This window comes from Paenibacillus qinlingensis (assembly GCF_013204845.1).
Classification (GTDB): Bacteria; Bacillota; Bacilli; order Paenibacillales; family NBRC-103111; genus Paenibacillus_E; species Paenibacillus_E qinlingensis.
Window position 1 is genome coordinate 1 of the sequence record NZ_JABMKY010000015.1, and the last position, 57,671, is coordinate 57,671.

The 57,671-nt window shown below is 47.8% G+C and carries 46 protein-coding genes and 1 rRNA gene (1 of these 47 running past the window's edge); 14 read left to right on the forward strand and 33 right to left on the reverse strand.

What is annotated here, in order from left to right:
* The 13 genes from HQN88_RS23510 to HQN88_RS23570 form a co-directional block, all read right to left on the reverse strand.
* Positions 1–84 (reverse strand): 16S ribosomal RNA (locus HQN88_RS23510); the annotation flags it as partial.
* A 220-nt stretch (positions 85–304) separates the two neighbouring features.
* Positions 305–1,315 carry a DUF1835 domain-containing protein gene (locus tag HQN88_RS23515; RefSeq protein ID WP_173117104.1) on the reverse strand — a complete coding sequence of 337 codons (1,011 nt, stop codon included), beginning with the start codon at positions 1,313–1,315 and terminating at the stop codon, positions 305–307.
* A gap of 27 nt (positions 1,316–1,342) precedes the next feature.
* On the reverse strand, positions 1,343–3,364 hold the full coding sequence (ligA, locus tag HQN88_RS23520; RefSeq protein WP_173117106.1) for an NAD-dependent DNA ligase LigA: 2,022 nt from the start codon (positions 3,362–3,364) through the stop codon (positions 1,343–1,345).
* 52 nt (positions 3,365–3,416) lie between these two features.
* Entirely contained in the window at positions 3,417–5,786 is a 2,370-nt protein-coding gene (gene pcrA / locus HQN88_RS23525) for a DNA helicase PcrA (RefSeq protein ID WP_338118538.1), read from the reverse strand.
* 7 nt (positions 5,787–5,793) lie between these two features.
* Positions 5,794–6,495 (reverse strand): heptaprenylglyceryl phosphate synthase, encoded by a 702-nt coding sequence (gene pcrB, locus HQN88_RS23530; RefSeq protein WP_173117110.1) that lies wholly within the window; start codon positions 6,493–6,495, stop codon positions 5,794–5,796.
* A 177-nt stretch (positions 6,496–6,672) separates the two neighbouring features.
* Complete coding sequence (locus HQN88_RS23535; RefSeq protein WP_173117112.1) at positions 6,673–7,146, reverse strand: DUF6130 family protein; 474 nt, start codon at positions 7,144–7,146, stop codon at positions 6,673–6,675.
* Positions 7,147–7,335: 189 nt separating this feature from the next.
* Positions 7,336–8,289 carry a spore coat protein gene (locus HQN88_RS23540; RefSeq protein ID WP_173117114.1) on the reverse strand — a complete coding sequence of 318 codons (954 nt, stop codon included), beginning with the start codon at positions 8,287–8,289 and terminating at the stop codon, positions 7,336–7,338.
* Positions 8,290–8,317: 28 nt separating this feature from the next.
* The gene (locus HQN88_RS23545) at positions 8,318–8,542 is read right to left on the reverse strand and encodes a hypothetical protein (RefSeq protein ID WP_056611378.1); all 225 of its coding nucleotides are present in this window, start codon (positions 8,540–8,542) and stop codon (positions 8,318–8,320) included.
* A gap of 113 nt (positions 8,543–8,655) precedes the next feature.
* The gene (locus tag HQN88_RS23550; protein ID WP_173117116.1) at positions 8,656–9,588 is read right to left on the reverse strand and encodes a DUF4340 domain-containing protein; all 933 of its coding nucleotides are present in this window, start codon (positions 9,586–9,588) and stop codon (positions 8,656–8,658) included.
* Entirely contained in the window at positions 9,585–10,973 is a 1,389-nt protein-coding gene (locus HQN88_RS23555; RefSeq protein WP_173117118.1) for a GldG family protein, read from the reverse strand. Before HQN88_RS23555 ends, HQN88_RS23550 begins: the two co-directional genes overlap by 4 nt.
* Before the next feature lie 5 nt (positions 10,974–10,978).
* On the reverse strand, positions 10,979–11,695 hold the full coding sequence (locus HQN88_RS23560; protein WP_173117120.1) for an ABC transporter permease subunit: 717 nt from the start codon (positions 11,693–11,695) through the stop codon (positions 10,979–10,981).
* Positions 11,688–12,773, reverse strand: coding sequence for an ABC transporter ATP-binding protein (locus HQN88_RS23565; protein ID WP_173117122.1), 1,086 nt, complete (start codon positions 12,771–12,773; stop codon positions 11,688–11,690). The genes HQN88_RS23560 and HQN88_RS23565 overlap by 8 nt, the downstream gene beginning before the upstream one ends.
* A 655-nt stretch (positions 12,774–13,428) precedes the next feature.
* Entirely contained in the window at positions 13,429–15,981 is a 2,553-nt protein-coding gene (locus HQN88_RS23570) for a U32 family peptidase (protein WP_173117346.1), read from the reverse strand.
* 304 nt (positions 15,982–16,285) lie between these two features.
* On the opposite strand from HQN88_RS23570, the gene HQN88_RS23575 reads away from it, so the two are divergent.
* The 6 genes from HQN88_RS23575 (at position 16,286) to HQN88_RS23600 (ending at position 24,324) form a co-directional block, all read left to right on the forward strand.
* On the forward strand, positions 16,286–19,549 hold the full coding sequence (locus HQN88_RS23575) for an FG-GAP repeat domain-containing protein (RefSeq protein WP_173117124.1): 3,264 nt from the start codon (positions 16,286–16,288) through the stop codon (positions 19,547–19,549).
* Positions 19,550–19,599: 50 nt separating this feature from the next.
* Positions 19,600–19,851 carry an acyl carrier protein gene (locus HQN88_RS23580; protein WP_173117126.1) on the forward strand — a complete coding sequence of 84 codons (252 nt, stop codon included), beginning with the start codon at positions 19,600–19,602 and terminating at the stop codon, positions 19,849–19,851.
* Positions 19,852–19,858: 7 nt separating this feature from the next.
* Positions 19,859–21,058: a class-II aminoacyl-tRNA synthetase family protein gene (locus tag HQN88_RS23585; RefSeq protein WP_173117128.1), complete on the forward strand. Its 1,200-nt coding sequence runs from the start codon at positions 19,859–19,861 to the stop codon at positions 21,056–21,058.
* Positions 21,059–21,141: 83 nt separating this feature from the next.
* Positions 21,142–22,059 (forward strand): hypothetical protein, encoded by a 918-nt coding sequence (locus tag HQN88_RS23590; RefSeq protein WP_173117130.1) that lies wholly within the window; start codon positions 21,142–21,144, stop codon positions 22,057–22,059.
* Positions 22,060–22,149: 90 nt separating this feature from the next.
* Positions 22,150–23,304, forward strand: a complete 1,155-nt coding sequence (locus HQN88_RS23595; RefSeq protein WP_173117132.1) for an MBOAT family O-acyltransferase — start codon at positions 22,150–22,152, stop codon at positions 23,302–23,304.
* 51 nt (positions 23,305–23,355) lie between these two features.
* A complete protein-coding gene (locus tag HQN88_RS23600) occupies positions 23,356–24,324 on the forward strand; it encodes a sugar phosphate isomerase/epimerase family protein (protein WP_173117134.1) in 969 nt (322 codons plus the stop codon).
* 338 nt (positions 24,325–24,662) lie between these two features.
* Here the strand turns inward: HQN88_RS23600 and HQN88_RS23605 are convergent, their stop codons facing one another.
* From HQN88_RS23605 to uvrB, 4 genes are all read right to left on the reverse strand, one after another.
* Positions 24,663–24,866 carry a hypothetical protein gene (locus HQN88_RS23605; protein WP_068669388.1) on the reverse strand — a complete coding sequence of 68 codons (204 nt, stop codon included), beginning with the start codon at positions 24,864–24,866 and terminating at the stop codon, positions 24,663–24,665.
* 293 nt (positions 24,867–25,159) lie between these two features.
* Positions 25,160–25,309, reverse strand: coding sequence for a hypothetical protein (locus HQN88_RS23610; protein WP_173117136.1), 150 nt, complete (start codon positions 25,307–25,309; stop codon positions 25,160–25,162).
* 262 nt (positions 25,310–25,571) lie between these two features.
* Positions 25,572–28,454: an excinuclease ABC subunit UvrA gene (uvrA, locus tag HQN88_RS23615; RefSeq protein WP_173117138.1), complete on the reverse strand. Its 2,883-nt coding sequence runs from the start codon at positions 28,452–28,454 to the stop codon at positions 25,572–25,574.
* A gap of 40 nt (positions 28,455–28,494) precedes the next feature.
* Positions 28,495–30,492, reverse strand: coding sequence for an excinuclease ABC subunit UvrB (gene uvrB, locus HQN88_RS23620; RefSeq protein ID WP_171633218.1), 1,998 nt, complete (start codon positions 30,490–30,492; stop codon positions 28,495–28,497).
* Between the two features lie 271 nt (positions 30,493–30,763).
* On the opposite strand from uvrB, the gene HQN88_RS23625 reads away from it, so the two are divergent.
* The 3 genes from HQN88_RS23625 to HQN88_RS23635 all read left to right on the forward strand — a co-directional run bounded on the left by HQN88_RS23625 (position 30,764) and on the right by HQN88_RS23635 (position 32,615).
* Positions 30,764–31,555, forward strand: a complete 792-nt coding sequence (locus HQN88_RS23625; RefSeq protein ID WP_173117140.1) for a flagellar motor protein — start codon at positions 30,764–30,766, stop codon at positions 31,553–31,555.
* Positions 31,539–32,360 carry an OmpA/MotB family protein gene (locus HQN88_RS23630; RefSeq protein ID WP_173117142.1) on the forward strand — a complete coding sequence of 274 codons (822 nt, stop codon included), beginning with the start codon at positions 31,539–31,541 and terminating at the stop codon, positions 32,358–32,360. Before HQN88_RS23625 ends, HQN88_RS23630 begins: the two co-directional genes overlap by 17 nt.
* A 99-nt stretch (positions 32,361–32,459) precedes the next feature.
* Positions 32,460–32,615: a hypothetical protein gene (locus HQN88_RS23635; RefSeq protein WP_173117144.1), complete on the forward strand. Its 156-nt coding sequence runs from the start codon at positions 32,460–32,462 to the stop codon at positions 32,613–32,615.
* Positions 32,616–32,892: 277 nt separating this feature from the next.
* On the opposite strand, the gene HQN88_RS23640 is transcribed toward HQN88_RS23635, so the two are convergent.
* The 5 genes from HQN88_RS23640 to ftsE form a co-directional block, all read right to left on the reverse strand.
* Complete coding sequence (locus tag HQN88_RS23640) at positions 32,893–34,176, reverse strand: PDZ domain-containing protein (RefSeq protein WP_173117146.1); 1,284 nt, start codon at positions 34,174–34,176, stop codon at positions 32,893–32,895.
* A 119-nt stretch (positions 34,177–34,295) separates the two neighbouring features.
* On the reverse strand, positions 34,296–35,759 hold the full coding sequence (locus HQN88_RS23645) for a S41 family peptidase (RefSeq protein WP_173117148.1): 1,464 nt from the start codon (positions 35,757–35,759) through the stop codon (positions 34,296–34,298).
* A 90-nt stretch (positions 35,760–35,849) separates the two neighbouring features.
* On the reverse strand, positions 35,850–37,043 hold the full coding sequence (locus tag HQN88_RS23650; RefSeq protein WP_173117150.1) for a murein hydrolase activator EnvC family protein: 1,194 nt from the start codon (positions 37,041–37,043) through the stop codon (positions 35,850–35,852).
* A 180-nt stretch (positions 37,044–37,223) separates the two neighbouring features.
* Positions 37,224–38,141 (reverse strand): permease-like cell division protein FtsX, encoded by a 918-nt coding sequence (gene ftsX, locus HQN88_RS23655; protein ID WP_173117152.1) that lies wholly within the window; start codon positions 38,139–38,141, stop codon positions 37,224–37,226.
* Entirely contained in the window at positions 38,131–38,817 is a 687-nt protein-coding gene (ftsE, locus tag HQN88_RS23660) for a cell division ATP-binding protein FtsE (protein ID WP_056611468.1), read from the reverse strand. The genes ftsX and ftsE overlap by 11 nt, the downstream gene beginning before the upstream one ends.
* Before the next feature lie 217 nt (positions 38,818–39,034).
* On the opposite strand from ftsE, the gene HQN88_RS23665 reads away from it, so the two are divergent.
* The 4 genes from HQN88_RS23665 to HQN88_RS23680 all read left to right on the forward strand — a co-directional run bounded on the left by HQN88_RS23665 (position 39,035) and on the right by HQN88_RS23680 (position 43,086).
* The gene (locus HQN88_RS23665) at positions 39,035–40,468 is read left to right on the forward strand and encodes a VanW family protein (protein WP_173117154.1); all 1,434 of its coding nucleotides are present in this window, start codon (positions 39,035–39,037) and stop codon (positions 40,466–40,468) included.
* Positions 40,469–40,581: 113 nt separating this feature from the next.
* Complete coding sequence (locus HQN88_RS23670) at positions 40,582–41,367, forward strand: DUF1700 domain-containing protein (protein WP_173117156.1); 786 nt, start codon at positions 40,582–40,584, stop codon at positions 41,365–41,367.
* Positions 41,368–41,370: 3 nt separating this feature from the next.
* On the forward strand, positions 41,371–42,261 hold the full coding sequence (locus HQN88_RS23675) for a DUF4097 family beta strand repeat-containing protein (protein WP_173117158.1): 891 nt from the start codon (positions 41,371–41,373) through the stop codon (positions 42,259–42,261).
* Between the two features lie 189 nt (positions 42,262–42,450).
* Positions 42,451–43,086: a DUF975 family protein gene (locus tag HQN88_RS23680; RefSeq protein ID WP_173117160.1), complete on the forward strand. Its 636-nt coding sequence runs from the start codon at positions 42,451–42,453 to the stop codon at positions 43,084–43,086.
* Positions 43,087–43,184: 98 nt separating this feature from the next.
* Here the strand turns inward: HQN88_RS23680 and HQN88_RS23685 are convergent, their stop codons facing one another.
* The 4 genes from HQN88_RS23685 to HQN88_RS23700 are packed head-to-tail and all read right to left on the reverse strand — an operon-like array spanning position 43,185 to position 46,916.
* On the reverse strand, positions 43,185–43,547 hold the full coding sequence (locus tag HQN88_RS23685) for a response regulator (RefSeq protein WP_173117162.1): 363 nt from the start codon (positions 43,545–43,547) through the stop codon (positions 43,185–43,187).
* On the reverse strand, positions 43,540–45,297 hold the full coding sequence (locus HQN88_RS23690) for an ATP-binding response regulator (protein WP_173117164.1): 1,758 nt from the start codon (positions 45,295–45,297) through the stop codon (positions 43,540–43,542). Before HQN88_RS23690 ends, HQN88_RS23685 begins: the two co-directional genes overlap by 8 nt.
* Position 45,298: 1 nt before the next feature.
* A complete protein-coding gene (locus tag HQN88_RS23695; RefSeq protein WP_173117166.1) occupies positions 45,299–45,853 on the reverse strand; it encodes a heme NO-binding domain-containing protein in 555 nt (184 codons plus the stop codon).
* A 19-nt stretch (positions 45,854–45,872) separates the two neighbouring features.
* Positions 45,873–46,916 carry an HD domain-containing phosphohydrolase gene (locus HQN88_RS23700; RefSeq protein ID WP_246320417.1) on the reverse strand — a complete coding sequence of 348 codons (1,044 nt, stop codon included), beginning with the start codon at positions 46,914–46,916 and terminating at the stop codon, positions 45,873–45,875.
* Positions 46,917–47,131: 215 nt separating this feature from the next.
* Between HQN88_RS23700 and HQN88_RS23705 the strand changes: the two genes are divergently transcribed.
* Positions 47,132–48,877, forward strand: a complete 1,746-nt coding sequence (locus tag HQN88_RS23705; RefSeq protein ID WP_173117168.1) for a methyl-accepting chemotaxis protein — start codon at positions 47,132–47,134, stop codon at positions 48,875–48,877.
* A 610-nt stretch (positions 48,878–49,487) separates the two neighbouring features.
* On the opposite strand, the gene argH is transcribed toward HQN88_RS23705, so the two are convergent.
* From argH to argC, 7 genes are all read right to left on the reverse strand, one after another.
* On the reverse strand, positions 49,488–50,903 hold the full coding sequence (gene argH, locus HQN88_RS23710; RefSeq protein WP_173117170.1) for an argininosuccinate lyase: 1,416 nt from the start codon (positions 50,901–50,903) through the stop codon (positions 49,488–49,490).
* Positions 50,904–51,056: 153 nt separating this feature from the next.
* Complete coding sequence (locus HQN88_RS23715) at positions 51,057–52,295, reverse strand: argininosuccinate synthase (RefSeq protein ID WP_173117172.1); 1,239 nt, start codon at positions 52,293–52,295, stop codon at positions 51,057–51,059.
* Between the two features lie 45 nt (positions 52,296–52,340).
* A complete protein-coding gene (gene argF, locus HQN88_RS23720) occupies positions 52,341–53,300 on the reverse strand; it encodes an ornithine carbamoyltransferase (RefSeq protein ID WP_068669427.1) in 960 nt (319 codons plus the stop codon).
* Between the two features lie 30 nt (positions 53,301–53,330).
* Positions 53,331–54,527 carry an acetylornithine transaminase gene (locus HQN88_RS23725; RefSeq protein ID WP_173117174.1) on the reverse strand — a complete coding sequence of 399 codons (1,197 nt, stop codon included), beginning with the start codon at positions 54,525–54,527 and terminating at the stop codon, positions 53,331–53,333.
* A gap of 67 nt (positions 54,528–54,594) precedes the next feature.
* A complete protein-coding gene (gene argB, locus HQN88_RS23730; RefSeq protein ID WP_173117351.1) occupies positions 54,595–55,365 on the reverse strand; it encodes an acetylglutamate kinase in 771 nt (256 codons plus the stop codon).
* A 36-nt stretch (positions 55,366–55,401) separates the two neighbouring features.
* Entirely contained in the window at positions 55,402–56,628 is a 1,227-nt protein-coding gene (argJ, locus tag HQN88_RS23735; protein ID WP_173117176.1) for a bifunctional glutamate N-acetyltransferase/amino-acid acetyltransferase ArgJ, read from the reverse strand.
* Positions 56,629–56,659: 31 nt separating this feature from the next.
* A protein-coding gene (gene argC / locus HQN88_RS23740; protein ID WP_216855805.1) for an N-acetyl-gamma-glutamyl-phosphate reductase crosses the window boundary here: on the reverse strand, positions 56,660–57,671 show its 3' portion. The gene runs 38 nt beyond the window's last position; only the last 1,012 of its 1,050 coding nucleotides appear in the window; its start codon lies beyond the right edge, outside the window; it ends in the stop codon at positions 56,660–56,662.

The window sequence follows — 57,671 nt, forward strand, 5'->3', positions numbered from 1 at the left end:
TCCCGAAGGATAAACCCGCTCGACTTGCATGTATTAGGCACGCCGCCAGCGTTCGTCCTGAGCCAGGATCAAACTCTCCATAGTAGAAAGATGACTTGCTCATTTGAAGCTAGCGAGATTTTGCAATCTCAATTGTAGTCACTTGCGTGACTGAATTTGCTGATATGCTTCATTCATTTGTTCAGTTTTCAAAGAGCTTTATTACGTTACCGTTTAAAGCGTTAATGTATCGCTCTTGCGGTGACAAGAACATATATTATCAGGTTTCAAAATGAATTGCAAGCATCTTTTCAAATACATTATCTTACAGCTTGGCAAAGCCTGTACTTACTGCATTTTGGCGCCAAACATCCTTCTTACCAAGCAAATGTACGCCACCGATCCATTCATCAATCCCATTCACAAAGATATGATCCTGCTTACACATAAGAATAAGTTTACCCATTTCTGTTATCTTTACTCTTTGATTTTCAAATTGCGGCGGCCATGCTTCATTGTATCTTGGCAGCTTATTACCGCCGATCACTTGGATGAGGGGATGTTCGCAATGCCAAAACCCATTCAGGATGCCATAGAATTGCAAATCGCCTAAGCCATAGTGGCTGGCTTGCTCTGAAAGATTTTGAAATAAAGATGGAGGAGACACCTCTTTATCTACTAGCAGCTCAAGCGTCAGCTGCTGAATGGCTGACAAGCCATTTTGCATAGAAGGAAAACGAGCTGTATGGGCCTCTAGGGCCTTTTTAAGAAAAGGGAGAGGAGATAGGTCTTCTTCTAATAAAGCCGCCATAGACAAAGGCTCGGAAGCCGAATAGGCCGTCCAGACCTTGCTGGCAAGGGAATGTTGATCTTCGCTCACAGACAACCAAGTGCCATGCAGATGCAGGATTTGATCCACGGTTAACTGCCCCAAGCCATAGAAAGGGACTACGCCAGGGAAGCTGTCTATGCATATCAACGACAATTGGAAGGGACGACGAGTTATTTCTTCGATTCTAGAAAGCAAATAACACAGCATCAATTGATCATATAAATCATGTTCAAACCATAGGACAACCTCGTCCACATTCGAGAGAGTATCCAGCTTCGCTTCCTGCTGTATGGTCTGCGACTTGAATGTGTCCTCGGGAATGCCGTAACGGTTACTCATGTAAGTTGCTCTCCTAGATAAAAGGTCACTATCTGACATTTGCATGCCGATAGGCCCCTCATAGAGCGACTCGCGCCACACCAAAATCTCACCATCGATGCCAGATGCTCGCAACTTATCGCCAAATGAGTCTCCGTTGACGATATGCATGATCTTTTTGGGCATGGCGCCATCACCTCTCTTCTATATAGATTAAGCTTCACCTAGCAGTTGCAAAAGCTCCTGCTCATCTTCAATGATTCGAATGCCTAGCTCCTGCGCCTTGGTCAACTTACTTCCTGCGCTTTCGCCTGCGATTACGATGTCTGTCTTTTTGGAAACACTGCCGGTAATCTTAGCACCTCTGGCTTCGAGCTTCTTCGCGCATTCGTCCCGTCCCATCGAGGAAAGCGTTCCTGTGAGGACGATCGTTTTGCCGAAAAACGGATTATCTTCGCTGGCCACGATGACCGGAGCTTCCTCTGCAACGGGACTCACGCCTGCGGCTAGCATCCGCTCAATGCTGGATACCATCACAGGGTCACGGAAGAACGAGTGAATGCTCTCTGCTACGATACCGCCCACGTCTGGCAGCGTAATGAGCTCCTCTGTCGTTGCTTCCATGATACGCGAAAGGCTGCGATAGTGATCGGCCAGCACTTTCGTGGTGGTTTTACCCGAGTTCGGGATGCCAAGTGCATACAGGAAAGACGCGAGATCGCGGGACTTGCTCTTATCCAAGGCGGCGAGCAGATTACGCGCCTTCTTCTCCCCAAAGCGATCGAGTTTTACGAGATCGTCGAATTGTAAGGTGTACAAATCCGCAGGATCGCGGACACCCAGCTCTTGATGCAGCTGTGAAGCGGTCATCTCGCTGAAAAATTCAATGTCCATCGCATCGCGCGAAGCAAAATGCGCCATCCGCCCCACGAGCTGCGGAGAGCAGCCAAGACGGTTGAGACAGAAGAGATGCGCACCGCGCATCTCCAATTCACTGCCACAAGACGGGCAATGCGTCGGTGCCACGATTTCCTCGCCGTCATTCTCCTCGGTTACTTTACCGAGAATCTCTGGAATGACGTCATTCGAACGGCGAATGTAGACGAGGCTGCCGAGGGCGTGTTTGAGGTTTTTGCGCTCAATGTCCCCGACATTGTTGAGCGTACAGTTCTGCACCGTTACGCCTGCGAGATCAACGGCTTCTACGCGGGCTAGTGGTGTGATTTTACCCGTGCGACCGACTTCCCAAGAAACGCTTTGCAAGATTGTCGTCGCTTCTTCGGCCTCGAACTTATAAGCAATCGCCCAACGCGGGAATTTATCCGTATAGCCGAATACCTCTCGCGTACGCATATCCGTCAGCTTCACGACACTTCCATCAATGAGGAAGTCAAAGCTGGACCGCTCCTCAGCGATGCGTTCGAGCTCGCTGCTTACCTCTTCGATGGTGGAGAAGTACCGTGTGCGGTTACTGATTTTGAACAGGTTATCCCGCAAGAACTGAACCATCTCCGCGTGATCTTCAAATTGAAGGTCACTCGAGTAGCCCACATTATAGAAGAAAGCGTTCAGTTTACGCTCTGCGGTTAACTTAGGGTTCTGATTACGCAGGGCACCTGCTGCGGCATTCCGAGCGTTTTTGAGCGGCTCTGCGGCCGTCTGATTGTAAGCTTCAAGAACAGACAGGAACATGACGCCTTCGCCTTGCACTTCAATCGTTCCTTGATCGTAAGGAATCTCCAGCGGAATCGATTTGATTGTTTTGACTTGGGCCAAAATACCCTCGCCAACGGTACCGTTCCCCCGCGTGGAGGCTTGTACCAGCTGGCCTTGTTCATAGGTAAGGTTTAGTGTAAGCCCATCAAACTTTAGCTCTACCACGTAAGTAGGGTCTGGCAGAGGCGTATCAGGGTTCTTGCTATTGTAGTCAGCGATTAACTTGAGTACACGTGTGTGCCAGGCTGCCAGATCGTCAGCGTTTTGAGCCTTATCCAAGCTCCAAAGACGGGCTAGATGGCGGTGCGGATCGAAGCCTTTGAGCAGATCTCCACCCACCCGATGGGTAGGAGAAGCAGGAAGAGTTACCCCTGTCTCCTGCTCCAAATCGGACAATTTATCATAAAGCGCATCCCACTCTGCGTCCGAAATCGTGGGCTGATCCAGCGTATAGTAGTTGTGGTTATGCTTGTTAATTTCTTGGATGAGGGTTTTCATTGCCGCGAGTTTATCGGTCATAGCGGGCTCTTCCTCTCTCAATTGGATTATGATAGGACAAGGCAGAACGCTCCTATACTTTCGTGATCGGAGCGAACTTCGCGAGCAGGCGCTTCAAGCCAACCGGCGCCGGGAAAGCAATTTGCAGCTCGGTGTCATCACCCGCGCCTCTCACGGACACGACGGTGCCGACGCCCCACTTGCCATGCGACACGCGGTCGCTGGCTTTGTAGTCCGTCGCACCGCTGCCTGCGGCAGGCTGCGGAGCCCGGAACGCAGCCGGTCTCGACGCGGCTGCAGGGCTTGGCGCAGCAGTCGCGCCTGCGGCAGGGCCAGTGCTAGGCCGTCCCCCGAAGGAGGACGGTGTGCCCCAGGTAGACGAGCCGGTGGACGTGCCACGGCTCGATGCAGCGGCGCTGCCGCTGCTGCCCCACGAGGAGCCTCCGACGGAACGGCCACCTCGGGAGAAGCCGCCGCTGGAACCGCCAGCGGAGACGCTCTCCAGGAGTTCCTTCGGAATCTCCTGAAGGAATCGCGACGGTGCGTTCGCGGCGGTGCGGCCGAAGAGCGTGCGCATGCGCGCGCTCGTGAGAAACAGCTCTTGTTCGGCGCGCGTGATGCCCACATAGGCCAGACGGCGCTCCTCTTCAAGCTCTTCATTGTCGGCGAACGCACGGCTGTGCGGGAAGACGCCTTCTTCCATCCCGATGATGAACACAACCGGGAACTCCAGTCCTTTGGCGCTGTGCATCGTCATGAGGACGACAGCGTCCTGCTCTTCTTCGGGTTTATCTTTATCCAGCGTATCAATATCTGCGATCAAGGCTAGGTCGGTAAGGAAGGAAATGAGGGATTTATCCTCATTGCGCTTCTCAAAGTCCATGGTCACGGACAGGAACTCTTCGATATTTTCGAGACGAGCCTTGGATTCAATGGTGTTCTCGCGTTGCATTTCTACACGGTACTGAGACATTTCAAGGATTTTCTCGGTCAGCTCGGTTACAGACAAGTAGTCCACCATGCGGTTGAGGTTATCCACCATTTCGCGGAAATCAGCAAGGGCATGCTTCGCCTTCGTATTGATCTCTAGAGAATCGACTTCTTCCAACATGGCAAATAGAGAAATCCCTCTACGTCCAGCCATTTCAGCCACTTTATCCAAGGTCGTACCGCCAACGCCCCTTTTCGGCACGTTCACAATACGATTCAGGGAGATATCATCGTTCGGATTAGAGATCAATCTTAAGTATGCCAAAATATCCTTAATCTCTTTCCGATCATAGAACTTGACCCCGCCGACGATGGTGTAGGCAATATCGGATTTAATCAGAATTTCCTCGATGACCCGAGACTGAGCGTTCGTACGATACAAAATTGCATGATGGCCGAAGCTTTTCCCGTTCGATTTATTCTTATTGATTTCATTCGTAACGAAATAACCCTCTTCATACTCGGTATCTGCTTGATACAGCTTAATCGGTACGCCGCCCTCTTTGTCCGTCCAGAGATTTTTCGGCTTACGCCCTGTATTGTTCGCAATGACTTTATTCGCAGCCTGCAAAATATTCGAGGTCGAGCGGTAATTCTGTTCCAATAGAATAGCCGTTGCGTTCGGGTAATCTTGTTCAAAATTAAGGATATTGCTAATATCCGCTCCACGCCAACGGTAGATGGACTGGTCACTGTCCCCGACAACGCAAATGCGTTTATGTTTGGACGCGATCATTTGGCACAGCATATACTGCGCTCTGTTCGTATCTTGATACTCATCGACATGGATATATTGAAATTTGTTTTGATAAAACTCCAGCACTTCTGGAACTTCTTTAAACAAATGAATCGTCGCCATAATCAAATCATCGAAATCCAAGGAGTTATTCGCTCTTAGCTTCTTTTGATACAAGGTATAAATTTTCGAGGTCAGTCCGTCGAAGTAGTCACCGATTTTGTCTTCAAATTGTTTAGGAGAGATAAGTTCGTTTTTGGCTGTGGAGATCGCCGCTTGGAATGTTTTCGGCTCATGTTTCTTTGTATCTATGTTGAGCTCTTTGCAGCAGGTTTTGATAACCGACAGTTGGTCACCTGAGTCTAGTATCGTAAAGTTCGAGGAAAAGCCGATCCGATTGATGTCCTTGCGCAGCATGCGCACGCACATCGAGTGAAATGTGGAGACCCAAATATCACTTCCACTGCCACCCACCAGTTTACTAACACGTTCTTGCATCTCACGTGCGGCTTTGTTCGTAAAGGTTAGCGCTAGAATGTTCCACGGCGCCGCTTTACGCGTACCTATGAGGTAAGCGATTCGATGCGTAAGCACGCGTGTCTTGCCGCTTCCCGCTCCAGCCATAATTAATAGAGGGCCGTCTACGGCTTCTACAGCTTTGCGCTGCTGGGGGTTTAACTTCTTAATCGCTTCTAAAATATTAACTGTTTCATTCACGTTAGGGTTACCTTCCATTTCTATCAAAGTTCACATTCACGGTCTGAAGCGCCTGCTCCAAGTCACTATATATAATATTGCCGACTACAATGGTGTCTGCTGCTTCGGCTGCTTGTTGCGCTTTCTCAAAGGAATCGATCCCGCCGCCATACAATAAACGGGCATTCTCCAGCACCTGGCGCGTCTTACGAACAAGCTCCATATCGCCAAAGGTACCGCTATATTCCAAATACACAATCGACATGTGAAAGAGCTTGTCCGCCATACGCGCATATGCTGCTACGTCTTTCGCATCCAAGTCGGTACGCGCTGAGGTCAGCTGAGCTGCCGTCGCTTCTTTATTCAATATAATGTAGCCTTCGGCTACGATTTCATCCCAATTCAGTAATGCACCATATTCCTTCAAAGCCTCATGATGCTGCCCGACGATCCATTTCGGATCATCTGCATTCAGCACAACGGGAATCAAAAAGAGGTCAAACCCAGGCACAATCGCTTCCTGATTTGAAATCTCTAACGCAACAGGAACCTCGTATTGACGAATCCGCGATAACAGATCCACCGTATTATCGAACGTGACCCCTGAGGATCCGCCGACGAGAATGGCATCCGTGCCAGATAAACAAAGCCGATCCAGCGCCTCATCTGAGATGTCTCGGTCTGGGTCGAGCTTAAAAACATGCTTCCACTTACGTATATCGACGATCAATTGTGTCCCTCCGATTAGGCGGCAGTTCTGCCATACTATCAACAGTCTATGCTACGCATTGGGACGTGTCAAATGACAAAAGACGGGCTATTAGCCCGTCTTTTAGAGGAATATGCAACTGAACGTATCCGATCTTCATGGAAGCTACATTTGCGCGATAATGCGTACAAATGTTCGTTATTTCACGACGATATTAAGAATCTTCTCAATATTGAGGTCTTTGTGGTCATTTTGCTGAAGCTCGAGTTTAATTTCATGCGCACCCGTTGTTAAATTCGTAAGGGTTAACGGTCCTGTTTTACCGATCATTGCTTTTTGCTTCCCATCCACATACAGATGGAGATGGCCTACTCCCAGTACGTTCGCTTTATCCATGTCATCTTCAGATAGTTTGAAATTCGACGTTTGGTACGTGATCGTGACATTCTTCCCATCTACCTTATAGTTGGCATCAATGGCAGGCTTTGCACTCGTCGTAGACGCTTTCGTTCCTGTTCCTGTTTCCGTCTTCACTTGGACCGTTGTCGCAGTACCTGCATCCTTCGTCCCTGTTGCTACGGACGGGATGACCTCATCTTTGGAACCGCATGCTGTCGTTAATGCTCCCAATACCACTAAAGTAGCCGCACCATATACCCACGTTTTTTTCATCAGCTTAAGCTCCCTTTTCCCTAAGTTTGGACATCCTATGTTCCTTATATATGTGTGCCAAGCCGTACTCATTCCTGAATTAGAAAAATAGTGGGACAAAGTTAGAGGAAAACGCAAAAAGACACCCTGCCAATAGTGGGCAGGATGCCTGAATGTCTGAAAACGATCTAAGCAAGTGATTCCACTCGTTTAGAAGTTATATTTAGTACCTTCTTGTGACCTATTCATGTAGGAGTTCCCTTCGGAACCAGGCGATGTCACGCCTTGCTGTGAACGGGAAACAATACGGGCTTGCGCACCTCTGCCAGCCCCCGTTATACCTGTGTTCTCATTCGCATGGTTAGAAGAAGCTGCATATCCCTGGGATCCACGACCGTAACTTGACTGCTCATAGCTTGGGCTTGGATCTTGGTAGCTCCTTGTTGAAGTTTGGTTATAAGAAGAGGACTGTTGCTGCGACTGACTTGGTGTATATCCTTGGCCTCGACCTTGTTGATTGTTGTACACCGCGTTCGGATACTGGCTAGCATAATTCACAGGCTGAAACGAAGGCGCAGGTGCTGTTGTTGGCGCTTGGTGCTGTGCCGCAATTTGGTTCTGCCCTTGATTTGGTTGTCCTTGTTGCTGACTATACGCCTGTCTTTGCGGGTACTGTTGCTCGGACTGATGGGACTGTGCTTGGTAAGATTGATGCTGTTGTGATTGTGATTGTGATTGCGACTGAGATTGTACGTAAGGCTGATGCTGTTGCTGCGATTGTGTAGCCGATTCGGAACTCCGATCTTGCTGGGCAAAGCTTGTTGAAGCAGCTCTGCTAACATGTTGTTGGACGATGGATTGCACTTGTAGCGCCGTCTGACTCTGCTTCTGAATTTCTTGCTCAATCATCTGCTGCTCAGCTTGTTGAATTTGATAACCGCCAAGACTCTGAATTTCTTGAAAAACAAGCGCTTGGTCATCCAATGTTTTTTGCAATAAGGTTTCAAACGTCTGTCGAATGCCAGGATTAGCAGCTTCCAAGGCAGCCGTTGTGTATTCACGTGCACTGCGCTTCAATTCAGACAGAACGAAGTTAGCAAAGTCTAAATCTTCTAAGTCAACTTGCTGTTGTTGGTGCTGTTGTTGAGAATTTTGCTGATACATGCGTCTTGCACCTCCTTGTGGGTTTGAATTAGTGGGTCATGCCGGATTGTTGTTGCAGGGCATTGATCAGGATACTCATATTTTGCAAACGCTCTTGAGATAGGTGGGACAAGGTTTGCTTCAAGGACTGACTTTGGCTGTTCACCGCGCCTTGTACACAAAGCTTCGCTAACAATTCTTCATTCTTAAATGTATCCGTTAGATACGAAAGTTCTTTCCCAGAAATAGCTTGGTTCTCTTGTGTGTTGTACATGTGCATGTGACCTCCTTTCCTCTCTTCTATTTTTCCCAAAAAATGCCGTTTTATGTCGGATTAACAAAAAAACTGCTTCGCCACAGCAGAATCACTGTAGGAAGCAGTTTTATTTAGGAAGCAGGCTGCGCCGTTTTACCCGCATACGCATCTGCTAACTTTTGAATATCCTCGGCTGCCAGCGAGTAGGCCCACTGCCCACCCTGCTTAGCTAACCACACTTGTTCTCCGCTCAATTTACCTTCATAGACATCGGTAACGTCTTTCCCGTCAACCGTCATAGCTATCTCCAACTTAAACTCTCCGCCTGTTGTTGGCGTCCCAGCTGCCGCTTGCGGAAGTTCGCCGGTATGCAGGAAAATTAACTGATCGAGGAGTGGACTTGCGTCCGTTCCCTTCATCTCTTTATCTCCAAGCTTCCAGGCTGCATCCGCAGCGACTTTATCTTTGTCTGTCTTAGAAAGCGTCCAAGTCTGGCCCTTCCATGTCAACTTGACACTTTGTACTTTGTCGTTCTCCTGATGAATCGGACTTGTGTCGGCAAAGTCGACTGGCGTTTTGTTCAGCGATGTCAACGATTGATCACTGACTTGGTACACAGCAGATGAGCCCTCTACCTGAACGTAAGAGAAGCCTTCGATCGGCAGTGCAGTCCCAACGAGCAAGCCTTTCTTCGAACCGTCCTTCATTGTAACTTCATAGGTGCCAACCGGCTTATCCAAGCCGTATTCAACTAAATTGGAAGCTTGATCCTCCACCAGCTTGGTCGACGTCACCAGACCTAACGCATCGAGCCAAGCGTCGACTCCATTCGCATTCGTTGGCGCTGCTTGCGGCTTTTGCATATCCCAGCCATTGGTCGTACGATTGAGTGCTGTTAACCCGCCCTCTGAGGATATCGAGACAGCTTGCACCTCTTCTTGTTTCAGGGTTAGAAGGGACTTAGGTTCATCTTTCTTCTCTTGGAAGAAGTCTTTGCTTGAGGCGTACCAGAAACCACCGATGCAAATGACGACTAACAGAATGGTGGGAATAAACCGTTTCATCCTCTTCTCCTCCTCCACCAGATTAGGCCGCCAATAACAAGGAACAAGAGTGGTAAGAACACGATTGTAATGAGGAAAATCGTATTCGCTTGACTAGGTGTAATCATAGCCTGTTGATACGCATCCCCTTGACGTGGACGGATCGTAATCTGATCTTTCTGTTCTTGCAGCCAGCCAATACTGTTTAGAGCAAAATCCTTATTCCCTTGATTCTGGATATCTTGATCTAATACAAATGTAGAACCACCTAGAATAACAGCTTTCGGCTTGTTGTCTTTGTCTGAGATGGCGTAACCCAAGTTCAGCGGTCCCTTGACATCCGTTGCATCCTGTTTCGTCTTGTTCTGTGCCAGCAAGTTGATGTCCGTTTCACCATAAGCTTTATCTGTTGTTGTTAACAATAAGGATTTGGTATAATCCGGCGCACTCTCATCTGCATTCAAGCTAACCGCAAGTGACAGCATGGTAATCAAATTATTGCTGGATAATTTGTTCGTAATATCATGGGAACCATACTCTGGAATGATCGTTAATGGGTCATACAAGGACGTTTGCTTCGTTTCAATTGCAATCGCATGCTGATCCTGAACACCATAAGTCTTCATGATAGCATCAATGTTTTTCCACTTCGTCGTCATATCCTTATTGAAGCCCAGCGCGATGTAAATTTTACCCTTACCCTTCAAATAAGTCTGAATCAGCTCTGCTTCTTTGTCGTTCAGATCGTTGGTCGGTCCAAGGAGCATGAGCATCTGCGCATCATCCGGGATTTTGCCTTCCACGTAAAGATTCAGATCTTTCACGTCATAGTTGGCAGCTGTCAGGCTGCTTTTGAAAATACTCAGGGCAGATGCCGGATATTCTTGATGACCTGACAACAGATAAACCGTATGTTTCTCGGTAGATGTCAGGCTTTGAATCGCTTGTGTAAATTTCTCTTCACCTGAGAATGTGTAGGAACCATCCTGTTGTCCCACGAACAGTTCATAGAAGTTGATGTTTTGCTTTTTGGTGCCAATTTCGAAAATTATCGTTCCGCCTTGGTCCACCCCATACTGCTTCGCCATAGAAGGCTGCTTTAGCATATCGTACTCATCGTACGTAATTTTACTGCTTTGCTTCTTATATTCAGCCACCATATCCGTGACTTGGCGCGTTACAAAATCGTTGCCGTCCCCACTATTCGTGAAGGCGATAACGTGAATATCTTGATTGAGATTTTTCAGTGCAGCGGTTGTTTGCTCTGAGAGCGTGAAATTTTTATTTTTCGTCAAATCGACCTGAAAGCCCTTCAGCGAGTGTAGGAAGATTGTCAGAATAATGAAAATGCCGATAACCGCGATTGATAGAACAGTCGCATTAGTTCCCCGTATCCACTTATTCATTCCGCTCACCTCCAACGCTTTCTTTCAAGGACTTGTATACAAAGAACTAGGAACACGGCTGTTAATGTGATGTAAAAGAGGATATCGCCGCCGTGAAAGACGCCTTTTTGCAGATTACTCAAGTGACCGGTCAATGAGAATTGACCTACGTAATCCTTTAGCTTACCTGTCATGCTGGAGCTCACCCAGTCTAACAGCCATAGCAATAGCAGAATTACGAATCCGGTGATCCCTGCAACCATCTGATTATTCGACAAACTAGATGCGAACAATCCGATCGCCATCATCGCACAGCCAAGCAGGAACATGCTCAGGTACGATAACCATGTAACAGGCATATCTAGTGTACCGAAGGAAGACATGATAAGTGGATATACCAAAGAGATCGCCACTAGACCAACTTGCACGATTAATGCGGACAAATATTTACCTAGCACGATTTCACTAATTCCTGCAGGCGAGGTTAGGAGCAGCTCATCTGTACCTTGTCGAAACTCATCCGCAACAAGACGCATCGTGAGCAACGGAATAATGAACAAGTAGATGAACGTGGTATTGCCCACAATGGAGCGCGCATCCACAATTGGCGGCTGTCCAGCCACGAAGTTCACGTAAAAGAAGAAGCTCGACAACAGCACGTAGAAGGCAAACGCCACATACGCAACTGGCGAGAAGAAATACATCTGCAGCTCTTTGGAGCAAATGGCCCAAATTCTACGCATCAGTGTCACCCTCCTCGGTTGGTACAAGTTCAGGCGCTGCAGGCTCGTCAGTCGTCAGCTTGAGGAAGATATCCTCTAGGCTGAGGCTTTCCCGCTTCATCGCTAGGATCGGCAAGCCCGCGCTTGCGAGACGGAAGAATACCGCTTCGCGGATGTCTTCCGCGCGATCTGCTGAGGTGACGAGGAGTTTGACGGACTCGGCTGGTGCGGCTGCCGGTGCTGGCGAGTCGGCTTCGTCTATGGCAGACTCCGCAGATTCAAGGGCAGGCGTCGCAGGTGTGGCTAGTAGAGCTGCGCCCGCTTCCGGTGCGTCGACTTCTTTCACTTCGCCGACGGACGGCAGGCTGCGCAGTTCGGTCAAGATCCGCTCGCGAGGTCCCTTGACCTCGAGCGATACCTCGAACGTCTCGCCCATCGTGCGGCCGAGATGCTCTGGGCGCTCGTCGAGCACGACGCGGCCTTGGTTAATAATAAGAACGCGGTTACAAATCGCGTTAATCTCGGGCAGAATGTGCGTGCTCAGCAGCACGGTGTGGTTCTCGCCCAGCTCGTGAATGAGCTGGCGGATCTCGATGATCTGCTTCGGATCGAGGCCCGACGTGGGTTCGTCCAGAATAAGCAGATCCGGTTGGTGTAGGATCGCTTGCGCGAGTCCGAGGCGCTGCTTGTAGCCCTTGGAGAGGGAGCGAATGATTTGCTTCTCGCGACCTTGCAGTCCGAGCTTGTCGATGGCTTCGCCGACGCGGAGTTTTTGTTCGCGCGCAGGCACATCGCGCAGGTTAGCGATGAAGCGCAGGTAAGACTGTACCGTCATTTCTGGGTACAGGGGCGGTGTTTCAGGCAAGTAGCCGATCTTGCGGCGAGCCTTCTTCGGGTTATCGGCCATGGAGTGACCGTCCACCCATATTTGACCATGCGTCGGATTCAGGTAACCTGTAATCATGCGCATCGTCGTTGTTTTGCCAGCACCATTCGGCCCTAAGAAGCCGACGATTTCACCGCGTTGCATCGAGAAGTCGATGTTATGCACGCCGCGATCATTTCCGTACAGCTTGCTGACTTGTTTGACCTCTAGCATCCAAGATCCCCCATTTCTATGCGTTCGTATTATTCATCATCACTATACGGGTGGAACAATAAACCAACCTTAAGCAAATCTGAAAAATAGATTAAAAAAATGTGTCTAAATTGTGAACTGTCGAGGTTGTTCTACTTAGATGTGTTCCCTAAATGCGTATGATGTCGGATCTACGATTTAAATGGAAACCATGTAGGTAATTCCGTCTGTTTCTCTGTTTCTCTGTTTCTCTGTTTATTCCGAAATAACTGGAAAAGGTACAGCTATTCTTGGATGGAAGGGAAAAATGTGGAGGAATGCTCGAGATTAGCTGGATAATTTCCAATTAAACAATAAATACGATTTGAAATCGACAATTTAGGTGTAGGTTTTCCAGTTAAACGGTGGGGGAGCGTTTGCATGGGCTGGATTGGTTGGGGGTAAGCAGCTTTTGCTTGACCGGTGGTTAGTGTATCCTTCGGTTGTTCGATTGGCGAATAGAGGGACTCGTATAGATCTTATCTCAGCTTGCTTGATGAGGCTCTTCTGGCCATATTAGGCCTTGGCGAGTTCTTATTTGCTACTGCCGTCATCTGATATCCCCCACCAACACGACAAAAAACCGCCTCCCGACACTAATCGTCGTGAGGCGGTTAAGCGCACCAGGCGCAACTATTTATTTCACCAACGTACCCTTCGTGACACCCAATTGATTCGTCGCCTTCAGGGAACGCCATACTTGTGTGCCGTTTATTTGCCCATCAATCGCTTTGCGGTACAGGTCAAGAATTTCCGTTACTTTCTCCGGCGTCTCTTCCAAGAACTCCACACGGAACGAGCGGATGCCCAAGTCCATGAAGTGGTTCAAATACTCCGCACCAGACTGATCTATCGCATTATAGACAGTATTTCGGCAGCCTTCATCTACGCGGACAGGATGAGACATCCCCACACGATCCTGTAAAGACACACGTTTCTCTTCACATGGACGACCACAGTTCGTGAAGTCCGTGCCTTCACTCAGGAACGTACAGTACACGCAGTGTTCAGTGTGGAACATTGGCATATGCTGATGAATAACGACTTCGAGCTTGGAGGTTTCCGCGCGGCGAAGCAAGTCAACCATTTGCTGAATGTTCAAGTCATACGAAGGCGTAACCTTCGACAACCCGGCAGCCAAGAACAAATCTGCAGCCTTATGATTAGCGACATTCAAGGAGAAGTCACCAATCAGCTCCGGTTGTGGTGCGTCCGGATTCTCAAAGCGATGCTTTAAGAAATAGTAGGCTGCGCCTGTATTACGAATTAGAACCGCATCTGGCTTAAGCTTCAGTATATTGTTAAAATAGCCCGTTTCCCCTGGCATATGAATCCGTGGTGTTACGAGGGCAATTTTACGCCCAGCGGCATGAACGGCTTCGACAGCGGCAGGAAATTGCTTAATAAATTCAAAATCAGCATAAATCAAGTTGACGTCCGTAGTTGCCAGCACAGCCTTCACCTGATCCAAGCTACGGCAAAGTGCGGTCAACTGGGCGCTACTACGATCCGCTTGGGATAGAGCAGGTGCATTCACAGCGGTAACAGCCGCGTGATGTTCGGTCACAGCAGCCGGCACGTCGTCATACACGCCGACTTCGCGCTTGATGTACGCGCGCGGCTTCTGCCGCTCGTCTTCCATGAGCCCGACAGCCATGCGGCGCATGCTGTTCAGCTCACGCATCGGCACGATCAACGCGCCGTCCAGCTGGACATCCAGCTCGGCAAGCTCATAAATCGTGCCGCCAAGACGACCGAACTGTTCGGTGAAGAGCTGTTCGTCCATCGGTCTTTTTTCCGCTTGAACCAGCGGAAGCTCGGATTGCACGAAGACGGTGTGGCCACCGCGAATATCCGTCCACCAACTCTTCAGCGTCTCGCCGAGGACGCCGGTTACTTTCACGCTTACCGGGAATGTACGGTAAGGCTTATCCGTCTCGAACGTCTGGCGCAGACGTTTGTCCAGAGCAGGATCGTTCGTCTTCCAGATACGGTCCCCAACGTGCAAACGGCCAAGCTCTACATCGTTGCGGCCCATGACGATTTCGATCAATCCACCCTCGGCTTCGCCTTCGAGTTTCTCTCCCTTGCGGCGCAAATCATAGATGCGCCCGCCCTCTTCCTTCTTCGTCGGATCCCCCGCATCGAAGACAAGACCATCACCGCGCTTCAGCGGAGCTTCAAGCTCACAGATCACAGCATCGCGCAGGATTTGCTTGATGCGGCCCACGAAAACCCCGCGGCTCTTCGGAAACGTGCCGTCAACCAACTGCTTGTTGTTGGTCCCTTGCAGGAACCCAACCGTAAAACCACGTGAGAAGCTTTGCTGAAGCTCACGCACTTCCTCTTTGGACGGACGAGCGTCCAGCCCATCGAAGTAACGATCAATCGCTTTGCGATATTTGCTCACAACATTGGCTACATATTCAGGGGTCTTCAGACGCCCTTCAATTTTAAAGGAACGAACGCCAGCTTCGATCAGCTCCGGCACGATTTCAATCGCCGCCAAATCTTTCGGCGACAATAAATACGTGACATCCCCCATCGGTTTTTGCTCGCCGTCGACCATCAAATCATACGGCAAACGACAAGCCTGCGCGCACTCACCACGGTTAGCCGAACGTCCTCCCCACATTTCGGAGGTTAAACATTGTCCCGAATAGGACACACAAAGGGCACCATGCACGAATACTTCCATCGGAAGCTTCGCTTGATCACCGATTTGTTTAATTTGTTTCAGGTTATTCTCACGACCAAGAACGACACGTTCGATGTCGAACGGTTTCGTAAATTCAACCGCTTCCGGCGATGTAATCGTCATCTGCGTTGAACCGTGAATCGGGAAATCGGGTGAAATTTCACGAATCATTTTGACCAAGCCCAAATCCTGAACAATTACCGCGTCCACGCCCGCATCGACACACGCATCAATTAATTGTTTGGCATCGTTCAACTCTTCCTCGAATACGAGAATGTTAAACGTTAGGAAACCCTGTACACCATATAGATGAAGGAACGACATAATATCCGGCAGCTCAGCCATCGTAAAGTTATGCGCTCTCGCTCTCGCATTGAATTTCTCCACACCAAAAAACACGGCATCTGCCCCATTGGCAACAGCCGCCCGCAAACAATCCCAATCCCCCGCAGGGGCCAATAATTCTACATCTTCTCTGCGTATCGTACGCATGGCAGCAAATCCTTTCAATATCAATCCTCGGTAATCCTCAAACTCTTCTCTTTAGTGTAACAGAAACGATAGGTAGGAATCTAGGGCAGGGATATCTCCAATAAAGCCAAAATCCGACAATACGGCTGGATCGCGACACCTTTAGAAGTTAACAAACGTATCTATGAATGCTATAATGGCAAGGATAGTGACCTTTATTGACAATTCTCCTATGTTCCGCAAAAGAAGAGTTGCAATGCTATTGACAATTCCCCATGCTTCGACAAGGGTGAATTGCAATCTTTCTAGCAATCGAGGGATCCTTTTGAAATTGTCGAGTTTTCGTGTACGTCAACTACTGATCGGGATAAGTTTAGGCGTCTTAGTCCTTGTGCTCACCCTTCTATTTTTGCCAAAAGTCGAAGAAACTAAGCTTCTTTACGCAACGAGCGGGGATGCTTATGATATGGCTGCTTATAGTAATTTCGAGCAAACCTTGCAAGCAGGTGTTCAAATTGATAGAAAAAGCGTGCTTTCCCTCTCAGCCCGCCAGCTACGCTCCTATGACGCTCTATATCTGGATCCCGCGCTAGCGCAGGCTTCCACATGGTCTAAACAAGCGGATAAGCTCATGAGCTTCGTGAAGCAGGGCGGACATTTACTCTTAGAAAATGAGTTCGCGAATCAGTTCCCGGTAGACTTTCTGGGAGCTAAGTCGATTGTTGATTTAAAAAAAGTACAAATCAGCAACTTAGTTTTAAGTCCTCAGACAGCAGATTCGCTGACGCTTGGCTATCCGCAGGTGTCCGTTAATTTACAGGGCATTCAGCAATCGTTTCAATTGTTTACACAAAGCTATCTCAAACATAATGCCATGGATGATATGCCTGGATTCCATCTTGGATACGGCTTCGAGCCATCCACGGGACAATCCGTTATCAACATGTATAAAGCATTCGAATCCAAGCAGCCTGTCTCCCTTGTCTTGCACCATCGTGTTGGCAAGGGTGCCGTGCTCATCAGCAGTAATTTCCTGCCGAACCGGTACTTCCCTACGGGCTTTGATATGAAGAGCGGATTCGATCCGAAATTAGGCTTTGCCCAGCTCGCAGAGAAATACCAAGCGGCAAGCAAGCCAACACCGGGAACGACTTACTTCAATAAAAGAGCGCTGCCGATCGAGCCTTATTTTAATTTTGCTTGGGCGGCGGCGAACATGCAGTATCGCAGTGAACTGCTCGCTTATGTGGCTAAGGAAACGCTCGGGTATAGTATAAAGAAGAGCCTAGGGCCATATGGCAGGCCGGCGATGGCGTTTCAGAACCATTTTGAGGCAATGCCGTCCATCGGGCAAAAAGACGGCATCGCTTGGGCGGAGAAGCTGAAGGAGTACAACGAGGTTCCCTCGTTTACACTCGTGCGCAACGCCTTCTACTGGGGTGAATGGCGCGAGAGCGTGACAGTGCAGCTCAACACAGGAACGAATGCGAAGCCGTCGTTTGTGGGCGAGCTGCCCGGCTCCGGCTACGCGAGCGGACTGCACGTGATGGCTGCCGGTATTCCGTTGCGGCAAGCCACGTACCCTGATTATCGTGATCTTGCAGGCACGATTGAACTGCCTTACCGCGCGTACCCGGCCGCCGCGGATCTGAACGGCGACGGCCGCATGGACTTCGTTGTCGGCAGCGCGGATGGATTCGTGTATGTCTACACGAATCTCGGCAAAGATGAGGCGGCTTACGTCAGCGAGCCGCCGCCGAAGGGCCTGGCGCTGCCCGACACGTTCGGCGCGCCTGCCCGGTTATTGCTGGAGAGCGGTGCACCGCTCCAGCTCAGCCCTTACAGTGCCGTTCACGCTGCCGACGTGAACGGGGACGGCCGCACGGACCTCGTCGTTTCGGACGAGTCCGGCGGGGTGTGGCAGCTGCCGCAGCTCGCGGGCGGCAGGTTCGGCAAGCCCGCAGCTGTGCTCGCGGGCGGGAAAGCGCTGCAGCTGCCCGGAGGGCCTGCAGCGCCAGCCGTCGCCGACGTGAACGGCGACGGCAAGCTCGATCTCGTCCTAGGCGCAGCCGATGGACGAGTGTGGCTGTACAAGGGCCGCAGCGCAGCGGCCCTGGATCTCGAGGAAGGCAGCGCGCTATTCCCGCTGCCCAATCGCGCCACGCACGCCGCGCCAGCGGTGCGTGACATGAACGGCGACGGCCGACCGGATCTCGTGGTCGGCAGCAGCGACGGGGACCTCCAAGTGTTCATCCAAGAATCCGCTGGCGCTTGGTCAGATGCCGGTCCCCTCGCAGGGACAACCTTAAATCAAGTCGGCAACCACGCTTTGGTTGCTGGACATTATTCCGTGCCACTATGGCTGGACCTTAATCACGATGGCAATGACGATCTCATTGTAGGTGGTATCGAATTCGGCTCTCCTGTGGCGATCGATGACCCGCACTTTCCTTATAAAGCGGAATTAAACGAGTTCATTGCTTATGCAAAAGATCAGCATTTACAACTAAATCCGCATACATTTGTACATAATTTTAAGAGTGCTGAAGATGAGAACACAGAGTTCAACCTGCATCAACAGGCTTTTGATAAACTTGGCATTCCATGGTTACATCCTGGAACGAACCAGCACACCTGGCGCATTAATAATGAAGATCACGATCAGACCCTGCTTACCGAGAAAGGAAAAGGCATGTGGTACAACTTCGGATTCTTACCGTCAGAGTCACCTGTGCTCTCTCGTCCAGAATCGATCTGGTCGCTTCCCTTCCTTTTACAAGATGAGCAAGGAAAGACTGATGCTACGATGCTTATTCATGCACCTACACCCGTCCTTAGGCCGGCTGGTGACAATGCCAACACGGATGTTTTCGAGTCCATGATAAAGCTGGATATGCCAATTGATTATTTCGAGCATATTGAATACCATTTTCCGGAACCTCAAAAAATTGCGAACTTAACGGAATTTGCTGATTACTTTGATAAGCTTCGTACGAAGCATGATTATAACTTTATGTCCGAAACACAGATGGCCAAATCGTTCTTAACCGCCATGCAAAGCGATGTGAAGATCAGCCAATCTTGGGCGTCCTACCTCTGGGACCGATTGAAGGATCGTATCAGCGGTGGTAGTCCTCACTTCCACGCCACTTTGTCACCAGAAATATCAGGTGTTTCTGGTTTAGCGGAAGAATATGTAGGGACCTTAGGGGTCACCATTGAAAAAGGCGATAAGCTCGCCCTATACTCCCTGCAAAGCAATTCCAACATCTATACGACGATTGAGAACAAGTTATATCTTGGATTAGCGAAGGAGACTGAGATTCGCGTGGGTCCATCGTCACAACAGTTCCATGTTGTCCGTTCGAATATACCTTTTACCCTTACGGAGGAAGGAAACACCTATCAGTTGAAGCTTGAATCAGCGGGTCTGCAGCAAGTTAAATTGTTTAGTCCTGTCGAGCTTAAGTTTAGTACCACTGACGACACGTCAATTGTTTATGATGCACCTACCATGACGTACACACTGACCCGATACGGGGACGTGACAACACTTACTTTTACCGGACCTGCCGCCAATGCGCAGTAACCCTATCCACATTTAATATCTACTTATTTAGAAATCAGGAGGCTTTCCCCATGTCTAATTTGTTAGAAGAGCTAGAGCAGCATATTCGCGAGCGTTACGAAATTGCCGAGGATGATGACGATTTCGATGTGGACGTTCATCTGTTCGATTATGGTTTTATCGATTCCGTTGGGGCGACTGCGCTCATCGCTCACATTGAGAAAACGTATAACCTACAAGTAACGAACCAAGATTTAATGCTCTATCCCATGAACACGGTGAATGAAATTGCCGAATTTATTTCCAAGAAGACTGCGAGGTAACGGATTTATGCGTACAGTTAAAATTCCACTTACGGGCCTAGCTGAAAGCCAGCACGGTCAAGTCAAATACGCATCTGCTTTCGCCGATGAGCATATTCAAGAAATCCTTCTAATCGATGGAGAAATCATCATCACCCACAACTCACCTAACGGCGATGAAGGAATCACTGCACGAGTTGAGCGTCTTATTGAGCGCTTCTCTCATGGCGATTTCGGGTTTAAAGAAAATATTTTATTCGAAAATAAAGTCAACACGCCTTATGAAGGCGATATTATTGCTGAGCTCGCTGAGCGTAAAGCAATTAAGGTGTTAGAGCCCGGCCTCTTCATCTTCCGCGAGCCTTTCTCCAGCTTGATGCGTTTCCTTGACTACTCATTCGTCAGCAAAATTGCGAGACGTTTCGAAGGTGTTCAAGAGGAACAATATCCAGCGGTCATCAACAGCCATACGTTGAACAAAACGAATCATTTCACTTCGTTCCCAGAACACATTCATTTCGTGACTCATCTGCGTGAAGATCTCGATGTGATCGAGGCATTCTCCCAGACGATTCGCGAAGCAGGCGGTTGGGACCAAGAGAAGCCTTTGGCGCTGGATAACAACATGGTGAAGCCTAACTTCATGATGAACCCTTCTACGTGTTACCACTGCTATGAAGGTCTTGAGAATGAAACCCTGGAAGGCGACGGCATTGTCGTGACCGCGATTGCGAAATGTCATCGTTTCGAGTCCAAAAACCACTCCGACTTCGGTCGTCTGCTCGACTTCTCGATGCGTGAAATCATTTTCGTCGGTAAGCCTGAGTTTGTGAAAGAAAATCGTTTGAAATCAATCGAGTATTTGAAAGAATTGGCGGTAGAATGGCAGGTAGACAGCTTGCTGGAGATTGCGAACGATCCGTTCTTCACGAACGATTTCCAAGTAAAAGCCTCCTTCCAACGTAACCAGGAAATGAAGTATGAGCTGCGTCTGAACATTCCACATGTGAAGAAGTCGATCGCCTGCTCCTCGGTCAATTTCCATAGCAATACGTTCGGCAACGCTTTTAATATCAAAATGGGCAAGCGCAACGCCGTGACAGGCTGTGTAGGCTTCGGTATCGAACGCTGGGCGTTCGCGTTCCTCGCACAGTATGGGCTCGATGAGCAGCTATGGCCTGCCACGTTCCGTGAGCAGTATCACGCTTGGCAAGAGAAAGCTTTGTAATCTAATTCCCCCAGGGCTATCGTTTATCTGAACGAGGCCTTGGGTTTTCATTTTCACCACTACGAAGATAATGAGTGATTCTATTGAAAGCAACCGCTGCTTTTCTCAAAAAAAATAGCTTTGCACTCGGCCTTTTGCTCGCCATCGTCGTCTCCGACCTGCTCATCTCCTGGTGGAACCCGATGGCGTCTTCACGCCGTTTTTACAAAAACGACTTCACCAAAACGCTCTTCCACCATAGCTGGTCCCATGCGGGTCCGGTTTTCTTCGGTAATTCGGCCGTTACGGGTGCTTATATCGAGGAGAAGTCTGACGCTCATCTGGTCGAGATGGGGCTGTCCTACGGGAAGCTGACTGATCTGAAGGGCATCCTGAAGAACAACCTGTATCAAGTGCAGGACGAGCTTGTGATCGGGATCGACGTGCATACGATGCTTGACCCTCTCGAAACAGATCCGACTTATCAATGGTTCAAACCTTGGTACCAACCTTATGTGTATACGTACCGTGATTACTTCCGTGATTCGGGTGTCGAATTTGCTCGCAATTTAAGCAAAGGCAGTCTAGCCTATGAGCCACGCTGGATTGATAAGGAACTATACCCAGGTCGCAAGGACGATGCTGCGTTAAAGCTCAAATGGGACGACTACGACAAACGGTTCGGTGCTATGACCTTGAAGGATTTCCAAGATAATCTGAATGCCCTACAGTGGGTGCTCCAGTATGCGGACGAACATGAGCTCGCGCTGCGCGTCATTTGGATGCCATGGAACAAAGGCTACGCCGATCCTCCCTATGTCGCTTCACTGAAGGATGCAGTTAATGCCCAGCTAAAAGCGGCGAACGTTCCCACATTGGATTTGATGCACACATACGATCCGCGTTATTTCCATGACCTCGTTCACTTGAACCGGGAAGAGGGCGCGCCGCTATTTACGAAGGAGGTTGACACATGGTTAAATTCCTTAGGAAAACCGTCGAAATCCTCATCTACCTCGTGATGCTTTACTTGGTTTTCATTTATTTTACCGGCAAGGGATTGTTCATCTACGAGAAGTTCTAAGATCTAGCAAGCGAGGAGTTCTTTAGCTATGTTTTATATGCACATGAACGCGATGGTCGCGATGAGTGGCATGATTGCCGTTCTGATGCTCACCCGCAAGTGGGCGGATAATAAGCGCATTTTGATGATCATATTCAGTCTGTGCTTCCTCCTGTTGTTTAGTAAGAAGCTGATGGTCTTCTATGCTGCTTTTACGATTATTAATTATTTCGGATTTGTATATCTGTGCCGGACGACGATATGGCGGAAAGCGACCTTTATTTTCGGCATCGCCGCGAATATCGTGGGTGTCTTTCTCGGTGTTCGCTTTTTCGTTATGGGAGTTTTCAGTTCTCCATTGTTCGATGCCATCATTTATTTAGGACTCATTTACAACGTTCTCAAAGTAATTGATTCCTATTATTTCGCTTATTTCTTTGGAAAAGACGGCGAGGTACCAGCGATTGATTATGCGAACTATCTATTGTTCATTCCAACCTTTACCTCCGGACCAATTTTGAAATTCCGTGATTTCATGGCCGACAGCAAAAAGCCTTACACCGTCGACGCTAGGCTCTTTGAAGACAGTGTGAAGCGTATTATTCTAGGTTTATTTAAAAAGATTGTCGTCGTCACCTGGATGACTGGGGTATTCGACAGTGTGTTGAAGCATGAGCTTCATACTTGGGAATCTTTATTTCTATTAATCTGGTTCTATGCGCTCATTTACTTCGATTTCTCCGGCTATTCCGATATGGCGATTGGCTTTGGCCGATTAATGGGTTACACCATGCCTGAGAACTTCAAAAAGCCCCTCTTCTCGCCTTCCATGACGCAGTTTTGGCGGAATTGGCATGCGACGCTGGGGGATTTCTTCCGGGATCACATCTTCATGTTCTTCTCTCGTAAAACACCCTCCACGGCGCTCACAGCCAGCCTATCCATCCTGATCATGGTGCTGATGGGCTTATGGCATGGCTTTACGTGGTTGTACTTCCTCTACGGGCTGTACCATGGCATCATTATTGCGATTGAGAATATCTTCAAACTTACAACTGTGAATAAGAAAAAGGTGACTAAAGCATACTTCTACTTCCGCTGTTTGGTGACGCAGACACTGGTTACGTTCTCGGTCATTATCTACAGCTCGAATTATGATACAGTGCTTCGAATCTACAAGGGTTTGCTTCATTTTACTGGATGATAGTGGTATAATTTGATCTGATTGTTTTACCAATTATGGAGGTGTAACCAAATGAAGTTAGGCGTGTTTATGGTTCTATTCGGTGGAAAACCTTTCGAGGAAGCGCTGGATTATATTGCAGCGAAAGGCTTGGACGCTGTTGAGATTGGTACTGGTGGATACCCAGGTACTGCGCATTGCAACCCAGCTGAATTACTTGCTGATGCAGGCAAACTGAAAGCTTTTAAACATGCGGTAGAGTCCCGCGGTTTGACAATTAGCGCACTAAGCGCTCACGGTAACCCTCTTCACCCGCAAAAACACATCGCGAAAGAGTTTCACGATGCTATTATACAAACGATTGAATTGGCTGAACGCCTTGAAGTACCTGTTGTTAACACGTTCTCTGGCTGCCCTGGTGACCATGAGGATGCCAAATATCCGAACTGGCCTGTAGCGCCATGGCCGAACGATTTCCAAGAGATCTTGGACTGGCAGTGGACGAACAAAGTTATTCCTTACTGGCAAGAAACAGGTAAATTCGCCGCAGATCGTAATATCAAAATCGGATTAGAACTGCACGGCGGATTCTCCGTACATACGCCAGCTACGCTTCTTCGCCTTCGCGAAGCTGCAGGTGAAGCAATCGGTGCTAACTTGGATCCAAGTCACATGTGGTGGCAAGGGATTGATCCAGTTCAAGCGGTTCAAATTCTTGGACGCGCTAACGCGATTCACCATTTCCACGCGAAAGATACGTCCCATGATTACAACAACACGAACCGTTTCGGTGTGACGGACATGCAGTCCTACACGAACATGCTAGATCGCGCTTGGCAGTTCCGCTCCGTTGGTTTCGGTCACGATATGAAAGTATGGGCCGACATCATCTCCGCATTGCGTCTAGTAGGTTATGACTATGTCGTTAGTATCGAGCACGAAGACGGCTTGATGTCCGTTGACGAGGGCTTCTCCAAAGCCGTATCGAACCTGCAACAAGTACTCATCAAGGAACCCCTTGGTGAAATGTGGTGGGTGTAATCTTAGTTAAGTAACCCCTTTTGTATAGGCAGACTTAACGTAAGGGAACGTAAAGGCTCTATTTTGTTCAAAATGGCCTAACTTTCATTCTAATAAGGGAACCTGAGTACGCTATTTGCTTCATAATCGTCATGTATGTCGATTTTTGGAGAAATGAGGTACTGTGGTTCCCTTCGCTGTTTTTTCAGCCATTCTACAGTAAAATAACGGATTCTCGTTCCCTTTCCTAGCTGGCGCCTTCAAGATATTCACTTACGTGAAAATAACGTACACAAAAAGCCCACAGGCTTAAGATCTTCCGATCTAAAGTCCTATGGGCTTTTGCTAATTTGTATGTACTACCAGCCTTTGATCATGATGACATCCATGAAAAGAAATACGAGTAGAGATACTGTTCCAAATCCAAGTGCAAACAAATTTCTTTTAGGGTTAATCAATTGTCTGATCACCGCAATGGCAATAATCACTGTGAAGATCAACACATAGATGTCAAAGCTAGTATACGTACTTGTTGATGCTTCAGCTGCTTCTGCTAATAACATGGTGAAACCTCCTTATAGTAACTCGGTGCAAGGCACACGTCCTGCTATTTTAATACTATGTTAGCTCGATTGGACACGAGATGCAAGTAGTTGCATCGATGTGTAACAAGTTTGTCACCTTTTGTTTGGGATTAGGCCTATTTGGCTAGCCCCTACAGGCAGATTTCTTTCTTATCCCTTGTACGTATAAAATGTCCATCTGTCCCACTATTTATTACGCTCAGCAAGAACAAACAATGGCCCGTACGGTTTCTCCGTACAGGCTTAGTTTGATTGCGATTCAACACGGTTTCTTACACGGCTAACGCATCTCGGTGCTCTTCATCTTCCGGAAGTTCAGTCAATCTCGTGTCGGTTAGCTCTTTTTCTTGCCAGGCTAGAAATCGGAAAGGATCAATTCCTAAAGCAGATACAATTTCCTGAAGCTCTAACGTCGGTTTCATTATTAGCCTCCACAACATGAATTAGATTAGAACTGCTATATCTCTCAATCATCAAGTCAATGGTCAGGTAGAGGGAGATGTTCACTGTTACTTACTATTATTATAGGCCTACTTTCATCCTAATTGATAGAGGGTTAAATTGTCGAAGCCTGTATCATTCTATTAAGTCTTAGCAAAATTTTAGGTATTTTCGTCACTTGCAAAAAGAAAAAGCTTGAAATTGGCAAATGAAACACCCAATTCCAAGCTTAATGTTCGCTTTTTAACTAACGGATCCTTCTAGGACCTCCATACGCTTCGCATAGTCTTCCGAACGCACGCGATCCCGTTCCAGGATCGGCTTCAAATATTGGCCGGTATACGACCCGGCCACCTTCACGACATCCTCTGGCGTACCCGCCGCCACGATCAAGCCCCCGCGGTTACCACCCTCGGGTCCTAGATCGATGAGGTGGTCCGCCGTCTTGATGACATCGAGGTTATGCTCGATGACAAGTACTGTTTCACCGCTCTCCACGAGGCGGTGAAGGACCTTCAGGAGACGATCGATATCATGGATGTGGAGCCCCGTCGTGGGCTCATCCAGTATATAGATCGTCTTGCCTGTGCTGCGGCGGTACAACTCCGCCGCGAGCTTCACACGCTGGGCTTCACCGCCTGACAGCGTGGTTGCTGGCTGGCCAAGGGTCATATAGCCCAGGCCGACATCCAGAAGCGTATTCAGCTTACGATGAATACGCGGCAAGTTCTTAAAGAACTCGCAGCCGTCCTCAATCGTCATCTCTAACACTTCAGAAATGCTCTTGCCCTTGTACTTCACTTCCATCGTTTCGCGGTTGTAACGTTTGCCTTTACAAATTTCGCAAGGCACGTAAACGTCCGGCAAGAAATGCATCTCGATCTTGATGATGCCATCCCCACGACAAGCTTCACAACGGCCGCCCTTCACATTAAAGCTAAAGCGCCCTTTCTTATAGCCGCGCACCTTCGCTTCATTCGTGTTCGCATAAACATCACGGATATCATCGAATACACCCGTATACGTCGCAGGATTGGAGCGTGGTGTGCGTCCGATTGGCGACTGATCAATATCGATAACTTTATCAATATGCTCTAATCCGACAATTTCTTTATGTTCGCCAGGTCGAACTTTCGCACCATTCAAATCACGAGATAATGTCTTAAACAAAATTTCGTTGATCAGCGTACTCTTACCAGACCCGGATACACCGGTCACGCAAGTAAATACCCCTAAAGGCACCTTCGCCGACACGTTTCGCAAGTTATTTTCTTTGGCGCCTTTCACTTCAATCCATTTGCCATTCGGCTTACGACGAACCGCAGGAATCGGTATGAACCGCTTGCCACTCAAATACTGACCTGTTAAGGAGTTCTCATCCTGCATCAGCTCTGTTGGTGTACCTTGGGCAATAACCTGTCCACCATGAATACCAGCCCCTGGACCAATATCAATGATATAATCGGCCGCCATCATCGTGTCTTCATCATGTTCGACAACGATCAACGTGTTGCCCAGATCACGCATATGCTCAAGCGTTTGAATTAATCGCGTGTTATCCCGTTGATGTAGACCGATACTCGGCTCATCAAGGATATATAGGACGCCCATGAGGCTCGAGCCGATTTGCGTAGCCAATCGAATCCGTTGCGCCTCTCCACCTGACAATGTGCCTGCAGCGCGATGCATCGTTAGATAATCCAGACCGACGTTCACCAGGAAGCCTAGACGAGCTCTAATTTCTTTCAATATCAGATTTGAAATCGTCAACTCACGCTCATTCAGTTGCAGACCCTTAAACCATTCTTCCGCTTCTCCGATGGAAAGGGAAGTTGCGTGCGAGATGTTCTTACCGTTAATAGTAACGGCAAGTGTTTCGGGCTTCAAACGGTGACCTTTACATTTCGGACAAGGCTTCGTACTCATATAGGTCTGAATATGCTCACGAATGCCCTCGGAGAACGTATCTTTGAACCTGCGTTCCAAGTTGCGGATGATGCCTTCGAATGGAACCAACGCTTCCTTGGAAGCGCCCATATCATTCTCATAACGGAATCGGATTTTCTCGCCACCCGTCCCATACAAAATTACCTTCATTTGATCGCTGCTTATCTCAGATACAGGAACATTGCGTGGGATCTTGTAATGCTCACACACAGCGGCAAGAAACTGCGGATAGTAGTTAGAGGTACTGCCCGCCCACGCTTCAAATGCACCCTCTTCAATCGTCAACTTCATATCAGGAACGAGTAAATCTGGATCCACGATCATCTGACTGCCTAAACCATCACAATCCGGGCAAGCACCGAAAGGACTATTAAAGGAAAACATTCTCGGTGCAAGCTCTTCAACGCTGAATCCACACTCCGGGCAGGCCAAATTCTGGCTGAATAACAGTTCTTCTTTCTCCATGACATCGACGATGACACGACCATTCGCCAACTTCAGCGCAGTTTCTAAGGAATCTGCCAAACGTGTCTGTACATCATCTTTCACCACGATACGGTCAACGACCACATCAATGGTGTGCTTTTTATTTTTGTCGAGCTCAATTTTCTCGGAAAGGTCTACCGTTTCCCCGTTTACACGAACCCTCACAAACCCTTGCTTCTGAACATCCACAAACAGCTTCGTATGCTCACCTTTGCGTCCAGAAATAAGGGGTGCTAGAATTTGAATCTTCGTGCGCTCCGGGTACTCCATAATCCGGTCTACCATTTGTTCCACGGTTTGCGAAGTAATCTCGATACCATGCGTAGGACAGTGCGGTCGCCCAATACGAGCAAACAGCAGCCTTAAATAGTCATAAATCTCCGTTACGGTTCCCACCGTGGAACGTGGATTACGGCTTGTGGTCTTTTGGTCAATGGATATGGCTGGTGACAACCCTTCAATTGAATCGACATCTGGTTTATCCATATTCCCAAGAAATTGACGCGCATAGGCAGATAGTGACTCCACATAGCGTCGTTGCCCTTCTGCATAAATCGTATCAAAGGCCAGCGATGATTTCCCCGATCCACTCAAGCCCGTGAGCACGACGAACTTGTCACGTGGAATGGTGACATCAATATTTTTAAGATTGTGAGCCCTAGCTCCTTTAATAACGATCTGATCTCTAGACACAGATACCCTTCCTCTCCTATGTGAAGCTGAAACCCTCTACTTAGGCGTCAGCTTTCATTTCCATAATCGCATCACGCAGCTGTGCTGCACGTTCGAATTGTAAGTTCTTCGCCGCCTCTTTCATCTCAACTTCTAGGCGCTCAATGAGCGATGCTCGATCTTTCTTCGACATCTTAGCACCCTTCACATCTGCAAGATAGTCCGATTTCTGTTCGGCAACCTTGGTTGCTTCGATCACATCGCGGATTTTCTTGGCAATCGTCTGCGGTGTGATGCCCAATCTCTCATTGTTAGCTTCCTGTAGGGCGCGGCGTCGATTGGTCTCCGAGATCGCTTTCTCCATGGAATCGGTGATCTTATCCCCGTACATGATGACTCGGCCGTCCGAGTTCCGCGCAGCACGACCGATCGTTTGAATCAACGAACGCTCAGAACGCAGGAAACCTTCCTTATCTGCATCCAGAATAGCTACCAGTGAAACCTCTGGTAAATCAAGACCTTCTCGAAGGAGGTTGATCCCGATTAGCACATGGAACGTCCCCAACCGCAAGTCTCGCAAAATCTGCATACGTTCAAAAGTCTTAATATCCGAATGCAAATAACGCACCTTAATGCCAATTTCTTTAAAATAATCCGTTAAATCCTCCGACATCTTCTTCGTTAAGGTCGTCACAAGCACTCGCTCGTCTTTACGAACACGGTCATGGATCTCGGCGATAAGATCATCAATTTGACCTTTGGTTGGTCGAACCTCAATAATCGGATCCAACAACCCTGTTGGACGAATAATTTGTTGAATCATAGTAGGACAATGTTCTAGCTCATAAGGTCCTGGCGTTGCTGATATATATAAAATCTGACTGACTTTCTCTTCGAATTCCTCGAAACGCAGCGGACGGTTATCCAATGCGGAAGGCAGCCTGAAGCCGTGATCAACTAACACATCTTTCCGTGCTTTATCCCCATTAAACATCGCGCGAATTTGCGGCAACGTCACGTGGGACTCATCCACCATGAATAGCATGTCGTCTGGGAAATAATCCATCAAGGTATACGGTGTTGCCCCTCGCTCACGGAATGTCAGCGGCCCTGAGTAATTCTCGATACCCGAGCAGAAGCCCATCTCTTCCATCATTTCCATGTCGTAGCGCGTGCGCTGCTCCAATCGCTGTGCTTCCAGAAGCTTCCCTTGCTCCCTCAACTCCGCTAAACGATCCTCGAGCTCTTGACCAATGTTCACGAGCGCGCGCTTCATCGTATCCTCGCCTGTCACGAAGTGAGAGGCTGGAAAAATCGCGATATGATCGCGTTGGCCAATAATTTCACCCGTTAAGACATTAATCTCCGTAATTCGCTCAATCTCATCCCCAAACAGCTCAACACGAACGGCATGCTCACTGTGCGAAGCTGGGAAAATCTCCACAACATCTCCACGCACACGGAACGTACCGCGAACAAAGTTCATATCATTGCGTTGATACTGAATATCCACGAGTCGATGCAAAATCTCGGTCCGAGACTTCTCCATCCCTACCCGTAACGACAACAGTAAATTACCGTATTCGATTGGTGACCCCAAGCCGTAAATACACGACACGCTGGCAACAACAATGACGTCGCGGCGTTCAAATAAGGAACTTGTCGCCGAGTGACGAAGTTTATCGATTTCTTCATTGATGCTGGAATCTTTCTCGATGTAAGTGTCGGAGGAGGCAATGTAGGCTTCGGGCTGGTAGTAGTCATAGTAACTAACGAAGTAGGAAACAGCATTATGAGGAAAAAACTCTTTAAATTCACTGCACAGTTGTGCGGCTAAAGTTTTATTGTGGGCAATAATCAAAGTTGGTCGGTTTAGTTTCGCTATCACTTGTGCAGCTGTGAACGTTTTACCTGTTCCCGTTGCACCGAGCAGCGTCTGATGCTTATTGCCAGCTTGTATGCTCTGAACAATCTCCTCAATCGCTTGAGGTTGGTCCCCTTGCGGAAGAAAATCGGATACAAGCTCAAATTTCTTAGAGCTCATGACAAGTTCACTCATCCATTATCACCCTCATTGTCGAAATAAATCGAACTTTTATCCTATAAACTTTCCCATTCGACATTCCGATATAGAAGTCTATGGAACTTTTTCGTACATATATGAAGGATTGCAATATCTATCCAACATAAGAATGTTTGTTCTCGTTTTTTCATTATACTATTTTTAAATCATGGATGCAAACTGCTTTATCTGTTAGAGCCTTATACAAGGCGGTTTCCCTGCGTTTTTGGACCCTATTCTTTTTATGATAATTAGGAGTGGTACAGTCATGGATTTGACAACAGTATTAGGATTACTATTAGGACTTGCAGGTTTAATTGGCGGGTACATGTGGGATGGCGGTCATATCAATTCGTTGATTATCCCTAGTGCAATGCTCATCGTGTTCGGTGGAACCTTCGGTGCCGTCGCAGTAAGTTTCCCTGGCTCTATTTTAGCCAAAATTCCTAAAGCACTCGGCATTGCTTTTATGCAAGTCAAACGAGATCCCGCAGCAACAATTAATGAGCTTGTCGATATGGCATCTATCGCTCGTCGAGAAGGTGTACTTGCCCTAGAGCAACGTGCCCAGGAGCACGAGAACCCGTTCCTCAAGGACGGATTGCTCATGGTCGTAGATGGAACGGATCCCGAGCTTACCAGACAAATTCTTGAGCTTGAAATGGACGCTATTGAACATCAAGTTAATAATATGTCGAAGGTATTCGAAGCTGGAGGCGGATATGCACCAACTATGGGGATTATCGGTACGGTTATGGGACTAATTCACGTTCTCGGTAATCTAGACGATCCTTCTTCCCTTGGCCCAGCTATTGCCGTTGCGTTTACAGCAACGCTCTATGGTGTTATGAGCGCCAACTTAGTTTATTTACCTATCGCTAACAAAATCAAAGTCCGTGGTAAAGAAATGGTCAATGAAATGGAACTCATGTTAGAAGGCATCCTTGCCTTGCAAGCTGGTGAAAACCCGCAATTGATTAAGAAAAAACTGAACTCCTTCCTCCATGATAAATCGAAAAAAGCCGTAGAGGAGGTTGACTTGAATGGCGAGGCGCAGTAAGAAGCACGAAGAGCATGTTAATCATGAAAGATGGCTCATTACTTACGCTGACTTAATTACGTTGCTGCTCGTATTTTTCATTATTATGTATGCTATGAGTAAAGTGGATGTTCAAAAGTATGCCGTTTTGGCGCAAGCCTTAAACCTACAATTCCAAAAAGCTGACTCCATCTTAGATAAAAACCAGGGTATCAGCGGATCGATGACCCCGAAGCAGGGGGACGCGGACAGCAAGGATAAAGATTTAACACATCAGAATCAGGATGATCAGAAAGAAGAGCACGACAAGACGAAAACGGAAGACAGCGAGAAAGAAAAGCGTGAGAAAGAGCTCCAGGATCTTCTGAAACAAGTACAAGCCTATATTAAGGATCAAAACTTAGAGGCGCAAGTGTCCGCCAGTGATACGGAACGCGGTGTTGCCATTACACTCAATGATTTATTCCTATTCGATTTAGGAAAAGCTGATCTGAAGGCGCCTTCCTTCCCGATTCTGCAAAAGCTGGCTTCCCTCTTTCCAACATTGAAGAGTAAAGTTAGCATCGAAGGACATACAGACGACTTGCCCCTTGCACCAGGCTCTCCCTACAAGGATAACTGGGGACTATCATTTGCCCGTTCCCTTTCTGTGCTTCGCTATTTCAGCGATACGGCTAATCTCGATGATCACAAATTCATCGCCACCGCCTATGCGGATACGATGCCCAAAGTGGCCAACTCAAGCGATGCAAATCGCAGTAAAAACCGCCGCGTAGAAATCATTGTTTTGCGGAATGATATTGCACCAACGACGCCAGTCCATTAAGTTCTCTAGACGAATAGAAGCCCTATCTCCACTCTTGTGGAGGTAGGGCTTCGTTGCGGTTGTGGTTGTGGTTGTGGATCTGGGTTGGGTTGGGTTGACTTGGGTTGGGTTGGGTTGGGTTGGGTTGGGTTGGGTTGGGTTGGGTTGGGTTGGGTTGGGTTGGGTTGGGTTGGGGTGGGTTGGGTTGGGGTGGGTTGGGGTGTAGGTGTAGCTGTTTATATTCACGCCTTGACACCTTCACTTCTCAGTAGCTGAACCGCTGATAGTAACTGTAAAAACTCCAGTTATTTCGGTCATTTCCCCTTCCAAACTCAAAATAGCTGGAAAACACGAAGCTAATTCTCCCCTTTCCACTCCATCCGTAATAAATGGGGAAATTTAACTTCAGGAAATCCATCTAATGCTCAATCTGCACCAAAAACAGCCGATTTAACTGCATATAATCCAGCTATTCGCCTCAACCGACACGGAGCCTGAACAAAAAAAAGCCGTCCTCATCCGTAGATTTCTCTACGCCTGAGGACAACCCTTCTCACAATGACTTCGTCGTGTCATTGGGCAATATGCCTGTTAATTTGCTTCGCAGATAACTGAACAAGTGCATCGGACGCTGCTCCAAGAAGTATAGCACATCCTGATCAGGTGCCAGAAGAATTCCCAGTTGATGATGATCACCGGCAAAAATTCCCCGTTTCAGGAAGCGAACCTCCCCTTGATCATTCAGGACTTCCAGTCGGCAGAAAGCGGAGTTGAGCCTCATGGCTGCATGCAGATCCGTCTTCGTCTTAATTTTGTATCCATTGACCTTGTGGATGATCTCCCCAACGTTGATTCCTAAGTCCTGAGCCGGACTGTTCGGAACAACGGATAGCACCATAAGCCCGCGCTCTGAGTGAATGTAGAAGGGCGTCTGCTTCGCTTCTACCCATTGATTGTAGAGTAGCAGCCCTTCATGAAGGGCTATGCTCAGGATCGCGACAAGCATCACCAGTGGCGTCCAGTAATGGGCAGCTACGGCTGCGCCTAGCAGAACGAGCCCATACACATAGAGCAGCTTAGCGCTAAAGCGTGCCTGTCTCTTCGGCAGCTTCGAAATCGTCAGCTCCGTGAAACCGATCATCGCCGGGAATGCGAGCATCGTCCAGCCTGCGCTTAGGTTTGAGGCAAACAACGTTTGCCACGGCAAGCCCAGTTCACTTCCACCGGTCATAGGCACTAGGAGAAACAGAGGCACTGGCCAAAAGCCCTGCAGCTGCTGCGCACCAATCATTTGTCCCCGCTTCCCTTCCAGGAACAGAGGAGTCACCATTCGCGCACCTTGGAAACCAACAAGCACTCCCTCCAAAAGATGAAGCACACCTACAATGACCAGCAGCGAGGGAATATCTGCACTAGCAATGGTCTCGAGAATGGTGTAGGACTCACGTAGACTGTCTGCATTAGGAAACCAAGAGAAGATCACTTGGGCAATTCCTAGAATTCCTACTGCATAAGCTAAGCATAGGAATCGTATGCGGAATATCATCAGTACGACGGTAATGATCCAGAGCACGATTACGACATTCAGTTGTATATTTACTCCGACGAACAGGAGCAGAATGGAGGCCCCCAGCCCGCCTAACCAGCCCCATAGCACCACGCGCCACGTTTCGTTCAACAAGGAATGAAGACGCGTGTGAAACAGCTTGCGTTCTAATTGGATTTGCTTTCTGTAATGCAGAACAATAAAGACAATGCCTATATAGTAGAAAGGATTCGTAAACAACTGCCCCACAGCCAGCAGCATTCTGTCCAATAATTGAAACCACACATCCATACGAATCTAGGCTCCTTGAAAAAGAAATAGGAAGGCCGCATAAGCAACCTTCCTACACTATTTCGACTGTTAAAGCTTATTTCCTGCCGCTCCGCACAATTTCCATTAACTAACGGTCATTATTTCCCAAGCTGCTTCTGAATTTGAAAGACGGCAGCCTTCAATTGCGAGTCATTCTTTGGATCACGAATTTGCGCTAGAATCGCTTTTTCAATTTTAGCAGCTGTGTCCGCATCGACCTCGCCAGTTACCGGCAATTCATTCGTCCGCTGGAACGCTTTAACCGCGAGAGCCGTTTTATCACTAAAATAACCATCTGTCCGCTCCGGATTGAAACCAATTCCAGCAAGCATCAACTGCAAATTCTTCACATCATCGCTGTTGTTGTCTTGTTTCAGAACATCTTTCTTCGTAAGCGGTGCTGCTTTGAAATAAGCGGGTTGCTCAATCGGAATATCCGGCGTAATACCTTTTTTGTGTATCCAGTTGCCATTTGGCGTTAGCCATTTGTACACTGTCATCTTAATGTTGCTGCCATCGCCCATTTCCTTCTCGAACGTCACCTGGACCGTTCCTTTACCGTAGGACGTTTCACCAACAATCTTACTGCCTACAGCTTCTTGGAATGCGCCTGCAAGGATCTCCGATGCGCTGGCACTTCCTTTATTAATCAACACGGTAACTGGATAATTCTTACCTTTACCTGTAGAAGGTGTTGGCTCACGTTTGCCATCCCGATTCTCTACTTGGAGAATGGAAGCCCCACTCTTCACGAATGGATTCACGATATCGACAACGACATTCAAAAGACCGCCTGGATCATTACGAACATCGATGACGAGTCCTTTCATCCCTTTGGCTTCTAAGTTTTTCAACTCTTCCGCAAAACGAACAGCCGTGTTCGAGGAGAACTGACGAATCTCAATTTTGCCAATCTGATCCTGCATCATTTCACCATAGACCGTTTCAACGTCAATATTGTCTCGAACCACGATGACTTGAACCGGATCTCCTGTTCCTTGGCGGAGTAAATCCAGCTTAGCTTGCGTGCCCTTCGGTCCGCGGATTTTCATGACGGCTTGATTCAAGGTTAGCCCGTCCAATTTGTCGCCATTCACGGACAGGACAACGTCTTTGGATTGAATGCCTGCTTTCTCGGCAGGTGAACCTTTAATCGGAGATACAATGACGAATTTACCATCCTCTAGCGATACCTCAGCCCCGATGCCTTGGAAAGAGGACGTAATACTCTCATCGAATTGTTTGGCTTCCTTCTGATCCATATAAACGGAAAAAGGATCCTCTAATGATTCCAACATCCCATTAATAGCTCCGTTAACCAATTGATCATGATCTGGCTGTTTCAAATACTTGCTTTCAATGAGTTGAAACGTTGTTGCGATCTTGCTTAAATCCTTGCTCGAAAGACCTGACGAAGCAGATACAGAGGTAGCCGCACCTCCTGTTGATTGCTCCTTCTGTCCCCAAGTAAAGGAGGGATCAACAATCGTTAATGTGACGATACTACTAGCAAACATGGCTAACAGAACAAATACAATGACCGTACGACCTTTGAATTGCAAAACCGATTCACCACCTTTTTCCTAAAACCGAATTTGAGTTGGCCTGTTATAGTATATGACAAGCCCCTCCATATTTATTACCAGTTTGTCCTATCGAAGGAACGGTTTAGGATCGGTAGGCACTTCATTTTTCCTAACTTCAAAATGCAAGTGATTGCCCGTCGACTGTCCTGTGGAACCCACGCCAGCAATTTTCTGGCCGCGCTTCACGACGTCGCCTACTTTCACATAAATACCATCATTCATAATATGACCATATAACGTCCACAGTCCATTCCCGTGATCTACGATGACACAATTGCCGTACCCGTTCATCCAAGAAGCATAAATAACAGATCCATTCTCCGCAGCAAGGATTGGCGTACCTTTAGCCGTACCTAAATCAATACCTTTATGGTTCTCTGCTCGCCCTGTAACGGGATTAATCCGCGCTATGAAATCAGAGGTCATTGGCGCCTGTACAGCCAAAGGATATCCAAGCTTACCGCCCGAATACGTAAACGGTGATTTCGCATTCTGTGCTGCCCGCTTCTTCGCTTGCAAATCCGCCTCTTGCTTGGCCAGCTGCGTAATCATTCTGTCGCTTTCTTCCGAAATATCCTCGAGCTCTCTCTCCTGCTTGGAAAGGGAAGCGATCTTCACTTCTTTCGCTTTTTCCTTCGCTTGCAGATCGTCACGCAAAGCATCTGCTTCCGCATAAAGCCCCTTCACGTTCTCAAGCTGCTTCTCGGTATCTGCCTTCTTCAGCATAACCGTTTCTTTGTCTTTCATATTCGACTCTAGTATTTCTTTATCTTGATTGACGATAGATTTCAAAGCTTCGACCCGATTCAAAAAATCAGAGAAACTCGTTGCACTCAATACCACATCCATATAGGAAACGAAACCGTTCATATACATCAAACGAACACGTGATTTCAGCATATTATCGCGGCTTTCAACACGCGCCTCAGCTTCATCCAATTGCTTAGCACTCGCTTCAAGTGCGTTCGACACTTGATCAATTTGTTCATTGAGCTGCGTTAACTTCTTGCTAGCCTCATTCACCTGGTTGACAAGGGCATTCATATCCTTCGTTGTCTGATCTTTCTCAGACTGAACTTTCGTGATTTGACTCTGGGCGCTATTGGCCTTCTGCTGCGCTTCTGCCTTCTGCTTCTTAAGCTGCGTCAACTGCTGGTCGATCTTGTCCGTTGCCGAAGCGGCATAACTAGCTGCATGAGGTATAGTCAGCGATATCACCATACCTAATGTTAATACGACAGGTAGAATCTTCTTCTTCAAGCACGTAGCCTCCCCATTTTCAAGCGATTAATGCCCCATGTATGGTTTGAATCTCTTACGTTCTGTCTCTAAGAATCTATATTTCTAGGAATCTATGAATCTTTGAAAATGAAAAAACGAAGAAAAGATGAAAAAGGAGGCAAGAGGAACACTCTGCCCCAGTTTCATTCAACGTTCCCACTAAACACGGAGGAATTTTCTTACAGAAATGAGGGATCCCCATACCCCGATTACGATCCCTAAGCCGATCAACAAAACAGTCAGCGTTGGTGCAATATCTTCAAATGGTGTTAATTTAATCATCAATAAATTCAAATTCAAGGAGCTCAAATTGAGCAATTTCCAATAACCAGCAAGAATAATGGCAGTTGGTACAGCCGAACCAATGAGTCCGAGCAACGCGCCTTCAATGAAAAACGGCCAACGAATAAATGAGTTCGTCGCACCCACGAGCTTCATGATCGAAATCTCACGTTTTCTTGCCAAAATCGTAACTTTGATCGTATTCGCAATCAGAAATACCGCTGTAAAGGAAAGCAGCACGACGATACCAATACCAATCCAACGTGCAATCTTTGTCACTTTAAATAATGCTTCCACAGTTCCTTTACCGTAGTTCACTTTATAGATAGGCTTTGGATCCTTGCCAACGTTAAGCGCTGAGATCCCATCGGCTACAACCGCCACATTCCGCGGATCATCTACTTCGATCGTGAACGCGTCGTTCAGCGGATTGTTATCCCCCTCGAAACCATCCAAGAGCGCTTTCCCGCTATCCCCTAGCTTTTCGCGTAAGTAGACAAGTCCTTCTTCCTTCGAAACGAATTTAATCGTTTTCACTTCAGGAATCGCCTTGATTTGCGTTTCGAGCGCTGTGATTTGATCCTGAGCAGTGTTTACCTCCAGGTACACGTTGATCTCAACTTGTTCCTCAATTTGCGTAGCAACATCATTCACATTTAAGGTGATAAGTACGAAAATACCAAGAATAAATAGGGAAATCGCGATGGAGCTAATCGACGCGAACGTCATCCAACCATTTCGCACGACATTTTTCGTACCTTCTCGCAAATGTCGAGAAGCTGTACTAATCTTCATAGCCATATTCCCCCCGGATTTGATCGCGAGCAATAAGGCCATTCTCAATCGCAATCACGCGCTTACGCATCGTATTGACGATTTCTTTGTTGTGTGTAGCCATAACAATCGTGGTACCGCGGAAATTAATTTCCTCCATCAACTTCATAATGCCCCATGATGTTTCAGGGTCCAAATTTCCTGTCGGTTCATCGGCGATAATGACGGAAGGGCTGTTTATTATTGCCCGGGCAATAGCAACACGCTGCTGTTCGCCCCCGGATAACTGCGATGGGAGAGAGTTTGCCTTGTCCTTCAGCTTCACGAGCTCAAGAACTTCCATGGTGCGTTTCTTGATTTGCTTCTTAGGAGCTTCAATAACTTCCATGGCGAAAGCTATATTTTCAAAAATCGATAATTTCGGAAGTAAGCGATAATCTTGGAAAATTACGCCGATATTTCGACGTACATAAGGAATTTTACGTTGTTTAAGTTTCTCTAAATTAAATCCATTAACGAAAATTTGACCTTTCGTTGGTCTTTCTTCTCTATACATCAACTTCATGAAAGTAGATTTACCTGCGCCTGAAGGTCCAACCACATAGACAAACTCATTGCGGTCCACTTTTACATTAATACCTCTTAATGCATGAGTCCCGTTGGCGTATGTTTTCCATACGTCCTGCATTTCGATCACAATATCACATCCTAATTATATAGATAGCCTATATCCATTCGACACAAATGGTGAAAATCCTTCTAAATCCTCTCGGAAATTCATGGGGAATACCGTCATTATACCATGCATTGTACAACTTTTAGCCGAATCAGGATTCTGTACTAAATTAGCATCAAGATCGATACATATAAAGAGACAGGCCGTATCACATTCGTATGTAAAGGAGTGGCTCTTCATGACACGCTCATTCAGAAACCCCATCCTCTATTTCTCGCTCGCTCTTGGTTTGTTCGTCACGTGCGGCACCGCACTCTACATATACGGAACTCAATCTACCCTCCCTGCGAATGTCACGATTGCTGACTGGCGTGTGGGTGGAATGACCTATGCGACATTTCAGTCTGAATCCGAGCAGCGCCTGAAACGATTAGCCGCGTTCCCTGTCCTTTTGCACACATCCTACCCTGAAATTACAGCCAAAGAATTACCTCTAGGACAATTAGGCATTCGTTATGACAAGAGCCTCCTTACACAAGCCCTCCAACAATTAACTAGCGGATCTCCCTTCGAACGTGCCAAAGCTCGCTGGACCTTGCGAAATGCGAATATCCCTTTGAATGTCTCAGTGGATCCCGCGGGGCTTACGGCTACTGTAAAAGATACTTGGAAAGAGCTATATACGAAACAGCCTGTTGCCGCCAAGCGTATCCTCAAACCTCAAGATCAGGTTACTTACGAACCCGAGCGAAACGTGCTGCGCATCGATACCGCGCACTTGCAGGAGCAGTTGCAAAGCATCGCCCCTAGTTTGGGTACTCTCACGCATACCGCACCACTCGGGCTCTCATTGCCCATTTACGAGCTGAGCCCCTCTGTCACAATAGCATCCTTGAAGCAGCAAGGCATCGATGGCAAAATTTCCGAATTCACGACCTCGTTCCCCCAATCGGGTGAAGGACGGGTTCACAATATACGAGCAACCGCTACGTCCATTCAGGATTACTTGATGGCACCGGGCGACACTTTTGATTACAGTAAGATCATTGCTCAAACAGAAGCCAAATTTGGTTACAAAGAAGCCCCGGTTATTCTGAATGGGAGTCTCGTCCCAGGAATCGGCGGCGGCATATGCCAAGTGTCCACAACGCTCTATAATGCCGTTTTGCGCAGCGGTCTTGAAATCGTAGAACGACGTAATCACTCTCTCCCAGTCAGTTACGTCCCTCTCGGGCAAGATGCGACATTCGCAAGCGGTTATATTAATTTCAAATTTCGTAACAATACCAGTAGCTACATTTGGATACGTACCATAACAACGGATTCAACGGTGACCGTAAAACTTTTTGGGCATCAAACACCAACTATCACCTATGACATTGAGTCCAAGGTCGTAGAAACAATTCAGCCCCCCGTTAAATATGTGAACAATCCGAGCTTGAGCCGAGGGTTAGAACGCCCAATCAGCACGGGAAAGGTGGGTTACAAGGTTGAGACCTATCGAACCAAACGAGAAAACGGCACAATCGTGAGTAAAGAGTTAATCTCGAAGGATCAGTATTCACCTGTGCCTTCCGTCATCGCGGCCAACCGTAAAGATCTCCAAACAGAGGACCTAGCACCTAAGCAGCCCGTGGTGGAAGATGGCGTAAGTACGCTTGCTGTCCAATGATACACAATAATTGTGATGAAATCATGAAGGTCATGTGACTGTAGTTACTACGTCATTATGACTTTTTTCTTTTATGATAAGACTATCGAAAGAGTATTGAAGGAGGCATAACGATGAGCAAAGTGGATTATTTCAAAGAATTAAACTATCGTCTGCGCGGACTTCCCGAGAAGGAGCGCCAAAATATATTAAAAGTGTATGAAGAATTATTTCAAAAAGCCGTTGAAAACGGCAAGCATGAAGACGAGGTTTCACAGTCTCTCGGTTATCCGCGAGTACCAAACTGGGATGCACAGAAAGAGTCGCCACCTATTAAAGAGGAGGTTGCTAAACGTCCCCTAGATGAGTTTGATGTTGAAGCGATACAAGTTGAGGAACTGCCTTATTCGAATGAGGAGCTTGGAGAGACAACTATCCCGTATGTAAAGCAGCCCGATCCGGCTGTCGGACCAAAAATTCCCGTACAAGCCCCAGAATCTTGGGTACCGCCTGCCTACACACAGCCACCTCAGCTGAATTACCCACCTGTGTATAATACACCCTACCCGCCTCCCTATCCGACAGCAAAGCCGGAAAGCGGGATAAAGGCGATCATTATTTCGATTATGCTTGGTTTCTTTAATCTCGTATTCGTTGTAGGTCCGTGGGTTGGGATTTGTGCAGCTTTGATTGGGTTTTTCGCTGCCGGATTCGCTCTGCTAATTGCACCTGTTATTGGCGTGCTTACCAGCTTAGCGGGAACATCGGGGAGTGACTTCCAATTCATTTCCTTTACACTGCTTGCCTGCTTTGGCTTAGGCATCATCATCACAACGCTTAGCACTTGGCTGCTTAAGCAGTTTTTCAAACTTAGCTGGAAGTACATCCAATTCAACGCCAAATTGATTAAGGGGGCATAAGCCATGCAACGTAAAGTGAAATTTTTCTTAGTGACCGGCTTTATCTGCCTGGCAATAGGCCTGATTGGAGCTGCCGTGTCTTTCCAATCCTTAGACTTGGATACAGGTGTCGCAAACATTGATATCGAGAAAAAAATAGCCGCAGCCAATATCGATACATTAATTATTGAAAATGATATCTCAGGCATTACTTTTGTTCCTAGCAATTCAGATGAAATCAGCGTTCATTTAGTCGGCGCTGCTCGATCCGAGAATGATCAGAATTGTACGATCGAAGCCGTGACAGAAGGTTCAAATACATGGCGAGTCGATGTCTGTACGAATAGAAAAAATCACATTGATTTCGGATTTGACCTCACAGAATTCAAAAGCTTATTCAGCGGTCAAAGCCTTCGTTTGCGGACAGAAGTCAGTTTGCCCGACAAACTTTACAAGGCCATTACGGTCAGAACGGATACGGGCAGCATCAACTTCAAGGAAGTAAAAGCTGAGAAGCTGACTGCTAGTGCGGATACAGGAACGATTACAGTTGACCGTTATGAAGGAAAAACATTGAATCTGCAAACCGACACAGGCAGTATTCATCTCAACGACGGGCAGGGCAATGTGAAGCTCAAAACCGATACAGGTACCATCACAGCGAAGCTTCGTGAGCTCGGTGATACAGTTACCGCTGAATCGGACACGGGAACAGTTCGCATACAGCTAGATTCTGCACCTACAGATGCAAGCTTCGATCTACGCACAGATACAGGCAGCGCTACGCTGGATGTACCAGGTGTGAGCGTTCAACAACGAGCCAGCCGAAATGAAGCCAAAGGTTCTATTGGCAATGGCAGCAAAAAAGTTACAGTACGGACAGATACAGGCTATGTAGAGGTTAAAGGTAGATAAATCCAGAGGCTGTCTCTTAGGTCGAAGTAGACCTTCAGAGATGGCCTCTTTTTTGAGATTTTGAAAATTTTTGTCGAAGAAGAAGGAATTAAGTCGCATTGCCCCGAATATACAAAATTATACAGCAACTTCCCATATTTATCCAATAGTAAAAAATGCTGTATAACAAAAGAGAGAAGAGGGGCAACATTGAAAAAAAGTAGAGAAATTCGAGAAGAAGCAAGACAAGCATTACAGGGGAATTGGTTCGCGGCCGTTGGGTTGTATCTGATTACCCTTCTAATCACAATCCCTTTTGGGATCGGCAGTAGTTTAACTGAAGACGGTGAGCATTACGTTTTATCTATCTTGTTTAGTTTAGGCTCCATCCTCCTGTCCGTTGTTATATCCACAATTGTATCAACGTACTTCCTTCATTTAGCTAGACAACAGAAACTTGGGTACGCCGATTCTTTCTCATTTGCAATTAGAAATTACTGGCCATTTTTCAAATTAACTTTACTAATGGGACTTAAAATATTGGCTTGGACACTGCTATTTATCATTCCGGGTATCATTGCTTCCTTACGATATTCACAGGCAATATATGTAAAGATCGATAATCCAGAACTGTCTTCATCGAAAGCCATTCGAGTTAGTGCGGAGATGATGAAAGGGTACAAGTGGAAATATTTTTGTTTAGCACTTAGTTTTATAGGCTGGGCACTATTAGTTCCATTTACTTTATTTATTGGAGCATTATGGCTTGGTACTTACTACAATACGGCGAGATCGGTATTCTATGATTTTCTGAATGCGGACAGACTAACTAAAATTACATCATAAAGACAACAACTAAAGAGAACAAGCTCTTCTCGAACATCCGATGGATGACGGGAAGGGCTTGTTTACGATACATGAGGATTACGGTTTCAAGCGGTGATCTATTTCAAAAAGGACTCAATCTTCTCCAACAGCCGATTCCAATCAACCGGCTTCGTATCAAAATCATCGCAACCTGCATCAAAAGCCATCTCCCGATCGGCTGCCATGGCATGAGCGGTTAGCGCGATAATGGGGATGCCCCGCGTCTCCGGCGAGGCTTTAAGCACTCGAGTCGCTTGCCAGCCATCCAGGACAGGAAGACTCATATCCATAAGAATAAGGGCTGGCATCTCGGTCCGTGCTGCATCAACACCTTGCTGTCCATCTGTCGCCATAATGACTTCGAAGCCTTTGCGGATTAAACGGCGGGACAGCATATCACGATTCATTTCGTTATCTTCCACTAATAAAATTTTAGACATGGTCGTCCGCTTCCTCTTTACGTCGAATACAGGCCTGATCCCCATTGCTATGCTCATTCATCGCACTTGCCATAAGGCTGCGGATTTCCTGCAGCAACGATTCGCGTTTAAAGCTTCCTTTTTGGATAATGTTTTTCACATAACCATTCAGTCGCATCCGGTCCTCGGAAGCAATATCCTTCGCCGTCACAACGACAATCGGAATCCATTGCCACTCCTCACGTTTGCGCAGCTCCGTAACGAACTCGAAACCATCCATGCCCGGCATCATTAAATCGAGCAAGATTAATTGCGGAAGCGCTTGAGACATCATACTCAAAGCCACGCGACCATCCTTCGCCTTCGAGACCTTGAAGCCTTCCCTTTCCAACATTTGCGTCATCATGTGACTTGTGGTCACATCATCCTCAATGACAAGTACGGCATTGGTTTGACGCTCAGGGATATGCTTATCCAACACAGAGATTAATTTATCAATATAAACTGGTTTGGTCAGGAACTCTGCCGCCCCCAGTGCATAGCCTGTATTCTTGTCATCGGTCATCGACATCATGATAACGGGGATACCGGATAGTTCCGGATCGTTCTTGAGCGTCGTCAGCACGGCCCAACCATCCATCCCCGGCATAAGGACGTCGAGGGATATCAAGGTAGGACGCAGCTCTCTAGCTAGTCGAATGCCTTCTTCACCATTTTGGGCCAAAGCAACTGTACAACCTTCTTTACTGAGAAAACGCTGCATCAGTTGCAGCACAGCTGGATCATCGTCAATGACCAATACCGTGCGATTGCTTTGAATATCGAGCGGACTGCTCTCCATCACTTCATCAAGGCTTCTACCCACCTGATTCTCCTGCAAAGGCAACCAAGCGGTAAATGTTGTACCTTGACCATATACACTATCCACGCTGATGTGGCCGCCCATCATTTGGCACAGCTTCTGAGAGATCGCAAGTCCAAGTCCCGTTCCTCCGTATTTTCTCGTTGTCGAGGAATCAGCCTGTTTAAAAGCTTGGAATAAATGTGTCATCTGTTCCCCAGTCATCCCAATCCCTGTATCCTGAATACTAAAGCTAATGCCAGATCGCCGATTAACCATCTCGTAACCAGCAGTCAGCCAGATTGTGCCATCCTTTGTAAACTTACCGGCATTGCTCAACAAATTGAAGAGAATCTGCATCAACTTCGTGATATCTGTTCGTATCTCTCCTTCGGGAAAAGCAACCTCCAAACGGTTGCCGCCTGCCTCTATAAGCGGATTGACGGTCGTCAGCACATTGCGAATCAAAGTGGGGATATCACAGACTTCTAGATACATATCCATCTTACCCGATTCGATCTTGGAGAGATCCAGAATATCATTAATGAGTGTCAATAGATGCTTGCCGGCGTTATGAATTTTGCCCAAGTCATCTGCAAATGCGGGCTCATTCATATCCTCAGCATCTTCTTTGAGCATCTCACTATAGCCAATGATCGCATTCAGCGGTGTACGCAGCTCATGGCTCATATTGGCGAGGAACTGACTTTTGATCTGATTGGCCTCGATCGCCTCATCACGTGCTTTGGAGAGCTCCGCTGTACGCTCCTTGACTAATTCCTCCAATTGATCGTTTAACTGCATCAACTCTTGATTCACGTAGTAAATCTCCCGTGTCTTCTCCTCGGCGATCTGTTCGGCTGCCTTCCGTGCTTTCTTCTCCCGTTCTAACTGTCTTCGAAGAACATCAATTTCGGATATCTCCTGCATATCATTTCACTTCCGCTTCCGACGCTTTCGACAAAATAAACCGTGCCGCGGTTCCTTCCTCCAAGTTCTCGCGTACCACGTGAATCGCCTCACCATAGTGCTGAATGCATCCGTTAATCAGCCCTTCAGCCAAATCCGCAAACGGTCGCGAGGATCGGTAAATCATGATCAGCGTCCCTTCTATGGACGTGTCATATTCGAACGCAGGCAGCTCAGCGCCCGGATAGAGCTTACGAACTTCAACGTGAATATAGCTGTCCACCTTTTGCAAAAAGCTAAATACCGTGCTATTTTCTTGCAGAAATTGTGGGTGCAGCTCGATGAGTTGGGTAAACAAATATTCACCGAAAGTAATAATCAAATCGGTAACAGGGATGCTTGTCCGCTGGCTTAACTGCACGATAAGCTGAATCATTTCACCATGATGATAAGTGCCCACAGAGGTGTAGCTCCCGCCTGAAGGTAAATCCGATCCTTCAATAATTTGATCCACGATGCTTAAAGAAAATTTATTTTCGACCATTTCAAGAAAAGAAGTAAAAACCATGCCTTTCATCGTAACACGCTCCCATTTTCTATATAGAGTAAATCTCTTTACGTACGATGTGCATGAAGGCATCCACCACTTGGGGATCAAAATGAAAACCACGCTGCTTCTGAATTTCCGTCAAAGCTTCCTCGGTGGACCATGCCCGTTTATAGGGACGTTCGTGCGTCAAGGCATCATAAAAGTCAGCAAGTGCCACAATGCGCCCTGCAAGTGGAATTTCTTCTCCCCTTAATCCGTTCGGATACCCTGTACCGTCCCACTTCTCATGATGCGTTAAGGCAATCGTATGGGCTAACTGCAAATCCGGGAATTGACTCCCCTCGAGGATACTTGCACCAATTGTCGTATGTGTTTTCATCTGCTCGAATTCTTCAGGACTGAATCTTCCTGGCTTCAATAATATATCATCCGGTATGCCTAGCTTTCCGAGATCATGTAAAGGTGTAGCTCGTTCAATCAACGATGCTTCGTGATCCGATAAACCCAGCGAGGAAGCAATCTCCTTCGCCATTTGACCCACGCGCTGCGTATGCTGCCCCGTCTGATCATCTCGGAATTCCGAAGTTCGCCCCAATAGTTGCAGGATTTCCAGCTTCGCCTGCTCTAGTTTAACCGTCCGTTCCTGTACGCGCAGCTCTAACAACTGATTCTGGTCCTGCAGCTGCAAATGATAGAATCGTGTTTTCAACAAGTTTTTGATCCGTAAGACAACTTCTGTTTTATCTAAAGGCTTCGTGAGGAAATCATGAGCCCCCAAATGCAGGGCTTCCTTCTTGGCCTCCTGCGTCACATCGGCAGTAAGCACTAAGATCGGCAAAAAATGACCTTCCTCTACCCGTTCCCGGAGCAGCTTCAAAGCAGCGAATCCATCCACGTCAGGCATATGTAGATCCAATAAAATAATGTCAGGTTTAATCTCTTCAAATAAGGATTCTAGCTGTCTGGGATCCGTTGTACAGTGTAAATTGGAAAAACCTGCACGGCTCAGTATTCGCTCCAACAGGCTGATATTGTAAGCCTGATCGTCGATAATCAGAAAACGAGCGCCTTGCATCCAAATTTTATCCATCTATGCACCTCATTCCATCCTTGCTTGTAGAACTAATTCTAATGCATATTTTACCATATATATCATACGATGTGACTTTGTAATGTCGAAATTTATATAAAAAGTTAACATGGATTTCCTTTACACGAATTGTAAATATTTTGTCGAAATAGAGGGATTACAATGATTACCAAGAATATATACAAAATAATATAGAAAGTGGGTAAATTAACCATATGTTAAAAAGTTTTCAGATGAACATTCAGATGAAGATTGTGACAACATCTCTGCTATTACTACTTATCCCCATTCTCATCCTCGGCAGTATCTCCTACTATGTATCTTCCAATGTCACGAATTCCTTGATCGAAAAAGACTTACGGAATGCCGTACAAATGTCCATCCAGCTGATTCAATCCTTTGATGATTCCGTTAAATCGGGGAATATCACCAAGGAAGAAGCGCAAGAGAAAGTGAAAATATGGATGCTTGGTCCCAAGACCGATGGCAAAAGACCGATCAATCCCAATATTGATTTAGGCAAAAATGGGTACTTCTTTGTCCTTGATAACAAGGGAACCGAACTTGCACATCCCTCGTTGGAAGGTCAAAATATTTGGGATAAGAAATCCAATGATGGTCAACTTTTCATCCAAGAAATGATTCAAAAAGCAGAAAATAAAGGTGGATTCACGACTTATATGTGGCCACTGCCAGGCGGTTCCACGAAAGAAGCTATGAAAATCACCTATGCGGAGAAGGATCCACTGTGGGGATGGGTTGTGGCAGCCGGTTCCTACTTACAAGATTATAACGCTGGACAAACGGACATGTTGAATACGATTATACTCACTCTTGTCATTTGTTTACTGGTCGGTCTATTGGTTCTCATCCTCTTCGCTAGACATATCGCTAAGCCTCTCGTTCGAGTAGAACATCAAGCCAGTGAAATTGCGACGGGCAATTTATCAATAGCTAATTTGAATGTGACGAATCGAGATGAAATTGGCAAACTAGCTGGATCTTTCAATCAGATGAAAGCCTATATCAAGCAACTCGTATCGCAAGCTAGCTTAAGCTCCGGTGCCTTAAATGAGGAATCTAAGCAGGTCTCGCAATCTCTGGATCAAATGGCACAAGCCGCCAATCACATTTCCTCTGTGATGCACGGTGTAGCAGCTAGTACAAACACACATGCAATTAGTGTCGTAGAAAGCTCTTCCGCTATGAAAGAATTGTCCGACAGCATTCAGCAGGTCGCATCCAGCTCTTCTATCGCCTTCAATTTATCCGAAAACACGGTATTGGAAGCGGAAAAAGGAAATGCCTATATCCAGCAAACGAATGCCCAAATGCAGGTCGTTAGCTCAACCATGGACAACCTGTCTAGCATCATCGACTTACTGCGTGATCGTTCCCAGCAGATTGGTGAAATCGTTTCGATCATCTCCGATATCTCGTCACAAACGAACCTCTTGGCCTTGAATGCTTCAATTGAAGCTGCACGTGCTGGGGAACATGGCAAAGGGTTTGCCGTAGTCGCGGGGGAAGTTAAAAAGCTCGCAGAACGCTCCAAAATGTCTTCGGAGCAGGTCACAGAGCTGATCGTGGGTATCCAAGGAGATATCCTCGGAGCCGTAGAAACCATGCATCAAGGTGACCAAGAAATCTCATCCAGTGTAGGGACTTTGAAGGAAACGGGGTTCGCTTTTGAACGAATTCACAGCGCTGTTAAGCAGGTCCTAGGACAGGTACAGCAAGCATCCTCAGAAGCCGATCGCATGTCAGCTACCTCTCAACAGATCATGTCATCCTTATCCGAAATGGAGAATTCCGCCAACCAATCGGCAGGTACCGCACAAACGATATCCGCTTTGACCGAAACACAGCTATCGAGCATCGATGGTATCTCTGCCTCGGTTAAGAACTTAAATGACATGTCAGCCCAGCTGCAGGATGTTATTCAACAATTTAAAGTATAGAGTGGTAGGTTATTAATTACATTAACTGGCTACGCTCTTCGAAATGTCAGACAATGTTGATGATATGGAAAGACACCTATGCTGATGATTTATATTAAATGGAAAATATACAGTTATTTGCGAGGATTTGCTTCGGAAAATCAATTTAACTGGAAATTATGTAGTTAAAACCACCTATAATTATATAGATTGGCTAAATGCATATAATTAACTGTATCTTTTCAGGCTGTCGAGAAAGTCTCGCGGTGTTTTCGACAGTTTGATTTTTATGTGGTGGATCTCTCCTCTTAAAAGAAAAATCGATTTAAAACAATCTGAGAGACAACGTTCGAGTCTAAAAGTGACGTTAATTAATTCAAACTTGAAAAAGGGCACTTTCTCGACAGCCTGATCTTTTCCATCTATTGTGCATTAAAGAGGAAAAACCCGAAATATAACTGTATAAAATCCATCTATTTGACGTGAACACCATTGAGTTTCGATGCTTCCATCCAGCACCTATCCCCCTCCTTACGTTTAACCCAACCCCCAAGAACATATGAATGCTAACGTATTAAAAAAGCTCTACTCCTTCATCCTATGGATGATGGAGAGAGCTTTTTTAGTAAACTTATTTACTTTTCTCTAAAAAGTCCTGCAACCATGCCTGCGATTCGGCTAACACTTGCTCCGCGCGACCAATGGCCTCGCTCACTTGATTGCTCGCCGTACCACCGAACACATTACGTGCATTCACGACTTGCTCAGGTTGAAGAACCGCATAAATATCGGACTCGAATAGCTCGGAGAAGGTTTTGAACTCCTCGATGCTCATATCGAGCAAGTATTTTTTGTTTTGAATGCAGTAGAGCACCGTTTTGCCGATGACTTCGTGCGCTTGGCGGAAAGGAAGACCTTTGTTCACCAGGTAATCTGCAATGTCCGTTGCATTTGAGAAATCTTGGTTCACGGCTTGGCGCATGCGCTCCGTGTTCACTTTCATTGTCGACACCATCGGAGCAAACAATTGCAGCGCACCTTGCAGGGTACGAACCGTATCAAACATGCCTTCTTTGTCTTCCTGCATGTCCTTGTTGTACGCCAGCGGCAGCGACTTGAGTACGGTCATCAGACCAAACAAGTTGCCATAGACGCGGCCTGTTTTACCACGGACAAGCTCGGCTACGTCCGGGTTCTTCTTTTGCGGCATGATCGAGCTGCCGGTGCAGAATGCATCATCGAGTTCGATGAACGCGAACTCGGTCGAAGACCAGAGCACCATTTCCTCGCTGAAGCGAGAAAGGTGCATCATGATCATGGACGCGTTGGAGAGGAACTCCAGGATGAAATCGCGGTCGCTGACCGCATCCAGGGAGTTCTCGTACACGCGTCCGAACCCGAGCTGCTCCGCCACGAAATGGCGGTCGATCGGGAAGGTCGTGCCCGCGAGCGCTCCAGCGCCGAGCGGCAGCATGTCTACGCGCTTGTAGCTGTCCTGCAAGCGCTCAAGGTCACGCTGGAACATGCTGACGTAGGCCATCAGATGGTGCGCGAACAAGATCGGCTGCGCACGCTGCAGATGTGTATACCCCGGGATAATCGTATCGAGATTAGCCTTCGCTTTCTCAAGCAGGGCTTCCTGCAGCTTGATCAGCAAGCCAACGAACTCCACCACGCGCTTGCGCAGGTAGAGATGCATGTCCGTCGCCACTTGATCGTTGCGGCTGCGGCCCGTGTGCAGCTTGCCGCCGACAGGACCGATCAGGTCGATCAAGGTTTTCTCGATATTCATATGAATATCTTCGTTCTGAATCGTGTATTCCAGCTCGCCGCGGCGAATCATGCCCTGTACTTGCAGCAAGCCGTCTTTGATTTTCTCTACATCGGCAGCAGGAAGAATCCCGCATTTGCCCAACATCGTCACGTGCGCCAAGCTGCCTTCGATATCTTCCTCAGCAAGTTCTTTGTCGAAAGTAATGGATGCTGTATATTCTTCGACCAATTGGTCGGTTTGTTTCGTGAAACGTCCACCCCAAAGCTTAGACACGGTGCATGACCCCTCTCGTATTAACTCCTAGAAACCCTTATGGGACAACCTTATGGACAGCCCAAAGGCTTTCCACAAAGGGAAAGCCCACGGCTGAGCAGCTATAGAATTGACAACCAACATCATTTATTCAATGTAATGGTTGCCCTGCAGTTACTTTTTCGCGTTTTGTTCCACGCCGGAACCCACTTTCAAGCGCAGTGCATTCAAGCGGATAAAGCCTGTTGCATCGCCTTGATCGTAAGCCTTTGTTGGATCTGCTTCCATTGTCGCGATATCTGGGTTGTAAAGGGATACTGGGCTTTTCACGCCAGCGCCGATCACATTACCTTTGTACAATTTCAGACGAACTGTACCAGATACGTTCTTTTGGCTCTCGGACACAAGCGCTTGAATGGCCAAACGCTCAGGTGCGAACCAGAAGCCGTTATATACAAGGGATGCATATTTTGAGATCAAAGAATCACGAAGGTGCATAACGTCGCGGTCCATTGTGAGGGATTCCATTTTACGGTGAGCGGTGAAAAGAATCGTACCGCCCGGCGTCTCGTATACGCCACGGCTCTTCATGCCGACGAAACGGTTCTCCACCATGTCCACACGACCGATGCCGTGTTTGCCGCCGATTTCATTCAACGATTCCATCACTTGCAGTGGTGTAAGTTTTGCTCCGTTGATTGCTACGCAATCACCAGCAGCAAACTCAAGCTCGATGTACTCCGCTTGGTCTGGTGCATCTTCTGGCGCAACGCTAAGCACGTACATGCCTTTGTTGTCGTCAGCTGCTGGATCGAACCAAGGATCTTCCAACATGCCGCTCTCGAAGGAGATGTGCAACAAGTTGCGGTCTGTCGAATACGGCTTCGCTGCGGATGCGGTTACCGGAATGTTGTGCTTCTCCGCGTAAGCGATCATTTCTGCGCGACCCGGGAACTCCTCGCGGAACTGCTCCAAACGCCAAGGTGCGATCACGGACAGCTCAGGCGCAAGCGCCGCAGCTGTAAGCTCGAAACGCACTTGGTCATTCCCTTTACCGGTTGCACCGTGAGCAATCGCTGTTGCGCCTTCAGCACGCGCGATCTCAACCATACGCTTCGCAATCAAAGGACGTGCAATGCTTGTGCCCAGCAGGTATTGGCCTTCGTAAAGAGCCGCCGCTTGGAACATCGGGTTGATGAAATCTTTCGCGAACTCATCGCGTAGATCGTCGATGTAGATTTTGGAAGCACCCGTTGCTAGTGCTTTTTCTTCCAGGCCGTCAAGCTCATCCTTTTGCCCAATATCCGCTGTGAATGCAATGATTTCTGCGTCGTACGTTTCTTTTAACCATTTGAGGATAACTGATGTATCCAACCCGCCTGAATAGGCGAGTACGATTTTTTCCTTAGCCATGTCTACGCTTCGCTCCGTTTCTACTCTCACAAATTAAAATAAAATTTATATCATTGTCGCGGCCATGATAGCCTTTTGCGCGTGAAGACGATTCTCTGCTTGATCAAAAATAATGGAATGGCCGCCGTCGATGACGCCCTCGCTTACTTCTTCCCCACGGTGTGCAGGCAAGCAATGCATGAACAAGTAATCTTGTTTTGCATATTTCACCAAAGCCTCGTTAACTTGGAAGTTCTTGAACGCGATTTCCCGCTCCTGCTGCTCCGCTTCTTGCCCCATGCTCGCCCATACATCCGTGTAGATGATATCCGCATTCTCAACAGCTTCGCGTGGATCGCGCGTAACGAGCAGGCTTCCGCCTGTTTCCGCTGCGTTTTCCTTGGATTGGCGAATCACTTCTTTATCAGCGTCATAGCCTTCTGGCGAAGCAATTGCGAAATCCATCCCCAGCTTACTAGCTCCCATCATCAGGGAGTGAACCATGTTGTTGCCATCGCCGATATAGGCGACTTTGATGCCTTTCAAACGGCCTTTTTTCTCCAAAACCGTCTGATAATCCGCCATTACTTGGCAAGGGTGCGCATGATCGGTTAAGCCATTAATAACAGGCACCGTCGCTCCGCGCGCCAAATCGATCACCTTGCGGTGCTCGTAGGTACGAATCATGATCCCGTCCAAATAACGGGACAAGGTTTGGGCGGTATCCCATACCGTCTCGCCGCGACCCAGTTGCAGATCATTTTTGCTCAAGAAAAGCGCTTGACCGCCAAGTTGGTACATCCCTACTTCAAAGGAAACACGCGTACGCGTGGAGGATTTCTCAAAAATCATACCCAGCGTTTTACCAGCTAGTACCGCATGAGGCTCTCCCGCCTTCTGCTTGCGTTTCAACTCGATCGCGTATTGAATCAGATACTCTAATTCTTCCGCTGTATAATCAATTAAAGCAAGAAAATCCTTGCCCTTCAACTGGGCAGCCAGTTCTTCCTTAACCGTGCTATTCATATGATCCAACCTCTCTACGATAAACTTCGGTTAGACGCCGCTAATGGTGGATGCCTTCTGGGAGAGGACACCGCATACGACTTCTAACGCCTGGTCCAAATCTTCTTGCGGTATCGTTAACGCCGGCACTAAACGAATCACGTTAGGTCCCGCTGGAATGACCAACACGCCTTGTTTATGAATTTCGCTAATGATTTCGGCACTCGGTTGTGTACATTCAATTCCAATCAAAAGACCGATACCACGAATGCTTTTCACTAACGGATTGCCCGCCAGCTTGCTCTCTAACGTCTTCACCGTATACGCGCCTAACTCTGCTGCACGCTCTGGCAATTGATTGTCGATAATCGTGCTTAATGTTGCATGAGCCGCCGCCGTTGCAATGGGTGTACCACCGAACGTGGAACCGTGACTACCTGCGCTGAACGCTTCCGCCAAGTAGCCTTTAGCCAGCATCGCCCCGATGGGGAATCCGCCGCCAAGACCTTTAGCTAATGAGAAAATATCCGGCTCTACACCATAATGCTCATAGGCAAAAAGCTTACCCGTACGTCCTACGCCCGTCTGGATTTCATCCGCGATCAGGAGCAAATTGTGCTCTTTGCATAGTGCAGCCAATTGTTTCACGAACTCTGGATCTGCCGGCAATACGCCGCCTTCCCCTTGCACGAACTCAAGCATAACTGCACACGTACGGTCGTTCACGAGGCTGCGAACAGACTCGATATCGTTATAATCCGCATAGACGAAACCTTCTGGAAGCGGAAGGAAGCCTTCCTTTACTTTGTCCTGACCTGTCGCTGTTAATGTAGCAATCGTACGCCCATGGAAGGACATGTTGAACGTGATAATCTCGTAACGACCGTTGTTCAGCACCTTTTGCGAGTAGCGACGTGCGATTTTGATCGCAGCCTCGTTCGCTTCCGCTCCTGTGGAACAGAAAAACACAGCATCCGCACAGCTGTTGTCCGTCAATAGACCAGCCAATTTTTCCTGATTTGGAATATGAAATAGATTACCCACATGCCAAAGCTGATCAAGCTGCTCGATCAATTTCTCTTTTACACCTTGTGGTGCATGCCCAAGAGCTGCAACGGCAATGCCGCTCATCATGTCGATGTATTCCTTACCTGTATCGTCCCACAGTCGGCTGCCCTCACCTTTCACTAGCGTAATCGGATATCTGGCGTACGTTGGAAATAACGAGCTTTTCCCTTGTTCTGTCATGTACATTCCCTCCTAAAAGTTTTCGTTAGAAAACTAGCTTCGTAAGCTCAACCTGGGGTTATTAAAATTAACGTACGATGCGTGTGCCGATGCCTTCGCCTCTCAGCACTTTACTTAACACGTTCGGCTCTGAACCGTTCACGATAACTACTTCTTGCACTTGCCCTTGTATACAAGCAATCGCTGCACGAACCTTCGGGATCATGCCGCCATAGATGTCGCCACTTGTGATCATCTCTTCAATCTGCGCTACGCTGACGACAGGAAGCACTTGCTTCTCACCATCCACGACTTTCATAATGCCGGGAACATCGGTCACAACAACCATTTGTTCCACGCCAAGGTGAGAAGCGACAGCACCAGCCGCCGTATCCGCGTTGATGTTATACCGCTGTCCGCCATCTGCCCCTAAACCAACTGGCGCAATAACGGGAATGTAGCCCATACCGACGATGCCTTGAATTAGCTCTGCATTGACCTTCGTCACATCGCCTACAAGACCTACTTCATGGCTGTTCGCTACTGGTTTTGCTTCGATCAAATGTCCATCCACACCGGACAACCCAAGCGCTTTCGCGCCTGTTAACTGAATACGGCGTACGATTTCTTTGTTAATCTGGCCAGACAGTACCATTTCAACTACGTCGAGCACTGCTTCAGAAGTTACCCTTAGCCCGTTCACGAAGCCAGATTCAATACCCAACTTCCCTAGCGTGTCTGAAATGGCAGGACCGCCGCCATGCACGATGACCGTAACAATGCCTTCTTCCTGAAGGTGGCGCATATCCTCAAAAAAACTGCTAGGCAGCGCCGCAAGCGTGCTACCCCCGCATTTCATTACAAAACAATTGTTCTTCACTGCTCTTTTTCCTCCTTACGTCCGATATGCCGCATTAATGCGGACATAATCATAGGTCAAGTCGCAGCCCCAGCCCGTTGCTTTGCCTTCGCCCATATGTAAATTCACATGAATTTGAATCGTATCTGTTTTCAAATAGACCAGCGCTGCTTCCTCGTCGAACTTCACGGGACGCGATTGCTCCAAAACCGCGATATCGCCCAAGCGAATATCCACGGTGTTCACGTTCACCGGCTGCCCAGAGTAACCTACAGCCGCAATGATCCGGCCCCAGTTCGCGTCAGCGCCATATACGGCGGACTTCACGAGGCTCGATCCGATGATCGACTTCACGATCTTCCGCGCCGCATCGTCGCTCTCCGCTCCGATAACCGTCGTCTCGATCAGCTTCGTCGCGCCTTCGCCATCACGAGCAATCGCTTTGGCGAGGTATTCGCCAACGTATTGGAACCCTGCTGCGAAAGCTTCCCAATCCGGGTGTCCCGGATGCAGGGAGTCGCCGCCGGCTAGCCCGCTTGCCATCACCACGACCATGTCGTTGGTGCTTGTATCTCCGTCAACAGTGATCATGTTGAACGTGTTATCTGTAATCCTGCTCAGCAACAGCTGCAGGTATTCGCTCTCAATCGCGACGTCGGTTGTCATAAAACCGAGCATCGTCGCCATGTTCGGGTGAATCATCCCCGAACCTTTCGCCGCTCCGGCAATGTGAACCTCTTTGCCGCCAACGACAACACGGACGCACGTCATCTTCTGCACGAGATCCGTCGTTAGGATCGACTGGCAGAAGTCTTCGCCGCCGTCTAGCTTCAGCTTCGCTGGCAGCTGCTCAATGCCGCTCAGCACTTTGCCCATCGGCAGTAACTCGCCGATAACGCCCGTGCTCGTCACGCCGACGTGGTGCTCCGCCACGCCAAGTACCTTCGCGCTTGCCGCGCGCATCGCGCGAGCGTCGTCTTCGCCTTGCTGACCGGTACACGCGTTCGCGTTACCGCTGTTCACGATCATCGCCTGCAGCTTGCCGCTGTGGGCGATGCTTTCTTGCGTCACGCGAAGCGGAGCCGCTTGGAACGCGTTCAGCGTGTACACGCCTGCCGCTGACGCAGGTACATCACAGAGGATCGCGCCAAGATCATAGCGCTCCGTTTTCTTTAATCCGCAGTGCAATCCGCCTGCGCGGAAGCCCTTCGGTGTTGTTACAGTGCCCTCTGGCACGATAGTGAAGCTTACTTGATCCGACATGGTCGTCTACTCACCTATCCTCATCTTCTTGTTATGGATATACCGGTGCGAACAACAACCCTGTCGTTTCGTCCCAGCCTTGCATAATATTTAAATTCTGAATCGCTTGACCGGCAGCGCCCTTCACAACATTGTCGATAACCGACACGATTGTTACACGCCCTGTACGCTCATCCACCGCGAAGCCGATATCACAGTAGTTCGAGCCCATAACTTCCTTCGTGGAAGGATATTTGCCAAGTGGACGAATCCGTACGAACTTGCGGCCTTCATAGTACTGACGATACTTCTCGATAAACTCTTCAGCTGTATGTTCACCTGTTAGCGTGGCGTACATCGTCGCCATAATTCCACGTGTCATCGGCACAAGGTGCGTCGTAAACGTCGTCACAACTGGTTTCCCTGCAATGCGACTCAGCGCTTGCTCAATTTCTGGGATGTGTTGATGTTTATTTATTTTGTAAGCCGTTAAATTCTCATTTACTTCCGAGTAGTGTGTGCCCAGGCCCAGACCTCGACCCGCACCGGATACACCAGATTTCGCATCAATGATAATCGTGGCTGGATCAATCCATCCTGCTTCAACTGCAGGAATAAGTCCTAGCAGCGTCGCTGTTGGGTAACAGCCTGGATTGGCGATCAGATCGCTGCCCTTCACTTCGTCCCCGAATACCTCGGATAGACCGTAGATCGAACGCGCCAAAGCTTCTTCTGAAGCGGCCGGTTTTTTATACCATTTTTCATAGTCGCTAGCGGACTTCAGTCTCAAATCTCCCGAAATATCAATCACCTTCAGGCCCGCCTCAATCAATTTAGGCGAAAGTCCCGCGCTCACGCCTGCCGGAGTAGCTAGAAACACAACGTCTGCTTTGCCTGCGATCAACTCAACATCAAGAACATCGAGAATATCTACAACGATTTCCTGCAAATGCGGAAAATGCTCCGCCAACGGCGCGCCTGCATTCGAAGTTGAAATAACGGATGTAATCTGTACAAGTGGATGCGCCTGCAAAAGACGAATCAATTCCGCACCACCATACCCT

Excerpts from the sequence above, each read along its gene's own strand:
- HQN88_RS23625 (WP_173117140.1), top strand. The coding sequence starts at position 30,764 with ATGGATTTGACAACAGTATTAGGATTACTATTAGGACTTGCAGGTTTA.
- argB (WP_173117351.1), bottom strand. The coding sequence starts at position 55,365 with ATGAAATGCGGGGGTAGCACGCTTGCGGCGCTGCCTAGCAGTTTTTTT.
- ligA (WP_173117106.1), bottom strand. The coding sequence starts at position 3,364 with ATGACCGATAAACTCGCGGCAATGAAAACCCTCATCCAAGAAATTAAC.
- argF (WP_068669427.1), bottom strand. The coding sequence starts at position 53,300 with ATGAATAGCACGGTTAAGGAAGAACTGGCTGCCCAGTTGAAGGGCAAG.
- HQN88_RS23715 (WP_173117172.1), bottom strand. The coding sequence starts at position 52,295 with ATGGCTAAGGAAAAAATCGTACTCGCCTATTCAGGCGGGTTGGATACA.
- HQN88_RS23600 (WP_173117134.1), top strand. The coding sequence starts at position 23,356 with ATGAAGTTAGGCGTGTTTATGGTTCTATTCGGTGGAAAACCTTTCGAG.
- HQN88_RS23565 (WP_173117122.1), bottom strand. The coding sequence starts at position 12,773 with ATGCTAGAGGTCAAACAAGTCAGCAAGCTGTACGGAAATGATCGCGGC.
- HQN88_RS23610 (WP_173117136.1), bottom strand. The coding sequence starts at position 25,309 with ATGAAACCGACGTTAGAGCTTCAGGAAATTGTATCTGCTTTAGGAATT.
- HQN88_RS23580 (WP_173117126.1), top strand. The coding sequence starts at position 19,600 with ATGTCTAATTTGTTAGAAGAGCTAGAGCAGCATATTCGCGAGCGTTAC.
- HQN88_RS23555 (WP_173117118.1), bottom strand. The coding sequence starts at position 10,973 with ATGAATAAGTGGATACGGGGAACTAATGCGACTGTTCTATCAATCGCG.
- HQN88_RS23725 (WP_173117174.1), bottom strand. The coding sequence starts at position 54,527 with ATGACAGAACAAGGGAAAAGCTCGTTATTTCCAACGTACGCCAGATAT.
- argJ (WP_173117176.1), bottom strand. The coding sequence starts at position 56,628 with ATGTCGGATCAAGTAAGCTTCACTATCGTGCCAGAGGGCACTGTAACA.
- HQN88_RS23605 (WP_068669388.1), bottom strand. The coding sequence starts at position 24,866 with ATGTTATTAGCAGAAGCAGCTGAAGCATCAACAAGTACGTATACTAGC.
- HQN88_RS23705 (WP_173117168.1), top strand. The coding sequence starts at position 47,132 with ATGTTAAAAAGTTTTCAGATGAACATTCAGATGAAGATTGTGACAACA.
- ftsX (WP_173117152.1), bottom strand. The coding sequence starts at position 38,141 with ATGAAGATTAGTACAGCTTCTCGACATTTGCGAGAAGGTACGAAAAAT.
- HQN88_RS23685 (WP_173117162.1), bottom strand. The coding sequence starts at position 43,547 with ATGTCTAAAATTTTATTAGTGGAAGATAACGAAATGAATCGTGATATG.
- HQN88_RS23535 (WP_173117112.1), bottom strand. The coding sequence starts at position 7,146 with ATGAAAAAAACGTGGGTATATGGTGCGGCTACTTTAGTGGTATTGGGA.
- HQN88_RS23695 (WP_173117166.1), bottom strand. The coding sequence starts at position 45,853 with ATGAAAGGCATGGTTTTTACTTCTTTTCTTGAAATGGTCGAAAATAAA.
- HQN88_RS23700 (WP_246320417.1), bottom strand. The coding sequence starts at position 46,916 with ATGGATAAAATTTGGATGCAAGGCGCTCGTTTTCTGATTATCGACGAT.
- HQN88_RS23665 (WP_173117154.1), top strand. The coding sequence starts at position 39,035 with ATGACACGCTCATTCAGAAACCCCATCCTCTATTTCTCGCTCGCTCTT.
- HQN88_RS23515 (WP_173117104.1), bottom strand. The coding sequence starts at position 1,315 with ATGCCCAAAAAGATCATGCATATCGTCAACGGAGACTCATTTGGCGAT.
- HQN88_RS23690 (WP_173117164.1), bottom strand. The coding sequence starts at position 45,297 with ATGCAGGAGATATCCGAAATTGATGTTCTTCGAAGACAGTTAGAACGG.
- HQN88_RS23595 (WP_173117132.1), top strand. The coding sequence starts at position 22,150 with ATGTTTTATATGCACATGAACGCGATGGTCGCGATGAGTGGCATGATT.
- HQN88_RS23560 (WP_173117120.1), bottom strand. The coding sequence starts at position 11,695 with ATGCGTAGAATTTGGGCCATTTGCTCCAAAGAGCTGCAGATGTATTTC.
- HQN88_RS23545 (WP_056611378.1), bottom strand. The coding sequence starts at position 8,542 with ATGTACAACACACAAGAGAACCAAGCTATTTCTGGGAAAGAACTTTCG.
- HQN88_RS23640 (WP_173117146.1), bottom strand. The coding sequence starts at position 34,176 with ATGGATGTGTGGTTTCAATTATTGGACAGAATGCTGCTGGCTGTGGGG.
- HQN88_RS23585 (WP_173117128.1), top strand. The coding sequence starts at position 19,859 with ATGCGTACAGTTAAAATTCCACTTACGGGCCTAGCTGAAAGCCAGCAC.
- HQN88_RS23540 (WP_173117114.1), bottom strand. The coding sequence starts at position 8,289 with ATGTATCAGCAAAATTCTCAACAACAGCACCAACAACAGCAAGTTGAC.
- HQN88_RS23675 (WP_173117158.1), top strand. The coding sequence starts at position 41,371 with ATGCAACGTAAAGTGAAATTTTTCTTAGTGACCGGCTTTATCTGCCTG.
- HQN88_RS23550 (WP_173117116.1), bottom strand. The coding sequence starts at position 9,588 with ATGAAACGGTTTATTCCCACCATTCTGTTAGTCGTCATTTGCATCGGT.
- uvrB (WP_171633218.1), bottom strand. The coding sequence starts at position 30,492 with ATGAGTGAACTTGTCATGAGCTCTAAGAAATTTGAGCTTGTATCCGAT.
- HQN88_RS23630 (WP_173117142.1), top strand. The coding sequence starts at position 31,539 with ATGGCGAGGCGCAGTAAGAAGCACGAAGAGCATGTTAATCATGAAAGA.
- HQN88_RS23570 (WP_173117346.1), bottom strand. The coding sequence starts at position 15,981 with ATGCGTACGATACGCAGAGAAGATGTAGAATTATTGGCCCCTGCGGGG.
- HQN88_RS23670 (WP_173117156.1), top strand. The coding sequence starts at position 40,582 with ATGAGCAAAGTGGATTATTTCAAAGAATTAAACTATCGTCTGCGCGGA.